General features: G+C 69.2%; 55 protein-coding genes (1 of these 55 only partly in view). 16 read left to right on the top strand and 39 right to left on the bottom strand.

The window, feature by feature from the left end:
• Both Q7T09_RS10030 and Q7T09_RS10025 read right to left on the bottom strand, forming a co-directional pair.
• On the bottom strand, positions 1-2,489 hold the 5' portion of the coding sequence (locus tag Q7T09_RS10030; protein WP_304699468.1) for an ABC transporter permease. The gene continues 31 nt to the left of window position 1, outside the view; the window shows 2,489 of its 2,520 coding nt (coding positions 1-2,489); it begins with the start codon at positions 2,487-2,489; the stop codon falls past the left edge of the window.
• Positions 2,486-3,178, bottom strand: coding sequence for an ABC transporter ATP-binding protein (locus Q7T09_RS10025; RefSeq protein ID WP_370689227.1), 693 nt, complete (start codon positions 3,176-3,178; stop codon positions 2,486-2,488). The genes Q7T09_RS10030 and Q7T09_RS10025 overlap by 4 nt, the downstream gene beginning before the upstream one ends.
• 74 nt (positions 3,179-3,252) lie before the next feature.
• Between Q7T09_RS10025 and Q7T09_RS10020 the strand changes: the two genes are divergently transcribed.
• Positions 3,253-3,867 (top strand): arylesterase, encoded by a 615-nt coding sequence (locus Q7T09_RS10020; protein WP_304699467.1) that lies wholly within the window; start codon positions 3,253-3,255, stop codon positions 3,865-3,867.
• Positions 3,868-3,977: 110 nt separating this feature from the next.
• Here Q7T09_RS10020 and Q7T09_RS10015 read toward each other — a convergent pair whose 3' ends face one another.
• The 3 genes from Q7T09_RS10015 to Q7T09_RS10005 form a co-directional block, all read right to left on the bottom strand.
• Positions 3,978-5,267 carry a nucleotide sugar dehydrogenase gene (locus tag Q7T09_RS10015; RefSeq protein ID WP_304699466.1) on the bottom strand — a complete coding sequence of 430 codons (1,290 nt, stop codon included), beginning with the start codon at positions 5,265-5,267 and terminating at the stop codon, positions 3,978-3,980.
• 75 nt (positions 5,268-5,342) lie between these two features.
• Positions 5,343-5,987 carry an FABP family protein gene (locus tag Q7T09_RS10010; RefSeq protein ID WP_304699465.1) on the bottom strand — a complete coding sequence of 215 codons (645 nt, stop codon included), beginning with the start codon at positions 5,985-5,987 and terminating at the stop codon, positions 5,343-5,345.
• A gap of 69 nt (positions 5,988-6,056) precedes the next feature.
• Positions 6,057-6,638, bottom strand: coding sequence for a response regulator transcription factor (locus Q7T09_RS10005; protein WP_304699464.1), 582 nt, complete (start codon positions 6,636-6,638; stop codon positions 6,057-6,059).
• A gap of 426 nt (positions 6,639-7,064) precedes the next feature.
• Here Q7T09_RS10005 and Q7T09_RS10000 point away from each other — a divergent pair, with 426 nt between their 5' ends.
• Positions 7,065-8,651 carry a globin-coupled sensor protein gene (locus tag Q7T09_RS10000; protein WP_304699463.1) on the top strand — a complete coding sequence of 529 codons (1,587 nt, stop codon included), beginning with the start codon at positions 7,065-7,067 and terminating at the stop codon, positions 8,649-8,651.
• On the opposite strand, the gene Q7T09_RS09995 is transcribed toward Q7T09_RS10000, so the two are convergent.
• Positions 8,648-8,770, bottom strand: a complete 123-nt coding sequence (locus Q7T09_RS09995; protein WP_304699462.1) for a hypothetical protein — start codon at positions 8,768-8,770, stop codon at positions 8,648-8,650. The two genes, Q7T09_RS10000 and Q7T09_RS09995, sit on opposite strands and share 4 nt — an antisense overlap.
• A gap of 379 nt (positions 8,771-9,149) precedes the next feature.
• Here Q7T09_RS09995 and Q7T09_RS09985 point away from each other — a divergent pair, with 379 nt between their 5' ends.
• Positions 9,150-10,412 (top strand): type II toxin-antitoxin system HipA family toxin, encoded by a 1,263-nt coding sequence (locus Q7T09_RS09985; RefSeq protein ID WP_304699460.1) that lies wholly within the window; start codon positions 9,150-9,152, stop codon positions 10,410-10,412.
• 40 nt (positions 10,413-10,452) lie between these two features.
• Here the strand turns inward: Q7T09_RS09985 and Q7T09_RS09980 are convergent, their stop codons facing one another.
• The 4 genes from Q7T09_RS09980 to Q7T09_RS09965 form a co-directional block, all read right to left on the bottom strand.
• Complete coding sequence (locus Q7T09_RS09980; RefSeq protein WP_304699459.1) at positions 10,453-10,839, bottom strand: MerR family DNA-binding transcriptional regulator; 387 nt, start codon at positions 10,837-10,839, stop codon at positions 10,453-10,455.
• A 31-nt stretch (positions 10,840-10,870) separates the two neighbouring features.
• The gene (locus tag Q7T09_RS09975) at positions 10,871-12,478 is read right to left on the bottom strand and encodes a fatty acid--CoA ligase (protein ID WP_304699458.1); all 1,608 of its coding nucleotides are present in this window, start codon (positions 12,476-12,478) and stop codon (positions 10,871-10,873) included.
• 10 nt (positions 12,479-12,488) lie between these two features.
• Entirely contained in the window at positions 12,489-14,921 is a 2,433-nt protein-coding gene (locus Q7T09_RS09970) for a TonB-dependent receptor (RefSeq protein ID WP_304699457.1), read from the bottom strand.
• 123 nt (positions 14,922-15,044) lie between these two features.
• Positions 15,045-16,247: an acyl-CoA dehydrogenase family protein gene (locus tag Q7T09_RS09965; protein ID WP_304699456.1), complete on the bottom strand. Its 1,203-nt coding sequence runs from the start codon at positions 16,245-16,247 to the stop codon at positions 15,045-15,047.
• 106 nt (positions 16,248-16,353) lie between these two features.
• Here Q7T09_RS09965 and Q7T09_RS09960 point away from each other — a divergent pair, with 106 nt between their 5' ends.
• The 3 genes from Q7T09_RS09960 to Q7T09_RS09950 all read left to right on the top strand — a co-directional run bounded on the left by Q7T09_RS09960 (position 16,354) and on the right by Q7T09_RS09950 (position 18,174).
• On the top strand, positions 16,354-17,097 hold the full coding sequence (locus tag Q7T09_RS09960) for a LuxR family transcriptional regulator (protein ID WP_304699455.1): 744 nt from the start codon (positions 16,354-16,356) through the stop codon (positions 17,095-17,097).
• Positions 17,098-17,105: 8 nt separating this feature from the next.
• Positions 17,106-17,519 (top strand): response regulator transcription factor, encoded by a 414-nt coding sequence (locus tag Q7T09_RS09955; protein ID WP_304699454.1) that lies wholly within the window; start codon positions 17,106-17,108, stop codon positions 17,517-17,519.
• 112 nt (positions 17,520-17,631) lie between these two features.
• Positions 17,632-18,174, top strand: a complete 543-nt coding sequence (locus Q7T09_RS09950; protein WP_304699453.1) for a DUF4199 domain-containing protein — start codon at positions 17,632-17,634, stop codon at positions 18,172-18,174.
• On the opposite strand, the gene Q7T09_RS09945 is transcribed toward Q7T09_RS09950, so the two are convergent.
• Together Q7T09_RS09945 and Q7T09_RS09940 are read right to left on the bottom strand one after the other, a co-directional pair.
• The gene (locus Q7T09_RS09945) at positions 18,163-19,098 is read right to left on the bottom strand and encodes an ornithine cyclodeaminase family protein (RefSeq protein WP_304699452.1); all 936 of its coding nucleotides are present in this window, start codon (positions 19,096-19,098) and stop codon (positions 18,163-18,165) included. The two genes, Q7T09_RS09950 and Q7T09_RS09945, sit on opposite strands and share 12 nt — an antisense overlap.
• Before the next feature lie 39 nt (positions 19,099-19,137).
• Positions 19,138-20,439: a dienelactone hydrolase gene (locus Q7T09_RS09940; RefSeq protein WP_304699451.1), complete on the bottom strand. Its 1,302-nt coding sequence runs from the start codon at positions 20,437-20,439 to the stop codon at positions 19,138-19,140.
• Between the two features lie 193 nt (positions 20,440-20,632).
• On the opposite strand from Q7T09_RS09940, the gene Q7T09_RS09935 reads away from it, so the two are divergent.
• The 6 genes from Q7T09_RS09935 to Q7T09_RS09910 all read left to right on the top strand — a co-directional run bounded on the left by Q7T09_RS09935 (position 20,633) and on the right by Q7T09_RS09910 (position 26,951).
• The gene (locus Q7T09_RS09935; protein ID WP_304699450.1) at positions 20,633-21,190 is read left to right on the top strand and encodes a hypothetical protein; all 558 of its coding nucleotides are present in this window, start codon (positions 20,633-20,635) and stop codon (positions 21,188-21,190) included.
• 128 nt (positions 21,191-21,318) lie between these two features.
• Entirely contained in the window at positions 21,319-21,774 is a 456-nt protein-coding gene (locus tag Q7T09_RS09930; protein WP_304699449.1) for a BON domain-containing protein, read from the top strand.
• Positions 21,775-21,776: 2 nt separating this feature from the next.
• Positions 21,777-23,534, top strand: a complete 1,758-nt coding sequence (acsA, locus tag Q7T09_RS09925) for an acetate--CoA ligase (protein ID WP_304699448.1) — start codon at positions 21,777-21,779, stop codon at positions 23,532-23,534.
• A complete protein-coding gene (gene pdhA, locus Q7T09_RS09920) occupies positions 23,531-25,534 on the top strand; it encodes a pyruvate dehydrogenase (acetyl-transferring) E1 component subunit alpha (RefSeq protein WP_304699447.1) in 2,004 nt (667 codons plus the stop codon). The genes acsA and pdhA overlap by 4 nt, the downstream gene beginning before the upstream one ends.
• A 2-nt stretch (positions 25,535-25,536) precedes the next feature.
• Entirely contained in the window at positions 25,537-26,697 is a 1,161-nt protein-coding gene (locus Q7T09_RS09915) for a dihydrolipoamide acetyltransferase family protein (RefSeq protein ID WP_304699446.1), read from the top strand.
• Positions 26,694-26,951, top strand: a complete 258-nt coding sequence (locus tag Q7T09_RS09910; protein ID WP_304699445.1) for an acyl carrier protein — start codon at positions 26,694-26,696, stop codon at positions 26,949-26,951. The genes Q7T09_RS09915 and Q7T09_RS09910 overlap by 4 nt, the downstream gene beginning before the upstream one ends.
• Positions 26,952-26,961: 10 nt before the next feature.
• Here Q7T09_RS09910 and Q7T09_RS09905 read toward each other — a convergent pair whose 3' ends face one another.
• The 7 genes from Q7T09_RS09905 to Q7T09_RS09875 all read right to left on the bottom strand — a co-directional run bounded on the left by Q7T09_RS09905 (position 26,962) and on the right by Q7T09_RS09875 (position 35,833).
• Positions 26,962-27,597: a TetR/AcrR family transcriptional regulator gene (locus Q7T09_RS09905; protein ID WP_370689229.1), complete on the bottom strand. Its 636-nt coding sequence runs from the start codon at positions 27,595-27,597 to the stop codon at positions 26,962-26,964.
• Between the two features lie 92 nt (positions 27,598-27,689).
• Positions 27,690-29,276: an AMP-binding protein gene (locus tag Q7T09_RS09900; protein WP_304699443.1), complete on the bottom strand. Its 1,587-nt coding sequence runs from the start codon at positions 29,274-29,276 to the stop codon at positions 27,690-27,692.
• Complete coding sequence (locus tag Q7T09_RS09895; protein WP_304699442.1) at positions 29,273-30,916, bottom strand: carboxylesterase/lipase family protein; 1,644 nt, start codon at positions 30,914-30,916, stop codon at positions 29,273-29,275. The genes Q7T09_RS09900 and Q7T09_RS09895 overlap by 4 nt, the downstream gene beginning before the upstream one ends.
• Positions 30,913-32,232 (bottom strand): MFS transporter, encoded by a 1,320-nt coding sequence (locus Q7T09_RS09890; RefSeq protein WP_304699441.1) that lies wholly within the window; start codon positions 32,230-32,232, stop codon positions 30,913-30,915. The genes Q7T09_RS09895 and Q7T09_RS09890 overlap by 4 nt, the downstream gene beginning before the upstream one ends.
• 3 nt (positions 32,233-32,235) lie before the next feature.
• Positions 32,236-34,425, bottom strand: a complete 2,190-nt coding sequence (locus Q7T09_RS09885) for a TonB-dependent receptor (RefSeq protein ID WP_304699440.1) — start codon at positions 34,423-34,425, stop codon at positions 32,236-32,238.
• A 335-nt stretch (positions 34,426-34,760) separates the two neighbouring features.
• Positions 34,761-35,333 (bottom strand): nitroreductase, encoded by a 573-nt coding sequence (locus tag Q7T09_RS09880; RefSeq protein ID WP_304699439.1) that lies wholly within the window; start codon positions 35,331-35,333, stop codon positions 34,761-34,763.
• A gap of 41 nt (positions 35,334-35,374) precedes the next feature.
• Positions 35,375-35,833, bottom strand: coding sequence for a BA14K family protein (locus Q7T09_RS09875; RefSeq protein WP_304699438.1), 459 nt, complete (start codon positions 35,831-35,833; stop codon positions 35,375-35,377).
• A gap of 126 nt (positions 35,834-35,959) precedes the next feature.
• Between Q7T09_RS09875 and Q7T09_RS09870 the strand changes: the two genes are divergently transcribed.
• Together Q7T09_RS09870 and Q7T09_RS09865 are read left to right on the top strand one after the other, a co-directional pair.
• Positions 35,960-36,526 carry a gluconokinase gene (locus Q7T09_RS09870; RefSeq protein WP_304699437.1) on the top strand — a complete coding sequence of 189 codons (567 nt, stop codon included), beginning with the start codon at positions 35,960-35,962 and terminating at the stop codon, positions 36,524-36,526.
• A 39-nt stretch (positions 36,527-36,565) separates the two neighbouring features.
• Entirely contained in the window at positions 36,566-37,852 is a 1,287-nt protein-coding gene (locus Q7T09_RS09865; RefSeq protein WP_304699436.1) for an O-acetylhomoserine aminocarboxypropyltransferase, read from the top strand.
• 16 nt (positions 37,853-37,868) lie between these two features.
• Here Q7T09_RS09865 and Q7T09_RS09860 read toward each other — a convergent pair whose 3' ends face one another.
• Positions 37,869-38,399 carry a TetR/AcrR family transcriptional regulator C-terminal domain-containing protein gene (locus tag Q7T09_RS09860; protein ID WP_304699435.1) on the bottom strand — a complete coding sequence of 177 codons (531 nt, stop codon included), beginning with the start codon at positions 38,397-38,399 and terminating at the stop codon, positions 37,869-37,871.
• A gap of 126 nt (positions 38,400-38,525) precedes the next feature.
• Here Q7T09_RS09860 and Q7T09_RS09855 point away from each other — a divergent pair, with 126 nt between their 5' ends.
• Together Q7T09_RS09855 and Q7T09_RS09850 are read left to right on the top strand one after the other, a co-directional pair.
• Positions 38,526-39,557: an alpha/beta fold hydrolase gene (locus tag Q7T09_RS09855; protein ID WP_304699434.1), complete on the top strand. Its 1,032-nt coding sequence runs from the start codon at positions 38,526-38,528 to the stop codon at positions 39,555-39,557.
• An 11-nt stretch (positions 39,558-39,568) separates the two neighbouring features.
• A complete protein-coding gene (locus tag Q7T09_RS09850; RefSeq protein ID WP_304699433.1) occupies positions 39,569-40,606 on the top strand; it encodes a hypothetical protein in 1,038 nt (345 codons plus the stop codon).
• Here Q7T09_RS09850 and Q7T09_RS09845 read toward each other — a convergent pair.
• The 19 genes from Q7T09_RS09845 to Q7T09_RS09755 form a co-directional block, all read right to left on the bottom strand.
• Positions 40,603-41,082, bottom strand: a complete 480-nt coding sequence (locus Q7T09_RS09845) for an XdhC family protein (RefSeq protein WP_304699432.1) — start codon at positions 41,080-41,082, stop codon at positions 40,603-40,605. The two genes, Q7T09_RS09850 and Q7T09_RS09845, sit on opposite strands and share 4 nt — an antisense overlap.
• A gap of 4 nt (positions 41,083-41,086) precedes the next feature.
• Positions 41,087-42,940 carry a phosphoenolpyruvate carboxykinase (GTP) gene (locus tag Q7T09_RS09840; protein WP_304699431.1) on the bottom strand — a complete coding sequence of 618 codons (1,854 nt, stop codon included), beginning with the start codon at positions 42,938-42,940 and terminating at the stop codon, positions 41,087-41,089.
• Positions 42,941-43,176: 236 nt separating this feature from the next.
• On the bottom strand, positions 43,177-43,647 hold the full coding sequence (locus Q7T09_RS09835) for a GNAT family N-acetyltransferase (RefSeq protein ID WP_304699430.1): 471 nt from the start codon (positions 43,645-43,647) through the stop codon (positions 43,177-43,179).
• Positions 43,644-43,982, bottom strand: coding sequence for a DUF1778 domain-containing protein (locus Q7T09_RS09830; RefSeq protein ID WP_304699429.1), 339 nt, complete (start codon positions 43,980-43,982; stop codon positions 43,644-43,646). The genes Q7T09_RS09835 and Q7T09_RS09830 overlap by 4 nt, the downstream gene beginning before the upstream one ends.
• A gap of 146 nt (positions 43,983-44,128) precedes the next feature.
• Positions 44,129-46,561 (bottom strand): TonB-dependent siderophore receptor, encoded by a 2,433-nt coding sequence (locus Q7T09_RS09825; RefSeq protein ID WP_304699428.1) that lies wholly within the window; start codon positions 46,559-46,561, stop codon positions 44,129-44,131.
• 693 nt (positions 46,562-47,254) lie between these two features.
• Complete coding sequence (locus Q7T09_RS09820; RefSeq protein ID WP_304699427.1) at positions 47,255-47,464, bottom strand: hypothetical protein; 210 nt, start codon at positions 47,462-47,464, stop codon at positions 47,255-47,257.
• A gap of 213 nt (positions 47,465-47,677) precedes the next feature.
• Positions 47,678-48,091 (bottom strand): helix-turn-helix domain-containing protein, encoded by a 414-nt coding sequence (locus tag Q7T09_RS09815; RefSeq protein WP_304699426.1) that lies wholly within the window; start codon positions 48,089-48,091, stop codon positions 47,678-47,680.
• A 156-nt stretch (positions 48,092-48,247) separates the two neighbouring features.
• Positions 48,248-48,436 carry a hypothetical protein gene (locus Q7T09_RS09810; protein ID WP_304699425.1) on the bottom strand — a complete coding sequence of 63 codons (189 nt, stop codon included), beginning with the start codon at positions 48,434-48,436 and terminating at the stop codon, positions 48,248-48,250.
• Positions 48,437-48,670 carry a hypothetical protein gene (locus Q7T09_RS09805; RefSeq protein ID WP_304699424.1) on the bottom strand — a complete coding sequence of 78 codons (234 nt, stop codon included), beginning with the start codon at positions 48,668-48,670 and terminating at the stop codon, positions 48,437-48,439.
• 17 nt (positions 48,671-48,687) lie between these two features.
• Positions 48,688-49,047 carry a hypothetical protein gene (locus tag Q7T09_RS09800; protein ID WP_304699423.1) on the bottom strand — a complete coding sequence of 120 codons (360 nt, stop codon included), beginning with the start codon at positions 49,045-49,047 and terminating at the stop codon, positions 48,688-48,690.
• A gap of 27 nt (positions 49,048-49,074) precedes the next feature.
• Positions 49,075-49,560 carry a type II secretion system F family protein gene (locus Q7T09_RS09795; protein ID WP_304699422.1) on the bottom strand — a complete coding sequence of 162 codons (486 nt, stop codon included), beginning with the start codon at positions 49,558-49,560 and terminating at the stop codon, positions 49,075-49,077.
• Complete coding sequence (locus tag Q7T09_RS09790; RefSeq protein WP_304699421.1) at positions 49,557-50,249, bottom strand: type II secretion system F family protein; 693 nt, start codon at positions 50,247-50,249, stop codon at positions 49,557-49,559. Before Q7T09_RS09790 ends, Q7T09_RS09795 begins: the two co-directional genes overlap by 4 nt.
• Positions 50,249-51,343: a CpaF family protein gene (locus tag Q7T09_RS09785; protein WP_304699420.1), complete on the bottom strand. Its 1,095-nt coding sequence runs from the start codon at positions 51,341-51,343 to the stop codon at positions 50,249-50,251. The genes Q7T09_RS09790 and Q7T09_RS09785 overlap by 1 nt, the downstream gene beginning before the upstream one ends.
• Positions 51,340-52,578 carry a type II and III secretion system protein family protein gene (locus Q7T09_RS09780; RefSeq protein ID WP_304699419.1) on the bottom strand — a complete coding sequence of 413 codons (1,239 nt, stop codon included), beginning with the start codon at positions 52,576-52,578 and terminating at the stop codon, positions 51,340-51,342. Before Q7T09_RS09780 ends, Q7T09_RS09785 begins: the two co-directional genes overlap by 4 nt.
• Positions 52,575-53,465, bottom strand: coding sequence for an RcpC/CpaB family pilus assembly protein (locus Q7T09_RS09775; RefSeq protein ID WP_304699418.1), 891 nt, complete (start codon positions 53,463-53,465; stop codon positions 52,575-52,577). The genes Q7T09_RS09780 and Q7T09_RS09775 overlap by 4 nt, the downstream gene beginning before the upstream one ends.
• Positions 53,462-53,629: a hypothetical protein gene (locus Q7T09_RS09770; protein WP_304699417.1), complete on the bottom strand. Its 168-nt coding sequence runs from the start codon at positions 53,627-53,629 to the stop codon at positions 53,462-53,464. The genes Q7T09_RS09775 and Q7T09_RS09770 overlap by 4 nt, the downstream gene beginning before the upstream one ends.
• Before the next feature lie 22 nt (positions 53,630-53,651).
• Complete coding sequence (locus Q7T09_RS09765; protein WP_304699416.1) at positions 53,652-54,104, bottom strand: prepilin peptidase; 453 nt, start codon at positions 54,102-54,104, stop codon at positions 53,652-53,654.
• A gap of 59 nt (positions 54,105-54,163) precedes the next feature.
• Complete coding sequence (locus Q7T09_RS09760) at positions 54,164-54,358, bottom strand: Flp family type IVb pilin (protein ID WP_304699415.1); 195 nt, start codon at positions 54,356-54,358, stop codon at positions 54,164-54,166.
• Positions 54,359-54,486: 128 nt separating this feature from the next.
• Positions 54,487-54,765, bottom strand: a 279-nt coding sequence (locus Q7T09_RS09755; protein WP_304699414.1) for a hypothetical protein, incomplete at its 5' end; no start/stop codon positions are given.

Here is a 54,765-nt window from a genome sequence, read left to right as displayed (position 1 = left end):
CGCGACAGGGCCTGCAGCGACGCCGCCAGACCACCGAGCGCCGCCAGCAGGGCCGCCCCGCCCACCAGGGCCGCGATCCCGGACCAGTCCACGCTCCAGTGGGCCTGGAAAACCTTGGTGACGATAGGCCAGGCGGCCGCGCAACCCAGCGCCACGCCCGCCGCGCCCGCCACCACCCCCACGGCGCCGTACTCCAGGACATAGACGCTGAGGATCTGGCCCCGCGAGGCGCCAAGAACCTTGAGGATGGCGGCCTCGCGCATGCGCGACTGAGCGCCCGCCGCTATGGCCCCGGCCAGGACCAGCAGGCCGGCCAGGGCGGCGACGGCCGCCGCGCCCCGGATGGCCAGGGCCAGCCGGCCGAACAGTTCGGTGGCCGCCTCCAGTTGCTCGCGCACGGAGATGACGTTGACCTCGGCGAAGTCGGCGCCGAGGGCGCGGGTGGCCGCGATCTCCTGCGCCTTGCTGGCCTTGGCTATGGCCACATGGCGCAGGTTGGCGCCCTCCAGGGCGGCGGGATCCAGCACCAGGGGGAAGCTCGCCCCGAAGCCGCCGAAGTCCACCTTGCGCAGCACGGCCACCGTCGCCTCGATATCACGGCCCAGCACCGACAGGGTGACCCGGTCCCCCAGCTTCAGGCCTCCGGCCTTGGCCACGTCGGCCTCCATGGCCAGCAGGGGCGGCCCCGCATAGTCGGCCGGCCACCACTTTCCCTCGATGAGCCCGGCGTTGGGTGGCTCGGCGCCGATGGCCGAGAGCGAGATATCGTTGTCATAGGCCCAGCGTTCGGAGGCGGCGATCTGGCTGGCCGCCACCGGCCCGCCCTTGATCTGGCTGATGCGTCCGGTGGCGAAGGGCGCGCGGAGGTACATGTCGGGGGTCAAGGCGCGGCCGAAGGCCTCGGCGAGGGCGGCGTCGAAGGCGGCGGTGCGGTCGCCGGGAATCTCGGTGAACACCAGGGCCGGGGCGGTGCGGGGCGCCACCTCGGCCACCTGCCGCAGTAGGCTCGACTGGATCAGGACCACGGCGGCCAGCAGGGCCACGCCCAGGCCGATGGCCGGCGCGGCGGTGCGCGCCGCCGAGCGGGGACCGGCGAGGCTTGCCAGGGCGATACGCAGGGGCCCCCGCGCGCCGATCCGGGCCCGACCCGCCAGCCACGCGCCGCCAAGCCCCAGGGTCCAGAGAATCCCGAACGCCGCCGCCACCCCGGCGATCATGATCCCCGCCGCCAGCGGGGTCGGCGCCGTGGCCACCGCCAGGCCGGCCAGGGCCGCCGCCGCCAGCAGGGCGCCGATGATCTCCACGCCCCAGGCGAACCGGGTCGGCAGATCGTGGCGGAACAGGGTGGCCGGCGAGGTCAGCCGGGCCCGCGCCAAGGGGGCGAGCGCGAAGGCCGCCGCCGAGAGCAAACCGAAGGCCGCGGCCTTCAGCAGCGGTGTCGGATAGACCCCGAACAGGGCGGGTACGGGCAGATCGTCGGCGATCAGGGCGCCGAGGACCAGGGGCGCGGCAGCCCCCACGGCCAGGCCGATGGCGACGCCCATCAAGGCCAGCGCGCCGATCTGGATCAGGTAGAGATTGCGCACCAGCGGCCCTTCGGCGCCCAGGGCCTTCAGCACCGCGATCACCGGCTTGCGTTGTTCGAGGAAGGCCGAGACGGCGCCATGCACCCCAAGCCCGCCGGCCACCAGGGAGGCCAGTCCGATGAAGCCCAGGAAGTATTCGAGCTGCTCGATCAGCCGGCGGATCCCGGGTGCGGCCTCGTCGCGCTCGCGGATGCGCGCCTCGGCGCCCTTCAGCGCCTTGCGAAGGGTCTTGGCGGCCGGGGCGGTGGCCTCGCCGGGCGGCAGGGCGATCCGCGCGGTCTCGCCGAAGGGCAGGCCCGGCGCCAGGAACCCCCCCTGCTCCACCACCTCCATCCGGGTCAGCACCCGCGGGCCCAGGGCGAAGCCCCGCGACAGGCGGTCGGGCTCCTGCAACAGAACGGCGCGGGCCACCATGGGGGTGTTCCCCACCAGCAGCCGGTCCCCGAGCTTCAAGCCCAGGCGGTCCAGCAGGGCCTGTTCCACCGCCGCGCCGGGCACCCCGTCCACGGGCGCCAGGGCCTGGGCCAGCGACGTCGCTCCCTGGAGCTCGACCTTGCCGGCCAGGGGATAGGCGCCGCCCACCCCGCGCAGCTCCACCAGCCGCCGCTCGCCGGAGGGCGCCTCGGCCATGGCTCGGGCGCTGACCGCCCAGGACACCTGGCCCATCTTGGAGATCGCGGCGCGCTCTGCGGGGCTGAACCGCCGCTGCTCAAGGGTCGCGGCCAGGTCGCCGCCGAGGATCTCGCGCGCCTGGCTGGCCAGGCCCTGGCGGAAAGCCTCGGCGGTCGAACCGGCGGCGGCGATGGCGGCCACCCCCAGCGCCAGGCAGGCCAGGAAGATGCGGAACCCCCGCACCCCGCCGCGCAGCTCGCGGAGGGCGAAGCGCCAGGACAGAGGCGTCATGCGGCGAGGACCGTGCGTCCGTCGCTCAGCCGAACCTGCCGGTCGGCGCGCCGGGCCAGGGCCTCGTCATGGGTGACCAGGACCAGTGCGGCGCCGGTCTCGGCCACCAGGTCGAACATCAGGCCGGCCACCAGGGCGGCGTTGGCGGCGTCGAGATTTCCGGTGGGCTCGTCGGCGAACAGCAGGGCCGGCCGCGGCGCTAGCGCCCGGGCCAGGGCGATCCGCTGCTGCTCCCCCCCGGAGAGCTGGTGTGGATAGTGCCGCCCCCGGGCCGAGAGCCCCACCCGGTCGAGCCAGGCGCGGGCCAGGTCGGCTGCGTCGCGGCGGCCGGCGATCTCCAGGGGCGCGGCGATGTTCTCCGCCGCGGTCATGTTGGGCAGCAGGTGGAAGGACTGGAAGACCAGGGAGACCCGACCTCGCCGCAGGCGGGCGCGGCCATCCTCGTCAAGCCGGGCGAGGTCCTGGCCAAACAGGCGCACCGTCCCCGCCGTGGGCAACTCCAGTCCGGCCGCCACCGAGATCAGGGAGGACTTGCCCGAGCCCGAGGGCCCGGTCACCGCCACCCGCTCGCCCGGCGCCACGCGGAAGTCCAAGTCCCGCAGGATATCGACGGTCCCCGCCGCGGAGGGCAGGCTGAGGGAGACCCCGTCGAGGGCCACCGGGCAAGCATCGTCCGTCGTCTGGGCCAAGCGCCCTCCAAGTCCATTGAGCCGCCGTCTTGAGCCCTTAAATAGGACAGACTCATGGCCGAAACACCCACCCCATGCTGACCCGACGAAACCTGATCGCCGCCGCCGCCCTCTCCGTCCCGCTGCCGTCCCTGGCCGCGGCCCGGCCCGTGGTGAGCATCCTGGGGGATTCGATCACCGCCGGGTTCGGCCTGCCCGCCTCGGCCGCCTTCCCCGCCCGCCTCCAGGCGGAGCTGGGCAGGCTGGGCAAGACCGCCACGATCCGGCCAGCCGGGGTCTCCGGCGACACCACGGCCGGTGGCCTGGCGCGGGTGGACTTCAGCGTCCAGCGCGACACCCGCCTCTGCATCGTGGCCTTGGGCGGCAACGACCTGCTGCGCGGGCTGAAGCCCTCGGCGACCCGGGCCAATCTGGAGGCCATCGTCCGGCGGCTGAAGGCCAGGAAGATCAAGGTGCTGCTGGCGGGTCTCACCGCGCCACCCGCCATCGGCGGGGGCTATGCGCGGGAGTTCAACGCGGTCTTCCCGGCCGTGGCCAAGGCCCAGGGCGTGGCCTTCTACCCGAACCTCCTGGCCGGGGTGGCGGGCCTCACCAAGCTCAACCAGCGCGACGGCATCCACCCCAACGCCCAGGGCGCGGCCCTGATCGCCCAGCGGCTGGCGCCGGTGGTGGCGCGGGCGCTGACCTAGAGCCCTTTCCGATCTGATCGCTTCAATCAGATCGGATAAAAAGGACTCTAATTCAAAAAGTTAGAGCATTTCTCGATCCGATAACCGTTTCACACTTATCGGAAAATGCTCTAGAGGCGCAGGTCGGCCTCGCCCTTGGGGAAGACCGACTTGACGTCGTAGAGCACCGCGCCGGGCTTGCCGAGGGCGCGGATCGCCGGCAGACCCATCTCCAGGAAGGCCGAATGGGCCACGGCCACGACGATGGCGTCATAGGCGCCCGGCGCCAGGTCGGCGACGGGGCAGACCCCATATTCGTGCTGGGCCTCGTCGGGATTCACCCAGGGATCGTGGACGTCGACGGCGATCCCGTAGTCGGCGAGCTCGCGGACGATGTCGATGACGCGGGTGTTGCGCAGGTCGGGGCAGTTCTCCTTGAAGGTCAGGCCCATCACCAGCACCCGGGCGCCACGCACCTTGGCGTCGCGATGGATCAGGGTCTTGATCAGGCTCTGGGCGATATAGGCGCCCATGCCGTCATTGATCCGGCGGCCGGCCAGGATCACCTGGGGATCATAGCCGGCGTCCTGGGCCTTGTGGGTCAGGTAGTAGGGATCGACCCCGATGCAGTGGCCGCCCACCAGGCCCGGCTGGAACTTCAGGAAGTTCCACTTGGTCCCGGCGGCGGCGAGCACCTCCTGAGTGTCCACGCCCAGGCGGTTGAAGATCAAAGCAAATTCGTTGATCAGCGCGATGTTCAGGTCCCGCTGGGTGTTCTCGATCACCTTGGCGGCCTCGGCCACCCGGATGGAGCTGGCCAGGTGGGTGCCCGCCGTCACCACCGCGCCGTAGAGGGCGTCGACGAAGGCCGCGGCCTGGGGCGTCGAACCGGAGGTCACCTTGATGATCGAGGACAGCCGATGGGCCCGGTCGCCGGGATTGGCGCGCTCGGGGCTGTAGCCGGCGAAGAAGTCGGTGTTGAAGACCAGGCCCGAGACCTGTTCCACCACCGGCACGCAGTCCTCCTCGGTGGCGCCCGGATAGACGGTGGATTCGTAGATCACCACCCCGCCCTTGGAGATCGCCCGGCCGACGGTGCGGCTGGCGGCCAGCAGCGCGGAAAGGTCAGGCCGCTTGTGGCGGTCGATGGGGGTCGGCACCGTGACGATGAAGACGTTGCAGGCCGCAAGATCGGCCTCGTCCAGGGAAAAGGACAGGTCGGCGGCGGCCTCCAGCTCGGCGGCGTCCACCTCCAGGGTGCGGTCGTGGCCGGCCTTCAGCTCGGCGATCCGCTCGGCCCCAATGTCGAAGCCGACGACGGGATAACGCTCCGCCAGGGCGACCGCGAGGGGCAGGCCGACATAGCCCAGTCCGATGACGGCGATGTTCACCGGGGACCGGGTGAAGGGACTCTCAAGCATTCTCGTCTCGACGCCATCGGCGCTTCGTCCGCCGCGCGCCCTGACTAGCATGGATCGCCGCCCTGACAGCCCCCGTCAGTTGGCGGCGGCCGCCTGGGCCAGCGGGTTCGGAGTCGGCGGAGCCACCCGGGTCAGGGTGTTGCGGTCAGTGTGGTGGAAGGGGTCGGGCCGGCCGCGGACCTGCAGGATGGTGTCCTCGAAATAGGACCAGGTTCCGTCGGGGTTGACCGTCACCACCATCCGGAAGGCGTCGGTGCGGAAGGCGTGCTCCAGGAAGCCTTGGGAGCAGATGCCGTACTCTGTCGAGCCCCGCGTCGCGTTGACTTCAAATTGCGTGGCGTCAGGCTCGGCCTTACCGCCGGCCAGCACGATCTGGCCGCGGGGAATGGTCAGGGAGTGGACGATCATCCCGCTGGCCGGCTCCCAGAGCCAGTAGCCCACCTGGTCGTGATAGGTCTCGACCTCGCCCGGCTTCACGATGTGGGCGTGATAGCGCAGGCCGTAGAGCAACTGGGGGCCATTGGACTGCGGGTCGATGGGCTGCAGGTCGATATGCTCGACATAGTCCTGGCGGCGCGGCGCGTCGGCATCGGGATTGATATCGAACCCCTTCACCCCCACCCAGACCCCGGCCAGGGCGCGCAGGGGACCGAGATTGGCCAGGGTGTCGACATCGATGTCCTCCTGCTCGGAGAAGATGTCCTCAGGGAAATCGGTCATGGTCGTTCCACGCGTTGCTGTGCGTCCGGCTTACCAGGCTTGGCCGTGGGCGCGTCAAGGGGCGGCGGCTCAACCGATAGCAGGCGCCAGGAAGCGGCCCGCGATGAGGGCGGCCTCGGTCCGGTTGCGGGCGCCGGTGAGCTGCAGGATCGAGTGGATGTGCAGCTTGACGGTCCCCGGCGTGATGCCCAGGGCCTCGCCGATCTCGCGGTTGGTCTTGCCCACCGCCATCTGCTTGAGGACCTCCAGCTGGCGCGCCGAGAGGCCGGCGGCGGACCGGGGAACCCGCAGGCCGATCTGGTCGGGCAGGATGTCGCGCGGGAAGTAGGCGCCGCCGACGATGACCGCCTGAAGGGCCGACTTGAACTGCGGCAGGTCGAAGTCCTTGGAGGCGTAGCCGCTCGCCCCGGCGTCCTTGGCCAGCCGCGCGAAGGTCGGATTGACCCGGTCATCCACCACGATCGCGGCGGCGGGCGCGGCCAACGAGAGAAGCCGCCTCAGGGCGCCGAACTCATAGTTGATGCTGAACAGGTCGACGAGGAGGAGCTCGGGCTTGAGGGCCTCGGCCTGGTCCAGGGCGTCCTCGATGGAGGCGGCGTAACGCACCGATCCGACGCCCCCGACCTCCGCCAAGAGCTGGACTATGGCCATCCGGCAGATCGGCTTCTCCTCGACGAGCAGGAGCGCCTTGTCAGGGTTCCGCGCCGTCGAGCCCGGCGGTGGGCGCACTGCCGCGGGATTCATATCCGTCAAAGTGAGGCAGCCGACATTGGGCACTCGAAATCACAAAGACCACATGCATGCAATGGTTAATGGCCGATTCGTCGCACGGGAAGCCCATCACGTCTCTATATCCTCAGATATATACAAGATGATTCGCGACGTCATAACGGAAGAGCTTCGCCTAAGGCGAGAGATGAGAACTCAACGCCAATCCATACCGACGTTATATCTTGTGATATATAAATCTATGTTTGTGCATATCAATTCTAACCAATAGGTTGAGTGAAAAGTCTGTATTTTTGTTCTGTTAATATTAATCGCGCGGCATGGGCAGATCAACCTGAGGAAGCCGTCATGTCTCAAAGTGACTCCCTGGCCGACCGTTTGAACTTCATGCAACTGGACGCCGACGCCCAGGCGAACCTCCGCCGGACCAAGCCGGTGATCATGGGGGAGCTGCCAAGCGCCCTCGACGCATTCTACGCTCAGATTCAATCCTACCCCGAGACCCGGAAGTTCTTCACCAGCCAGGGTCACGTCGCCAGCGCCAAGAGCCGCCAGGTCGGCCACTGGGAGACGATCTCCAGCGGCCAGTTCGACCAGACCTATGTGCGCGCCGTCACCACGGTGGGGGAGACCCACGCCCGCATCGGCCTGGAGCCCCGCTGGTACATCGGCGGCTACGCCCTGGTGTTGAGCTCCCTGATCGGGGCGGTCCTCAAGGCCCGCTGGCCGAAGGGCGGATTCGGCGCCAAGGGGCCCAAGGTCTCGGAGGTCGCCGCGGAGCTTGGCGCCCTGGCCAAGGCCACCCTGCTGGACATGGACTATGCGATCTCGGTCTATCTGGAGGCCGCCGAAGTCGCACGCCTGACGGCCCAGGCCGAGACCCTGGCCCAGGAGCGCGCCGTGGTGGTGGGCTCGGTCGGCGCGGGCATGGCCGCCCTGGCCGCGGGCGACCTCACCTACCGCATGCCAGAGGACCTGCCGGAGGAGTACCTGCAGCTCTGCCGCGACTTCAACGCCGCCGTCGCCCAGATGGAGGACACCATGGCCGCGGTGGCCCGCACGACCTCGGCCATCGGCGCCAGTTCCGACGAGCTGGCGCACGCCTCCGACGACCTGTCGCGCCGGACCGAGCAGCAGGCCGCGGGCCTGGAGCAGACCGCCGCAGCCCTCGACGAGATCACCGCCACGGTGTCCAACACCGCCGACGGCGCACGCCAGGCCAGCAGCGCCGTCGCCGAGGCCAAGGGCCAGGCCGAGCGCTCCGGCGAGGTGGTCGCCCTGGCGGTCGGCGCCATGGGGCAGATCGAGGACTCCTCGCGCCAGATCAGCCAGATCATCGGGGTGATCGACGAGATCGCCTTCCAGACCAACCTCCTGGCCCTCAACGCCGGCGTCGAGGCCGCCCGGGCCGGGGACGCCGGCCGCGGCTTCGCCGTGGTGGCGTCGGAGGTCCGCGCGCTCGCCCAGCGCTCGGCCGAGGCCGCCAAGGAGATCAAGACCCTCATCTCGGCCTCGGGTCAGCAGGTCGACCAGGGGGTGTCCCTGGTGGGCGAGACCGGCCAGGCCCTGCAGGCGATCGCCAGCAAGGTGGCGGAGATCGACGTGGTGATCTCCGGAATCTCGGCCTCGGCCCAGGAGCAGGCCACCGGACTCTCGGAGGTGAACGCCGCGGTCAACCAGATGGATCATGTGGTTCAGCAGAACGCGGCCATGGTGGAGCAGTCCACCGCCGCGACCCACGCCCTCAAGGCGGAGACGGCGGCCCTCACGGACCTGATGACCCGGTTCCGGGTGGGGACGGCGTCACAGGGCGGTCCGGCGACGGTCCGAATCCCCGCGCCGGCGAAACCGCCCGCCTCTCCGGCCCGAGCCCTGACCCAAAGGCTCGCCGCCAGCTACGGCGGCGCGGCCCAGGACGCCTGGGAGGAGTTCTAGAGCCTGGCCTCCAGGCGTTCGCAGGCGGCCTGCAGGCTCTCGATGGCGCCGATCACCTTCTCGCGCGGCGGCTGCGGGGACGGCGATCCGGCGCTGGAGGGCGCAAATCGATCGGCCATATGAGGCCGTTTATCTTGCCATTTCGTCCCTTTGCGTCCACATATGGACAATGTTGCGGACGCCATCTGAACTTCTGCGAGCTCTGGGCGACCAGATCAAGATCCGGCGCCTGGGGATGGGTCTCACCCAACAGCAAGCCGCTCTGCGGGCGGGTGTCGCCTATAGAACCTGGCGGCGCCTGGAACGCGAAGGCGGGGCCTCAATCGAAGACCTCGTGAAGGCCGCAATTGCGCTGAGGTGCGAAGAGGGCCTCGAAGGCCTGTTTCCCCCGCCCGTGGCGTCAAGCCTCGACGACCTCCTCAAGGGGCAGGCCACCGCCTTTGCGTCCGCCTCGCGAGCCCGTGGCGGACGCACGACGACCACGCCGGCGCGTCGGCCATGAAACTTGCGCCCGGCGCCCCGCTCACGGTGGCGCTCGCCTTCGATGAAGCCAAGGCGCCGCGATCCGTCGGCCGCCTGGCAATGGCCTCTGGCGTCGCCCAACTGGAATGGGCCCCGGACCTGATCGCCGCGCGGCTTAACATCGATCCTCTGCTCTATCCGCCCGAACCGGGCCTCCATGCGGCGCGCAGTCGCGAGTTCGATGGGCTTCACGGCTTCCTGGCCGACAGCCTCCCGGAAGGCTGGGGCCATTTGCTGATGCGCCGTCGCTTGGGCAAGCTCGGTGTCCGGATGGAAGATCTCTCAGTCCTTGAGCGGCTGGCCCTGGTGGGGCGCCAAGGGCGTGGCGCCCTCGTCTTCGAGCCCTCGACGGCGCCAGACGGTGATGTTGCAGGTCTCGATCTCGACGAACTGGCTCAGGCTTCGGCGGAGATTCTCAAGGGGGAAGAAGACCAGCTCGCAGACACGCTCGCAGGCCTAGCCGGCGCCTCGGGGGGAGCGCGCCCCAAGGTGCATGTCGGGTTCGATCGCCAGGGCGGGGTGTCAATTTCCCAGGGCGAGGTCGCCACCGAAGATGAGGCGTGGATCGTGAAATTCCCCGCCCCAAACGACCCGCACGATATCGGCCCTATCGAGGAAGCCTATGCCGCCATGGCCCAGGCCGCGGGGCTGACCTTGAGTGAGCATCGCCTGTTGCCAGCGAAGACCGGCCCCGGCTTCTTCGCCACTCGGCGCTTTGATCGGCCAGGGCAAGGCCTGCGACTGCATATGGTCTCGCTCGCTGGCGCCCTGGAGACGCCGCCGTGGCGGCCTTCGACCAGCTACGACACCTTCCTGCGTGCGACTTCGGCGATCACGCGGCATGCGCAGGACGTGACAGCGGCCTTTCGGCGAATGGTCTTCAATGTCGTCGCCTGTAATCGCGACGACCATACCCGGCAGCACAGCTTCATCATGACGCCGCAGGGCGATTGGCGCCTCGCGCCGGCCTATGACCTAACCTATGCCCCGGGGCCCGGCGGCGAGCATTACATGGACATTGAGGGCGAGGGGCGGGATCCGACCCTGGACCATGTCACCCGCCTTGGCGCACGACACGGTCTGGCGCTGCGCGACATCCAATCCATTGTCGGGAACGTCCGAGCCGCGGTCGCAGACTGGCGGCGGTTCGCCGCCGAGGCCGGGGTCACGTCCGCATCGACCCAGATGATCTCCCAGGCCCACGATCAGGTCTGGGGCCGCTTCCTGCCCGGGACGTAGCGAAAGGCGCCGAGACGGCCTGGCGCGGCCGGAATCGCCGCTAGAGCCGCGCCTCCAGGCGTTCGCAGGCGGCCTGCAGGCTCTCGATGGCGCCGATCACCTCGGCGCGCTGCTGCTCCAGGGCGGCGATCCGTTGCTGGAAGGCGCGCAGGGCCACGGCGTTCTGGACCGCGTCGCCGTCCTCGGGATTGTGCAGGTCCAGCACCTGGCGGATCTGGGCGAGCGACAGGCCCACCCGGCGGCCGCGGAGGATTAGCTGCAACCGGGCGCGGTCGCGGCGGGAATAGATCCGCTGCTGATCGCGGCGGGCCGGCTCCAGCAAGCCCTGCTCCTCGTAATAGCGCAGGGTCCGGGGGGTCACCTCGAACTCACGGCACAGCTGGCCGATGGTCAGGGTGGTGGGCGGGCGGCGAAGGCTGACGGTCATGGCTGGGGCCTCTCTCACTCTCGGCGCTATTCTAGTTCACTCGGCGTGCGCGGCCAGCCCAATAGGGCTCGCGCAGTTCGCGGCGCAGGATCTTGCCCGAGGCGTTGCGGGGCAAGGCCTCGATGAAGTCGACGGTCTTGGGCGCCTTGAAGGCGGCGATACGGGTGCGGGCGAAGGCGATGATGCCGGCCGGATCGGGGGTCGCGCCGGGCTTCAGCGCCACCACCGCCTTGACCGCCTCGCCCCAGGTGTCGTCGGGCACCCCGATCACCGCCACCTCGGCCACGTCCGGATGGCCGTAGACGGCGCTCTCCACCTCGGCGGGATAGATGTTCTCGGCCCCGGAGATGATCATGTCCTTCACCCGGTCGTGGATGAAGAGGTAGCCGGCCTCGTCCAGATAGCCCGCGTCGCCCGAGCGCAGCCAGCCGTCGGCGCCCACCGTGGCGGCGGTGGCCTCGGGCAGGCGCCAGTAGCCGGCCATGTTGGAGCTGGAGCGGATGGCCACCTCCCCCACCGTATTGGCCGGCAGGCTCGCCCCGGCCTCGTCGATGATCTTCAGCTCCACGCCGGGCATGGGCAGGCCGGCGGCGCGCATGCGGGCGTTGCCGGCCGGGTCGTGATCCTCCGGCGGCAGGTAGACGATGGTGCCGCAGGTCTCGGTCATGCCGTACTGCTGGCAGAAGCCGCAGCCGAACACCTCCATGCACTCCCGCAGCAGATCCAGCGGGATCGGCGATGCGCCGTAGAGGATGTATTTCAGCCGGCTGAAGTCGACCTCGCGGGCCCGGGGCTGGCGCACCACGATCTGCAGGGCGGCCGGCACCATGAACATCTTGGAGATGCGCTCACCCTCGATGAAGTCCAGCACCTTGAAGGGGTCGAACTCGCGGGCCACGACGCCCTTGGCGCCGTTGTAGAGGCCTACGATCCCCCAACCGGTGCCGCCGATATGGCCCACCGGCATGGCCACCAGGCTGACGTCGTCGGGCCCCCAGCTGTTCCAGGGCATGTTGGCCTCGGCCGAGCGGCGACGGCCCGACAGGATGTTGTCGTGGGACAGCATGGCCCCCTTGGGCCGGCCGGTGGTGCCCGAGGTGTAGAGCTGGACCGCCACGTCGGAGGGGGCGATGACGACGCCCGGGTCGGTGTCGGGCGCGGCGTCGCGCCAGGCCTCATAGACCGAAGCGCCACCGGCGTTGGCGGCCTCCATGGCGATGACGGCCGGGGCGGGATCCAGGCCCTCGAGAATGGCCGGCGCCTGGTCCATCACCTCCGGGCCGATGAAGACCACCGGCGCGCCGGAGTCCCCCAGGATGTAGGCCATTTCCGGCGGCGCCAGCCGCCAGCCGATGGGGGTCATCACCGCCCCCATCTTGGCCGCCCCGAACAGCAGCTCGAAATAGTGGTCGCTGTTCTTGCCCACATAGGCGATCCGCTGGCCCTTGCGGACCCCCTGGGCAATCAGGGCGTTGGCGGCCTGGTTGGTGCGGCGCTCGAATGTGGCGAAGTCGGTCTCCCGCCCCTCGAACACCAGAGCCGTCGCCGAGGGACGCTCCCGCGCGTGGTAGCGCGGGATGTCCCCCAGGGTGGGCATCTGGTCGAAATCGACGGCGGCGACCGGTTCCGCAACACTCATACGCTGGTCCCTAGTACTTGACGGTGAAGGAGGCGCCGAAGGTCCGGGTCTGACCGGGGAAGCGCACCACCACGTTGGCGTTGCTGCTGACCGCCGACCAGTAATATTCGTCAGTCAGGTTGCGGCCCCAAAGCGAGACCTCCCAGCGGTCGTCGCTGGAATGCAGGCCGAGGCTGGCGTTCAGCAGGCCGTATTCCGGGATGGCGAACAGCGGATTGCCCTCCAGGTCGGCGTGGGACTTGGACTGGTAGCGGCCGTTGACCGCCGCCTGGATCCCCAGCTTGTCGTTCAGGTCGTGCTTGTAGAGCAGGGTCAGGCTGCCCTGGAACTTGGGGCTGTAGAGGAAGGGCGCGCCATCGAAGCTCGCCGGCTTGCCCGCCGAATTGATCCCCACATAGTCCTGCACCTCGGTATGCAGCCAGGTGCCCGAGGCGATGGCCGTGAAGTCGGAATTGATCCGCCAGGTGACGTCGCCGTCCAGGCCGTAGGCCATGGACTTGGGCACGTTGGCCAGGCGGGCCAGGGCCGTGTAGATCGGGTCGGCGAAATAGACGCTGAGCTGCTTGTCCTCGTAGTCGTAGTAGAAGAGCGAGGCGTTGGCCTGGACGCGATGCTCGAAGAGGGCGGCCTTGAGGCCCACCTCGTAGGCCAGCAGCAGTTCCTGGGTGGCCGGCGCGTTCTGGGTGGAGATGTTGGCCGCGTTGATCGGGGTGACCCCGGCCTTGGCCCCGCGTGACACCGAGCCATAGACCAGGAGGTTGGGATCCGGCGTCCAATTCAGGGCCAGCCGCCAGGCGAAGTTGTCCTCGTCCATGGTGGAGGTCACCAGGCCGAAGCTGTGGGTGGTGGGGTTGAAGGTGTTGCACTGCCCCTGGGAGATCGGCGCCACCAGGCCGTGGGCCGCGAAGAACAGGAAGCGGTTGGTGATGTTGACGTTGGGCAACATGTTGCCGTTGAAGTCGCGCGAACAGCCGGCGTAGTCCTGCTTGTCCTTGGTGTAGCGCAGGCCGGCGGTCAGCTTGAACTGGTCGTTCAGCCGCCAGTCGGCGTTGGCGAAGACGCTCTGGGTCGTGACGTCGATGTCGCCCTGGTCGCGATAGGTGCGGAAGGCCTGGCTGGCCTGCAGGGCGGTGTAGCCCCCGGAGTTGAACGGCGAGAGCAGCAGGCTGTTGGTGTAGAACCGGATCGTGCCGACATTGGCGTTGTCGCCCAGCATGGTGCGGTTGGAGTCGAGGAGCGTATCCTGGCCATAATAGAGGCCCACCAGCCAGTTCACCGTGTCGGTCTCGCCCTCGAGGTGCAATTCCTCGGCGATGGACTCGATGTGGCCGGCCGCCTTCTGGACCAGGATCTCGTAGGGCGCGCCGCTCCAGTCGAAGGTCGCGTCGCGGGTGAGCTCGTTATAGTTGGTGAGCGACACCAGGCGCATGTGCTCGCCGATGTCGTAGGCGACCTTCACCTTGACGCCGGTGAAGTCGTTGTTCTCCCGCAGCGGCCCGCCGATGCCCAGGCCCGTGCCGATGTCGGTGGCGCGACGGGCATAGGGCGCCCAGTCGGCCTGGGTGGCGTCTGTGGGCATGTGGGTGGCGATGTAGCTGGTCAGGCCCGCGGCGTTGAAGGGGCTGGCCGCCGTGGCCGGGGTGAAGCCGATGCCTTGCGCGGCCACGGTGTCGGACTTGTTGCGCCACAGGGTGAGCGAGGCGTCGATGCTGAGCGCCTCGGTGGGCTGCAGGGCGAGCGAGGCGCGGACGCCGTAGCGGTGGATCTCGCCCAGTTTCTCGCCGCGGGTGTTGCTGCGCTGCCAGCCCTCATCGCTGTCGTCGGTGCGGAAGGCCAGGCGCGCCTGGACGCCCTCGGCCAGGGGCCCGCTGACGAAGCCCTCGAAATTGTGGGTCTTGTAGTTGCCGACCTCGGCGGTCAGGCCCGCCTCGAAGCTGTTGGTGGGCTTGTTGGTGACGAAGTCGATCAGGCCCGCGGTGGTGTTGCGGCCGTAGAGGGTGCCCTGGGGCCCCTTGAGCACCTCGACGCGCTCCAGGTCCATGAGCGGCCCGGTGTTCATCATCGGATAGGCGTAGGCGACCTCGTCGACATAGGTGCCGACGGTGGAGGTGGCCGAGAGGTTGATGGTGTTGAAGCCGATCCCGCGCAGGGTGTAGGTCGGCACCCCCTGATAGCTCTGCGAGACGCTGAAGCTGGGCACGACGCTGGCCAGGTCCTTGACCGTGGTGACGTGCAGTTCGCGCATCTGCTCGCCACGGAAGGCCTGGATGGCCATGCCGATGGTGTTGGCCGTTTCCTCGCGGCGCTGGGCGGTGACCACCAGGGTCTCCACCGTGTTGTCATCTTCCGGCGCGGTCTGGGCCAAGGCCGGGGCGTGGGCCGCCATGGCGGCCGCCGAAACACTCATAGCCAGCACGGCGCGCAGCGTGTGCATCTTGGTCATTGCTCTGTCCCTCCCAGGGTGCGGACGCCTTCTGCCGGGCGTCCCGTCATGCTGGCGAAACTCGCGAAGACCGGGTGAGCGCACAAGCTATCGAAGCTGATAGGGTCCCTTACGGAACCTGGATCAGAGGCCCAGCACCAGCCGGGCCATGATGTCGCGCTGGATCTCGTTCGAGCCGCCATAGATCGAGGCGGCGCGGTCGTTGAGATAGCGGGCCGTGACCGTCAGCGCGTGCTCGGGCCCCACCCAGTCGAGGTTCGATCCCGGGGCGCGGGCCTCGATCTGGTCGACGGCGGCGTAGGCGCCGGCGCCCTCCATCGCCAGTTCGTCGATCATCTGCAGGGTCTCGGTCCCCTGGGTCTTCAGCATGGAGGAGGCCGGGCCTGGATTGTTCCCCGCCGCCAGGGCCGCCAGCACCCGATGCTCGGTCATCTCCACGGCCTCGACGGCGCAGGCCGCCCGCGCCAGCCTGGACCGGAAGGCCGGATCGTCGATCAGCCGGTTCCCGCCGTCGCCAGCCTCTGCGCGGGCGAGCGCCGTGACCGCCTCCAAGGCCACCTTCAGCCCCGGCCCGGACCCGCCGCCGCGCTCGAACTCCAGCAGGTACTTGGCGACGGTCCAGCCGGCGTTCTCGGCCCCGATGCGGTTGGCCTGGGGCACGCGGACCTGGTCGAAGAAGACCTGATTGACCTCATGCTCGCCGGCCAGGGTGACGATCGGCTGGACGCTGATCCCGGGGGTCTGCATGTCCAGCAGCAGGAAGGTGATCCCGGCCTGGGCCTTGCCGTCGGTTCTTGTGCGGACCAGGCAGAACATGCGGTTGGCCCAGTGCGCGTGGGTGGTCCACAGCTTGGTCCCGTTCAGCACATAGTCGTCGCCGTCGGCCACGGCGCTCAGCGCCAGGGCCGCCAGGTCCGAGCCCGCCTGGGGCTCGGAATAGCCCTGGCACCAGTAGTCCTCGCCCGAGAGGATGCGCGGCAGGTAGTGGGCCTTCTGCTCCGGGGTCCCGTGGCCCATGATCACCGGCCCCACCATCTTCAGGCCCATGGGGGCCAAGCTCGGCGCGCCTGCCCGCGCGCACTCGGCGGCGAAGATCGCCTTCTGCATCACGCCCCAGCCGGGGCCGCCATGTTCCACCGGCCAGGAGGGCGCGGCCCAGCCGCGGGCGTGGAGGATCCTCTGCCAGGCCAGGCTGTAGATCTTGTCCATGAAGACGCTGGTGGCCCGGCGACCGGCCTGGCGCAGCTCCGGGGTCAGGGAGTCCGCCAGGAAGGCGCGGACCTCGCCCTGGAAGGCGATCTCGTCGTCGCTGAGGTCGAGGTTCATGGGCGCGGTCTCCGGCGCCCAACCGGCGCGCATCTGCAGGCTTGCGAAATCCCAGGACGCGCACAAGCTATCGTCGGTGATAGTCTAGCCGTGGGGAGGAGCCGCCATGAACGAGATCGACGGCTACGCTCAGGAGGTGGCCCGGCTGGGCGCCGAGCTTGGCCTGCCCTTCATCGCCGTCAGCGCCGATTTCTCCAGCCCCGAGCCGGTGCTGGGCTCCGACGGCCGGCCCTATGCCGAGACTCTGTTCCGCTGGGTCGATCCCAAGCTGGAATATTGGAAGGACCGGGGCTTCGCCCTGCGCACCCCCTTCGTGCTCGCCGCCCGCTACGTGGCCGAGCCCTTCTTCTTCACCGAGGGGCGGTTCGCGACCTGGCGGCCGGTCCCCCAGCTCAGCGCCATCACGGTGGACCGCTCGGCCCGCGACCACGGGGTGGCTGGGGCCATCATCGCACCGACCTACCTGCCGGGCGGCCTGATCGGGGCGGTGGTCTGGGCGACTCCGGACCCGCAGGTCCCGGTGGAGGCCCTGTTCGAGGCCCACGCCCCACGCCTACACGTCGCGGCCCTGAAATTCATCGCCGCCTACAACGACACCCGGGGCGCCACGCCCCAGGCCGGGCCCCCGCGCCTGACCCGGCGCGAGATCCAGTGCCTGAAGTGGGCGGCGGCGGGCAAGACCGACGCCGACATCGGCGAACTGGTGCGCATCTCCGCCCCCACCGTCCGCTTCCACCTGAAGAACGCCGCCCAGAAGCTGCGGGTGGTGGGCCGCTCCCAGGCGGTGCGCGAGGCCGCGGCGCTCGGCTATGTCGGCGGCGGCCACAACCCGGCCCGACCGAACGCCTAGGCCGGCCCATGACCCGCACCGTCCTGCTCTGGGCCCTGGTCCTCGCCGCCGGCGCCTTCGCCCTGCAGTGGCTCGAATATCGGTTCCTGGCGCGGACCTTCTCGCTGGAGGTCTATGTTGCGCTAATCGGGGCGGCCTTCGCCGCGGCCGGGGTGTGGGTGGGTTGGAGGCTCAACGCCCGCCACGCGCCGGGTCCCTTCGAGCCCAATACCGCAGCCATGACCTCCCTCGGCCTCACCCGCCAGGAGGTGAAGGTCCTGGAGCGGCTGGCGGCCGGACAGTCGAACAAGGAGATCGCCCGCACCCTGGGGGTCTCGCCCAACACCGTGAAGACCCACGCCGCCAACCTGTTCGCCAAGCTGGAGGTCAGCCGTCGCACCCAGGCCGTGCGCAAGGCTCGCGACCTGCATCTGCTGCCGTGAGACGGTCGCGCCAAAAGAACGATCCGCACGATCTCACCCTTTTGGGCGATAGGCTGACGCCCGCCCACCCAGCACCCTCATGGCCAAGCCGTGCAGCACAGGAGCAACCGGCATGACCCGCACCATCCTGACCTACGGCCTGATCTCGGGCCTGATCATCATCACAGGCATCATCGGCACGATCGCGCTCAACGGCGGCGCGCCGCATTCCAATGTGTGGCTGGGCTACCTCATCATGCTGGTGGCCCTGTCCTCGATCCTGGTGGGGGTGAGACAGCACCGCGACCAGGCGCTCGGCGGAGTCATCAGGTTCCGCACGGCCTTCCTGATGGGGCTCGGCATCGCCGTTGTCGCCTCGCTGGCCTATGTCGCGGTGTGGGAGATCTATCTGGCGATCACCGACTACCGGTTCATGGACGAGTACATCGCCCAGATCCTGGAGGCCAAGCGCGCCGCCGGCGTCACGGGCCCAGCCTACGCCAAGGCGGTGGCCGACATGGAGACGATGCGGGCCCAGTACGCCAACCCGCTGTTCCGCCTGGCCATGACCTTCATCGAGATCTTCCCGGTGGGCCTGCTGGTGGCCCTGGTCAGCGCCGCCCTGCTGCGGGCGCCAGGCTTCCTGCCGGCGCGGTCGCGGGTCTCAGCGGCATAGGGCCTGGACACTGGCGAGGTCCTGGACGATGTGGCCCAGAGACTTGTAGGCGGTGATCTGGCCCTGCGACTGGCGGCCGGGGATGGCGCCCGACAGCACCTGCCCGATCTCGCCGACGACATGGTCGTCGCCGATGCGGCCCGAAGCCTTGGCCTTGAGGAACTCCGCCCCCTGGGCCAACACCCCCTCGCGGCTGTCGGCGATGAAGCGGCAGGCCGCCACCAGGTCCTCGTCCACCTCCACGGGGCCGGGGCGGCTGGAGCCCACCAGGTTGAGGTGGGTTCCGGGGGCCACCCAGGCGCCCTTCAGGATCGGCTCCTCCGATCCGCTGACCGTGCAGATGATGTCGGCGGCCGCCACCGCGCGCTCGACATCGGCGGAGGGCTCCACCGACAGGCCGGTCTCGGCGGCCATGCGCGCGGCGAAGGCCGCCGCCCGCTCGGGTGATCTCCCCCAGACCGTGACGTGGTCGATGGGGCGCACATGGCGCAGGGCGCGCAGGTGAGTTTGCGCCTGCTCCCCATAGCCGAGGATCGCCAGGCGCGTGGCCTCGGGACGGGCCAAGGCGTCGGTGGCCACCGCGCTGGCGGCGGCGGTGCGGATGGCGGTGACCTCCCCGGCGTGGGCGATGCAGATGGGCGCGCCGGTCTCGGGGTCGAACAGGACGACGACGCCCTGGTGGGACGGGGCGCCCTTGGCGAAGTTCTCGGGGAAGATGCTGATCAGCTTGGCGCCGAAGGCGGCCCGCTCCCCCAGGGCGCCGGGCATGATGCCGAACAGCCGGCCCTCGGCCAGGGGGATGATGGAGCGCAGATGCTGGCGGGTCTCCCCGGCTGAGAGCGCGATCATCGCCGCCCGCACGATGGGAATGGCCACCTCATAGGTCAGCCGTTCCCGCACCTCGTCCTGACCGATGACTCGCATGGCCCACACTAAGGGCGCGCCGGCGCCGGGGCCAAGCCCTCAGGGCGCTGGCGGCCGGTGATGCAGCTCCAGGCCCTGGGCGCCGTTGCGGGGAAAGCCCTTCCAGGTCAGGCCGGGACCGCCGGGACTGAAGGCGCCATAACCGGCCGGCGCCGGCGAGGGCCATTTGGCGTCGTTCCCGCGCGCGACGTCGGTGTCGAGATAGGCGGCGCGGCTGGCGTCGTCCTTCACATGGAGATCAAGGAAGGCGGTGATCATGTGCTGACTGACAGCCATGATCTTGTCCTTGCGCCAGGCCGGATCCTCGAACCAGTGGAAGTCCCACAGGGTGTCGCGCATCGAGGGGGGCGCGCTGCTCATGCCGATGCTGTGGCCGCCGTTCTCGAAGACCAGCATGTAGCGGTCGGCGTGGACCGCCTGGTCGAAGACCGGCTTGATCCCGTCGGAGAAGCCCACAGTGCGGTCCTGGTCGCCGGCGATGATCAGCAGCGGCGCGGTGACGCCGGCCAGGCCCTCGGGGCCCCAGGTCTTGAAGCGGACGCCAGCGGGGGCGATGGCCACCACCGCCTTCAGACCGGGGACCGCCAGCTCGCCGGCCCGGGCTCCGCCGCGAGTATAGGGTTTCATCAGGCCGCCCGGGATCGCGGCCGCGCCGCCGGCCGGGTCCAGGCTTCCGCCCGCCACGGTCAGCACGCCGTAGCCGCCCATGGAATAGCCCATCAGCGCCACGCGGCTGATATCGGCTCCCAGCAGGGCGCCCTTGCCGGCCTGGGCCCGGAGTTCATGGGCCACGAAGGCGATGTCCAGGGGCCGGCGCATGAAGGGCTCTGGGAACCCCTTGCCGTCGCTGATATCGGGATCGCGATGGTGGATGCCCGCCACCACATAGCCCTTGGAGGCCAGGTTCTCCGCCAGCCAGGTCATGGCCGCGGGCGTGCCGCTGTAGCCGTGGGAGAGGATCACCAGGGGAAAGGCGCCCTTGAGCGGCGGCGCGTCGCGCACCGCCACCCCGGCCACGGTGAAGGCCGCCGGGGGCTTCGGTGGTTCGGCCGGCAGGGTGTCGGCATAGGTGACGGGCCTGGCGTTGGCCGGCGCCGTGGCGGGGTACCAGATGTCCACCGGCAGGCTGCGGGCCTTCAGGGGCGCGGCGCCCTTGGCGGCGTCATAGGCCAGGATGTCCGCCTGGCCGGGCTGGACGAGGATGATGGATCGCACGCCAACGCCATGGGTCCCGAGCCGGGCCAGTTCCGGCGCGTCGATCCCCGGACGGCTGGGTGGGGTTTCGGCGACGGCGACGGTGGCGAAGAGGCCAAGGGCCAGGACGAGGCCGAACCTGAACATGCAATTCCTCTCGGGCTTCCGGAGACCAGGCGGCCCGCAGCCCCCGGTGCATAGCCTTGGAATGTCGACTTTATGCGAAGGCTCGCGCCGCGGTCGCAACCTGCCACACGCGATGAGATCGAGGCGACTTGATCCGGCTCAATGTCGGCGCCGGCGCGGGGCGCACAGTCTGGCCAGACGCAGGAGGTCCCCCATGCATAAGGCGCCCATCATCTCGCTCTTGGCGATCTGCGGCCTTGCCGCGGCCACGACGGCCTGCGAGCGCAAGACAGAACCCGCGGCGACCGCCAAGCCGGCGGTTCCCGCCGCCGCGCCCGCCGATCCGACGAGCCTGTGGCTCATCGAGGTCCTGGACGGCGGCAAGACCGTGAGCCAACTTCAGATCTGCGCGGACCAAAGCATCCAGGCCGCCTTCGTGCGCCCCGCCCCGGAGGTCAACGGCCAGCCCTGCGTCCGGGTGGGCGAGGCGGTCGAGACCGGAGACACCTATTCCGTCCGCTGTCGCATCGACGACCAGCTCTACCGCGTCGGCTCCTCGGTCGAGGGCGACCGCGCCCGTGACTTCACGGTCGACATGGCCGTCACGCGCCAAGACAAGAAGGGGCCGAATTTTGAGCAGGTCCGACGCTACCAGCGCCTGGGCGCGTGCCCGGCGGGGTGGGGGATCGGCGACTCCGCCGCGCCCGGCGCCGCCAAGATCGTCAACAGCCTGACGGGCGCCACCCGCGACGCGCCGACAGCAGCGCACTAGGCGGATTGCGGGAGGTCCTGCGTGGCGAGCGGCGCGGGTCGCCAAGGCCGGCGCGGCGCTTGATGGATCGCAATGCGGCCCCGCCTGAACACCCCAGTGTTCGACCGTCGCAGCATGCGAGGTTTGTGATGAACGACAAGGCCCTCCAGGACATCGTCACCGTCGAGCTTGAGCGCCTGGGCGGCGGCGGCGCGATCACCGCTGCGGTCTTCGAGGGCGTCGTGACCCTCACGGGCTCGGTTCCCGACGAGATGCGGCGCGTCCTGATCGAGCAGGAATTGCTGCGGCTCCCCGAGGTTCTCGATGTCCGCAACCACCTGGAGGTGGCCTCGCCACCGGGAGACGCCCGGACCCGTCTCCTGACCTTGCTGGGGCGCGAGGGCGTACCCTGTGACGGCGTCGAGGTCGCGGAAGCCGGCGGCGCGGTGATCCTGTCTGGCCGGGCGGCGAGCTGGTTCGATCGCGACGCCGCCGAGCGGCTCGCCTGGACCCTCCCCGGCGTCCGGTCGGTGGACAACCGGATCGCCCTGCCGCCCGAGGCGGTCCGGCCCGACGTCGACGGCGACGCCGACTCCCTGGCCTGACCGTGACCTGGCCCCCCATCCGCAAGGCGCCGCAGGATCGCGCCGCGGCGAACCTGAAGGACTATGAGGCCGAGGTCGCCGACTTCTCGTGGGCCGCCGCCCGGGCCGAGCTGCAGGGGTTGCCGCAGGGCGGCCTGAACATCGCCCACGAGGCCCTCGACCGGCACGTCCAGGCCGGCCGCGGCGCGCAGCTGGCCCTGCGCTGGATCGGCCGCGACGACACGGTGCGCGACTTCACCTATGCGGAATTGACGATCCAGGCCAACCGCTTCGCCAACCTGTTGCTCAGCCTGGGCGTCAGCAGGGGCGACCGGGTCTACAGCCTGCTGGGCCGCACGCCCGAACTCTACTTCGCCGCCCTGGGCGCCCTGAAGGCCGGGGCGGTCTTCACCCCCCTGTTCTCGGCCTTCGGGCCTGAGCCGATCCGCGCCCGCATGGAGATCGGGCAGGCCAATGTCCTGGTCACCTCCGAGACGCTGTATCACCGCAAGGTGGAGTCCTGGCGTGGCGAGATGACGAGCCTGCGGCAGGTGCTGCTGGTGGACTGCTCGGGCGAGGCGCCGGCCGGGACGCTGGCGCTGGAGCCCGCCCTGGCCCGGGCCGATCCTGACTTCGCGACCGCGCAGACCGCGCCCGAGGACATGGCCCTGCTGCACTTCACCAGCGGCACGACGGGGCGTCCCAAGGGCGCGGTCCATGTCCACGAGGCGGTGGTGGCCCACCACGTCACCGGCCGCAACGCGCTCGATCTGCGGCCGGGCGACATCTACTGGTGCACGGCCGACCCGGGGTGGGTGACCGGCACCTCCTATGGGATCATCTCGCCGCTGACCAACGGCGTGAGCCTGATCGTCGACGAGGCCGAGTTCGACGCCGAGCGCTGGAGGTCCATCCTGCAGGCGCAGAGCGTGACCGTCTGGTACACCGCCCCCACCGCCATCCGGATGCTGATGAAGGTCTGGGCCCAGGATCGGCGGCCCTACGAGGTTCCGGCCCTGCGCTTCATGGCCAGTGTCGGCGAGCCGCTGAACCCCGAGGCGGTGGTCTGGGGCGTCGAGGCCTTCGGCCGGCCCTTCCACGACAACTGGTGGCAGACCGAGACCGGCGGCATCATGATCGCCAACTTCGCCGCCATGGACATCAAGCCCGGCTCCATGGGCCGCCCCCTGCCCGGCGTGACGGCCGGGATCGTGGAGCGGCTGCCCGACGGCTTGGTGCGGGAGGTCGACAAGCCCATGGCCCTGGGCGAGCTGGCGCTGCGGCCGGGCTGGCCCTCGATCATGCGGGGCTACCTCCACGAGGAGGAGCGGTTCCGCAAATGCTTCGTCGGCGGCTGGTACCTCTCCGGCGACCTGGCGATGCGGGATTCCGATGGCTACTACTGGTTCGTCGGACGGGCCGACGACGTGATCAAGAGCGCCGGCCACCTGATCGGACCCTTCGAGGTGGAGAGCGTGCTGATGGAGCACGCCGCGGTGGCCGAGGCCGCCGTGATCGGCCTTCCCGACCCCATCTCCGGCGAGGTGGTGAAGGCCTATGTGGCCCTGAAGCCCGGCCTGGTCGGCGACGAAGCCCTGCGCCGCGAGCTGCTGGGGCACGCCCGCAAGCGGCTGGGCGCCGCGGTCGCGCCCAAGGACATCGCCTTCCGCCAGAACCTGCCCAAGACCCGCAGCGGCAAGATCATGCGCCGCCTCCTGAAAGCCCGGGAGCTGGGCCTGCCGGAGGGCGACCTCTCCACCCTGGAAAGCGAGGAGCGATGAGCGACAACGCCCTGAAGCCCCACCTGTCCCACGCCCATGTCAGCGAGCAGCTGGGGCGCATGATCCGCATCCGCGCCTTCGAGCAAGCCTGCGCCGAGGCCTACACCCAGGAGAAGATCCGCGGCTTCCTGCACCTCTATGACGGGGAGGAGGCGATCGCCGTCGGCGTCGTCCCGCTGCTGGAGTCCCGCGACCGGGTCGTCGCCACCTATCGCGAGCACGGCCATGCGCTCGCCCGCGGCGTGCCGATGACCGCCGTCATGGCCGAGATGTTCGGCAAGCAGTCCGGCTGCAGCGGCGGGCGCGGCGGCTCGATGCACCTGTTCGACCGGGCGGCGAACTTCTACGGCGGCAACGCCATCGTCGGCGGCGGCCTGCCGGTGGCCGCGGGTCTGGCCCTGGCCGATCACCTGCGCCAGGAAGACAACGTCACCGCCTGTTTCTTCGGCGAGGGCGCGGTGGCCGAGGGCGAGTTCCACGAGAGCCTGAACCTGGCCGCGCTCTGGGACCTGCCGGTGCTCTTCGTCTGCGAGAACAACCGCTACGCCATGGGCACGGCCCTTGATCGCTCGGAGGCCGAGACCGACATCCACCTCAAGGCCGAGAGCTATCGCATCGTCTCGGAGGTCGTGGACGGAATGGACGTGGTGGCGGTGGAAGCCGCGGCCCGGCGGGCGATCGCGGCGATCCGGGAGACCGGCAAGCCCTTCTTCCTGGAGTGCCGCACCTACCGGTTCCGAGCGCATTCGATGTTCGACGCCCAGCTGTACCGGGAAAAGGCCGAGGTCGAGGCCTGGAAGGCCAAGGACCCGATCTCGCGATTCCGGGACTGGGCGCTTTCGGCCAATCTCCTCCACGCCGAGGACGTCGTGCGCCTGGAGGCGCAAGCCGCCGCGGAGGTCAGCGCCGCGGTCGCCTTCGCCGAGGCCGCGCCGTGGGAGCCGGTGGCCGATCTCGCCAAATATGTCTGTGCGCCCGAGCGTCCGCCGGCCCCGGAAATCGCCGCATCGGCCGCGACGCCGCAGGAGATCACCTATCGCGAGGCCGCCAGGCAGGGAATCCGCGACGCGATGCTGCGCGACGAGCGGGTCTTCCTGATGGGCGAGGATGTCGGCAAGTACGGCGGCTGTTACGCGGTCTCCAAGGGTCTGCTCGACGAGTTCGGGGCCGCCCGCATCCGCGACACCCCGCTCTCGGAATCGGCCTTCACCGGCGCCGGCCTGGGCGCCGCCATGGCCGGGATGCGGCCCATCGTCGAGCTGATGACGGTGAATTTCAGCCTGCTGGCCCTCGACCAGATCCTGAACAACGCCGCCACCATCCGCCACATGTCGGGCAACCAGTTCGGCTGCCCGCTGGTGATCCGCATGGCCACCGGCGCGGGCCGCCAGCTCGCCGCCCAGCACTCCCACAGCCTGGAGGGCTGGTACGCCCACATTCCCGGCCTGCGCATCCTCGCCCCAGCGACGGTGGAGGACGCCCGCGGCATGCTCTGGACCGCCCTGCAGGAGCCGGACCCGGTGCTGATCTTCGAGCACGTCATGCTCTACAATCGGACCGGCCTGCTCTCCCCCGACGCTGGGGCCGTCGACATCGACAAGGCCGCCGTCCGCCGGCCGGGCAAGGATATCAGCCTGATCACCTATGGCGGCTCGCTGTGGAAGACCCTGGAGGCGGCCGAGCGCCTGGCGGCCGACGGCATAGAGGCCGAGGTGCTGGACCTGAGGGTGCTGCGGCCCCTCGACGAGGCCGCCATCCTCGCCTCCGTCGCCAGGACCCGCCGCGCGGTGATCGTCGACGAAGGCTGGCGCTCGGGCGCCCTGGCCGCGGAGATCGGCATGCGGATCGTCGAACAGGCCTTCTTCGAACTGGACGCCCCGCCCGCCCGGGTCTGCAGCCAGGAGGTTCCGATCCCCTATGCTCGCCACCTTGAGGAGGCCGCCCTGCCGCAGGCCGACAAGATCGTCGCCGCGGCCAAGGCCGCCCTGGGGCGCGCCTGACCATGGGCGAGTTCCGCATGCCGTCGCTGGGCGCGGACATGGAGGCGGGCGCCCTCGTGGAGTGGCTCGTGAAACCGGGCCAGGCGGTCAAGCGCGGAGACATCGTCGCGGTGGTGGAGACCCAGAAGGGCGCCATCGAGATCGAGATCTTCGAGGCCGGAACGGTGGAGCGCCTCCTGGCGGAGCCGGGCGCCACCGTGCCCGTCGGCGCCCCGCTCGCCATGATCCGTACGGAGGGCGAACCGGCGCAGGCGCAAGCCATTCCACCGCCCGTCGATCGCCCTCCGCCCGCAGCGCCAACCCTCGCGCCCGCCGCCCCGCCGTCCGTGACGCACCCGTCCCCGGCCGGGCGGGTGCGGATTTCTCCGGCGGCGCGACGCCTGGCGGCCGAGCGTGGCCTGGACCTGGCGGCGCTGACCGGCACGGGCCCGGGCGGCGCGATCCAGCTCGCCGACCTGCCCGCCGCCCCGCCGGCGGCGCCGGCCGCCGCGCCCTTCGATTTCAGCCAGATGCGCGCGGCGATCGCCGCGGCCATGTCGCGCTCCAAGCACGAGATTCCGCACTACTACCTCTCCGACACGGTCGAGATCACAGCCGCCCGTGACTGGCTGGCCGCGGCCAACGCCGAGCGACCGCCCGAGACGCGCCTGCTGATGGGCGCGCTCTTCGTGAAGGCGACGGCGCTGGCCGCCCGCGCCTATCCGGAATTCAACGGATTCTTCGAGAACGGCGCCTTCCGGCCCAGCGCCGCCGTCCATGTCGGCATGGCGATCGCCTTGCGCGGCGGCGGCCTGGCGGCGCCGGCCATCCACGACACCGCCGACCTCAGCCTGGAGACCCTCATGGCGCAGATGCGCGACCTGGTGGGCCGGGTCCGCGCCGGCCGCTTCCGTAGCTCCGAGATCGCCGACCCGACCCTCACCGTCTCCAGCCTGGGGGACCGGGGCGTCGAGGCGCTGTTTGGGGTGATCTATCCGCCCCAGGTGGCGATCGTCGGCTTCGGCAAGGTGGTCGAACGCCCCTGGGTCGTCGACGGCGCCATCGGGCCCAGGCCCGTGGTCGGCCTGACGCTCGCGGCCGATCATCGCGTCAGCGACGGCCACCGGGGCGCGCTGTTCCTGGCCGAGGTCGGCCGACGTCTGCAGACCCCGGAGTCCCTATGAACGAGGCTGACATCCTCGCCGTGATCCGCGATGAGCTCGCGCGCCTGGCTCCGGAGATCGCCTTCGAGACCCTCGATCCCGCGCTCGACCTTCGGGAGCAGGTCGACCTCGATTCCATGGACTTCCTCAACCTGCTGACGGCGCTGCACCAACGGTTGGGCGTGGACATCCCCGACGCGGACGCCGCCAAGCTGGCCAGCCTCGCCTCGCTAGTCGCCTATCTGGCGCGCAAGGGCGCCGCGCCGCCCCCATGAGGGCGGCGGCTCAGCCGGGCTTGGTGGCGGGGGAAACCCCGCAGATTTCGAGGAAGCCGGCGGCCATGAACCGCGCCATGCGCTGCTTCACGGCCGGGAAGTCCTCCGACCGGCAGCGGCCGCCAGAGAGCTTGTCGATGCGGCCCGTCCGGGCGAGCGTCACCATCAGGGCGCCCGTCACGAAGTGGTAGCCCCAGAAGATATCCTCCTCCGGGCAATCGGGCAGCGCCTTGCCCAGCAGGTCGATCAACCGCAGCACCACGGGATCGAAGTGCTGATCCATCAGGTCGGCGCCCCATTCCGGCGTGTTGGAGACCAGCGCCCCCAGGGCGCCGTAGTGCTTCCAGCCCTCGCCGCCCTGGCTGTAGAGATCGAGATCGGTGTCCAGGAACGCATGTAGCGCGCCCTCCACAGTCGGCTTGCCGCCGACCGAGGCCTCGTATTCGTCGAGCGCCTTCATCCGCCGCTCGCTGGTCACCACGGCGCGCCGCGCGAACACCGCGTCGAACAGCCTCTTCTTGTCCTCGAAATAATAGTTCAGCAGCGTGTGGTGGACGCCGACCCGCCGGGCGACGTCCTGCAGGGTGACGCCGTACAGCCCGTGCCGGGAGAAGAGCTCCTCGGCCACGTCGAGGATCTGCTCCATCGACTCGGCGCGTTGTTCGGCCTTCTTGGACCGTCTCCGGGGTTTCAAGCTGTCGGGCACGCGGCACTCTTTCAACGCGATGGCGGCGGGCGTCAAGGCTCGGGGGCGCCGGCCGGCGCGGCGTAGACCGCCCTGAGCCGAAACTTGTCGATCTTGCCCGTCGGGGCCAGCGGCATGCGCTCCAGGCGGACAACCTCGTCGGGTATCCACCAGCTGGCCACCCGGCCCTGCAGGGGCTCCAGCAGGGCCGCGTCGGTCAGGCCGCCGGGATCACGCAGTTCCACCAGCAGGATCGGCCGCTCCCCCCACTTGTTGTCAGGCCTGCCGATCACCGCGGCCAGGGACACCTGCGGCAGCGCGCTCACCAGCGCCTCGATCTCGGCGGGGTTGATCCATTCGCCGCCCGACTTGATGAGGTCTTTGGCCCGGCCGGTGATCATCAGATTCCCGTCGTCGTCGATCCGCGCCAGATCGCCAGTGGGGAACCAGCCGTCGGCGTCGACGGCGGGCCTGACGTCGCCGAAGTAGCGCGCGACCACCGCGGCGCCGCGCACATGTAGATGACCCTCGGTGTTCCGCTGCCGGGCCAGGGGCCGCCCGTCGGCGTCGGCGACCATGAGGTCGACGCCGACCGCGGGCCTTCCGGACTGCGCGGCCGAGCGTTTGGGATCGCCGGCCGCCGCGACCGTGCCGGACGGCGACAGCTCGGTCATCCCCCAGCTCGTCTGAACGACGACGCCCAGGCGCGCCTCCAGCCGGGCCATCAGGGCCGGGGGCATCGGCGCCCCGCCCACCACGATGCGCTCAAGGCTCGGGACCTCGCCGCCCTCGGCGTCCAGGTGCTCCAGCAGGCCCAGCCACACGGTGGGCACGCCCACGGCCAGGGTCACGGCCTCGGCCCGGATCAGCCGCGCCAGGCTCGCCCCGTCGGCGTTGCGCCCCGGCAGAACCAGCTTGGCCCCCGCCGCCGGCGCCGCGAAGGGCAGGCCCCAGGCGTTGGCGTGGAACATCGGCACCACGGCCAGCAGGCTGTCGCGGCCCGAGATCGCCATGCCGTCCACCTGCAACGCCCGCAGCGTGTGCAGGAAGCTCGATCGGTGGGTGTAGGTCACGCCCTTCGGCGCCCCCGTGGTGCCCGAGGTGAAGCAGAGGCCGCAGGGCGCGGTCTCATCGAACTGTCCCCAGGCGAACCCGTCCACCGCCGCGGCGATCAGGGGCTCCAGAGCGACCGCCTCGCCCTCCGCTGGTCCGTCGATCACCAGCAGGCGCAATTCGTGCGGGACTCGCTCGGCGACCTTCCGCGCCAGGCCGGCCAGGTCGGCGCTGACGATCACCAGCCGGGCCTCCGAGCGCAGCACCATGGCCGCCAGGTCGTCGGCGGTCAGCCGCGGGTTCAGGGTGTGGCAGACCGCGCCCATGCCCATGATGGCGTACCACGCCTCGAAGTGCGCCTGGGTGTTCCAGGCCAGGGTCGCGACCCGCTCGCCGGTCCCGACGCCCAGTCCGGCCAGCACCGATGAGACCCGCCGGCTGCGCGCCATCAGCGCCCCATAGCCGATCCGGTCCACGACGCCGTCCTGCCGGGCCGTCACCACCTCAGAGGTGGGGCGCCACTTGGCGGCGTGCGCCAGGAACTTGTCGAGCGTCAGCGCGAAGGGCTGCATGGCTCCGTCGATCATCGGCGTTCCGGGGGCTCAGGCGGCGAGGCAGGCGCGGCGAGGCCGATATTCCAGTTCCACGGGGTGTCGCCCCGCGCGCGGCGGCGTCGGACGACCTCCTCGTTCAGCTCGTACATGCCAGGCGCCAGCCGCGTCTTCGCGCGCGGGACGTCCTCCAAGGCCATGAAGACGCGGCCCTCGCCATAGGAGCGCCAGGCCGGCTGGCCCACGGCGGCCGGGACCCCGGTCTTCACGAAGCTCACCCAGTAGTCCTGCACGGCGTCTGCGAAGCGCATCTCGGCGCCGGAGTTCGGCGGCTTGGGCCAGGCTGGCGGCGTCTTGTCCCGCGTCCCGAAGACGTAGGGGATCTCGGCGGCGTGGAAGGCGTGCAGGCCGAGGTCGTCGGCGGCCGGATAGCCGTGGTCGAACAGATAGAGGAACGACGGCCGCCCGGCGGCGGCCTGGGTCGCCGCCAGCCGCTCGGCGGTCCAGCCGTAGAGGGCGTCGCGGGGCGCGGCCAGCAGGCTCTCGGCCAGATCGCCGGCCGGATAGAGCCGCAGGAAGGCCTCGGCCAGGTCGCCATAGCGCGCACCGATCACCTGCTCGTAGGCGGCCGCGCTCGCGGGCCGGGGCGCGGCCAGGAACCGCAGCGAGCGGATCTCGCCGGCGTTGTAGCCGGCCAGCACCGCCGCCGGCGCCTGCTCGCCCCGGTCGAAGACCTCCACCAGCTGGCGAGGCAGCACCTTTCCGTCGACGACCCCGAACGGGGCGAAGCCGGCCTTCGGCGCCCTGTCGACGAGTTCCGCGGCGTCCAGGGCGCGCAGCGCCGCCAGACCGCTGGCGCCCAGACGCTCGGCGAGCTGCACTCCCGCCGCCTCCGCCGGCCTCTCCCCGAACCGAGCCGCCTTCAGTTCCGGCGTCGAGATCATGTAGGCGCTCTGCGCGATCGCCTTGTCGAACAGGCCGCGCGCCAGGGGCGTGGCCATCAGGTACATGACACTGAGCGCCCCGGCGGACTCGCCGGCCACGGTCACCCTGGCCGGGTCGCCCCCGAAGGCGGCGATGTTGCGCCGGACCCAGGTGAGCGCGGCGATCTGGTCCAACAGGCCGTAGTTTCCCGAGACCCCATCGGGGCTCTCGGCGCTGAGCTCCGGATGCGCCAGCCAGCCCAGCACCCCCAAGCGATAGTTGATGGACACCACCACGAGGCCCCGCCGGGCCAGGGCCGCGCCATCATACATGCTCTCGCGGCCGGAGCCGGTGGCGAGGGAGCCGCCGTGGATCCACACCATCACCGGCGCGGCGGCCGAGCCGCTCGGCGGATGCGCCGGGGCCCAGACGTTCAGCGTCAGGCAGTCCTCGCTAAGCCGCGGCAGTTCGCTCGCATAGATCCCGCCCGGCGGCGCCCGTGGCTGCAGGCAGGCCGGGCCGAACGCCTTGGCCTCCCTCACCCCGCTCCAGGGCTTCAGCGGCGCCGGCGGCCGCCATCGCAGCGCGCCCACCGGCGGGGCCGCATAGGGCAGGCCTCGGAAGACGTTCACCTCACCCGCCGCCTCGCCCCGCGCGGCCCCCGCCGGCGCCAGGACCACCGGCGGCGGCCGCGCCGCGGCGGCCCCGACGCCCAGCGCCAGGGCCAGGGTCAAGCCCAGCCACCCTCTCATGCTCGGGCCTCCTCCCGCCGGAGCACGCGGGCGAGCGCCAGGAACAGCCCCACGGCGAGCGCATAGACCGGCGCCAGGGCGTAGAAGGCCAGTTGCAGCGAGGTCTGCGGATGGCTGGCCTTCAGGGCGTCGCTGACCAGGCCGACGAAGGTCGGTCCCACGCCCATGCCGATCAGGTTCATCACCAGCAGCAGCAGGGCGCCCGACAACACGCGCTGCTCGGGGGCCACCTCCGCCTGGACCAGCGCCACCGCCGAGGAGAGATAGAAGTAGTTGAGGAAGGTCGGCCCCAGCAGGAACACCAGGGCCAGCGGCCAGGTCGGGGCCCAGACGAAGGCCAGATAGGGCAGGACGGCCAGCGACAGGGTCAGGGCCGGCACGGTCGCATAGGCCGCCTTCGAGGTTCGCGTGAACCGATCGATCACCCGGCCCGAGACGAAGATCCCGCCGCCCATGCCCACCGCCACCACCAGGGCGTACCAGAGCGAGATGTCCGGCAGGGTCATGCCCTTCTCGCGCATCAGGAACAGGGTCGTGAAGTTGCCAGCCCCATAGGTGATGATCTGGGTCGCCGCGCTCGCCAGGGCCACCAGCCGCAGGGCCGGGGTGGCGAAGAACATGCGCACCGTCGGCCAGAAGGGAGCGGGGCCGGCCGATCCCTTGGGTGGGCCCCCGCGATCGAGCCCGCCCCGGACCGGCTCGCGCACGCCCAGCAGCACCACGAGGGCGGCGACGATGCCGACCGCACCCAGGATGATGAAGGCCGCCCGCCAGCTATAAGCCGCCGCGATGGCCGCCCCGAACGCGACCCCCAGCGCCTGGCCGATCGGCGGTCCGAGGTTGAACAGGCCCAGCGCCGTGCCCCTGCGGCCGGGTGGGAAGTAGTCGCTGATGATGGCGTAGGAGGGCGGCACCCCGCCCGCCTCGCCGACGCCCACGGTCATCCGCGCCAGGACGAGCTGCGGATAGTTGGCCGACAGCCCGCACCCCATGGTCGCCGCGCTCCACAGGCCGCAGGCGACGACCAGAACACGCACCCGGTTGGTCCGATCGGCCAGCCAGCCGACCGGAATGGAGATCAGGCAGTAGAACAGCGCGAAGTAGAGGCCGCTGATCAGACCGAGCTGACCGTCGGTGACCCCGAGCTCGTCCTGGATGGGCTTGGCCAGGATCGACAGGAGCTGCCGGTCCAGGAAGTTCAGCACATAGACGAAGCAGAGGATCGCCAGCACCGGCCAGGCGCCCTTCGCCGGCTTCAGGGCCGCGGCGGTCCCGGAGGTGGCCGCCGCGGCCCGTGCGTGGGCAGACGCCGCCACGGGTTAGAAGTCGTAGCCCAGCCGCACGCCGATGGTGCGGGGCCGCTGGACCGCGAACCGACTGGCGATGAAGGCTTCCGGATGCACGTAGTTGATCTTGCGGCTGTCGAAGAGGTTCTCCACGTAGGCGGCCACCGTGAGCCGCTCGAAGGCCACCGCGAAGGTCGCGTTCACATTCGTATAGGCCTCGGTGAAGGCGTAGGTCGGGCTGACCACGCCGGGACGGCCCGGCGTGTTGGGGAACATGCCCGGGAAACTCCCCACCCGCTGCACCACCCCCGACAGGTTGGCGCGGGCCTGCGGCGTCAGGTCGAATCCGTAGTTGAAATAGGCCGCCCCCTGGAAACGGGGCGCGGCGAGCCTCACCCCCTCCACGGCGCCCGAGATGGCCGCCTCGGTGGGCGAAAGCTCGGTCACCTTGGCGTTGATCAGGGACCCGTTGATCCCCACCGTCAGCCCCTCGGCGGGCAGGGCCACGATCTCGAACTCGACCCCCTTGCTGACCGCCTTGCCGATGTTGGTGGCGAACTGCACCGAGTCCGACACTCGGTTGGCCTGGACCTGGATGTTCTTCCAGTCGATCCAGTAGGCCGATAGGTTGGTGGTCAGCCGGCCGTCGAGCCAGCGGCCCTTCAGGCCCAGCTCGTAGTTGGTCAGGTCGTCGGAGTCGGCGCCCGGCGGGATGATGATGTCGCTGGGGTTCACCACGCTGGCGCGGCCGGCGAAGGCGTTCACCACCGGCGTGCGGAAGCCGGTGGAGACCGTGGCGTAGGTGCTCACCGCCGGCGACGGCTTGTACGAGACGCTGACCTTCCAGGACGGCCCGGCTTCCTTGGCCTTCACGCCCGTGGCCGGCGCGATCTGGGTGATCGTCAGCGGTCCTCGGAAGCCGGTGAGCGCGGCGAGGAGATAGTTGCTGTTGTAGCCGCCCTCGACATGGGACTGCGCCTCGAAGCCGCCGTACCGGAGCCCGCCCGTCACCTTCAGTTTGTCGCTGAGGCGGTAGGTCACCTCGCCGAAGCCCGCGAGCTCCTGCGAGTTCGTGTGGTTGAATTGGCGCTGATAGTACTCGTCGGTCAGGCCGGTCAGGCCGCGGGCCGTCAGGAAGGCCGGCGACGAGCGGTAGAGGTAGTCCACGTCCAAACGCCGGTCGAGGAAGAAGCCGCCGACCACCCAGTCCCACTTCCCGCCCGGATCCGACGCCAGCCGCGCCTCCTCCACGAAGGTGTCCATGTATCCAAAGGCGTCGAGGCCGAAGGCGATGGCGCCGCCGAAGGTGCCCGCCAGGTCGACGAAGAACTTCTGGTCGAACTGGGAATAGGTCGAGGAGCTGGTGAGCTGGGCGCCGTCGAACTGGTACTCGACGGTGGCGTTGAAGCTGGTGAGCTTGCCCTGGAAGAGGTCGGGCCGGTCCGACACACGGATGTCGCGGCCGAGCTTGGGACTGACCGTCGAGGAGTCCTCCGGTTCGCTCTTCTCGTGCGAGGCCAGCAGCTTGATCGACATGCGGTCGGTCGGCGTCCACAGCAGGCTGACGCGCCCGCCCCAGGCCTTCAGGGTGTTGGCGTTGGCTTTGCCGGTGCCGATGTTGTCGATGTAGCCTTCCTCGTCGCGGACGAAGCCCACGGCGCGCAGAGCCAGCTTGTCGTTCACCAGGGGGATGTTGATCATCCCGTTGTACCGCTGGCGCAGGGAGTCCGACCCGGTCATGGCGTAGTCCACGAGCACCGAGGCGTCGAACTCGGTCAGGTTCGGCCGCTTGTTCAGGATGCGCAGCGCGCCTGACAGTGAGCCCGAACCGAACAACGTGCCCTGCGGACCACGCAGGAACTCCACCCGCTCGACGTCATAGAGATTGGGGTCGAGCACCGTCGTATTGCCGATGGTCGAGATCGGCAGCTCGTCGATATAGACCGCCACCGTGCTCTGCAGGTTCGCGCCATAGCCGTTGGTGGCGATTCCGCGCGCGGTGAAGTTGTTGAAGTTGGCGCTGGGCCGGTTCAGCACCACGCCGGGCGTCTCTTGCGCCAGGCCCTCGTAGCCCACGATCCCCTTGGCCGTGAGAGTCTCCTGCGAATAGGCGGTGATGCTGAGCGGCACGTCCTGCAGCCGCTCGTTCCGGCGCGTCGCGGTGACGATGACCTCGCTGACATCCGTGGTCCGGGCCGGCGCGCCCGATGTCTCGGGCCTCACCGTCTGAGCTTCCGCCGTCCCCCCGGCAGCCAGCGTCGCGGCGCATGCCGACGCCATGAGAAGCACTCTCATTGTCCGTTCCTCCCTGTCCGCACCGGTCATTCGCGCCGGGCTGTGGACATAGGATTGGAACCTCAGCCGTCCGGAGTCAACACTCACTCTCACGAGAGTGAATGTCTTGCATGCGCTCGACCGGGAGACCTCCGCGCCCTGACGGGTTTGAGGACGCCAGGAAATCCTCGCGAATTTGCGGGCTTAGGGATGAGAGTTAGGAAAAATCCGGGCGGTCAGCATCGGGCGCGACGGCGATCCCGAGCGCGATCGAGGACGGGACCTCAGGTTCCGCCGAGTCGAACAAACTCGACATCCGCCGGGCGCCGGTCAGGTGCGGCGACGGCCGCGGCGGGCCGGCCGAGGATGATGGGCGCCACCGGCCTCAGGCCGTCGGCCATGCCCAGCCAGTCCTTGGCCTCAAGGCTGTTGAGCCAGGTCTCCGCAAAGCCGATCCAGCAGGAGCCCAGCCCCTGGGCGTGGGCGGCCAGCATCAGGGTCTGGGCCGCGAGGCAGCAGTCCTTGACGGCCATCTCGCCCGGCTCTGTGGCGCAGACCACGACCAGGGCTGGCGCATTGTAGAAGATGTTGAAGTCGGGCTGTTCGAGCATGCCGCGCACGGCGGCCAGTTCGGGCCGGCGTGTCGCCTCGTCGAGCATCAGGCGTTTGGCGGCCGAGGAGCATCGCGCCAAGGTCTCCCGTCCCTCGATGACCAGGAAGCGCCAGGGCTGGCGGTTCATGCCGCTGGGCGCCCAGACCGCGTTGTCGATGACGGCGCCGATCAGGGCGTGGGACACCGGCTCATCGCGATAGTCACGTACGGCGCGGCGGCTACGGATCCCTTCCAGCATGTCCATCGGCAGATCCCTTCATCAGGCTGACGCCAAGCTCTCCGCCGCTACTGGCAGTAGTGCCTCAGGCCGTCATAGCCGAGGTAGGTGCGGCTGCGGGGGTCATAGCTGCGGTACTTGCGGGCGCAGTAGGAATCCCAGCTGCGGTCGGCGGTCTGGGCGTGATTGGCCTGGTCGGCCGATCCGACGATCGCGGCCCCGAGCGCGAAGCCGAGGATGCCGGCGATGAGTGCGGTGGTGTCGTCGTCGTCCCGATGGCCGCGGCGGCGCTGATAGTCCTGGGCCCAGCGGTCGCGTTCACGGTCGTGGCGGCGCCATTCCTGCGCATCCACCCATCGACCATTGTAGTAGTAGCGATCACCCTGGTAGCCGTCGTGACGATGACCGGCGTCGCGGGGCGGCGGGGCCCGCCAAGCCTCGCCATAGGGCCTCGGCTGGGCGACCGCGGTCTGGGCCAGCATCACGGTGGCCAGGCACCCGGCGGTGAGGGCGGACAACTTTCGCATGGTCGAAGTCTCCATCACCGCTGCGGTGATGATTGAGCTTGGCCCCCTGGCGGGCGGTCACCTTGATGGGGATCAAGTCGGCGGCCGGCTTTGCGCGCGGGACGCCGAAGCGGCATGCTGGCCGCGATGCCGACACCCCTCCCCGCCTCCGAGATCCCGCAGCTGGTCATCATGGGCGTGGCCGGCGCCGGCAAGTCCACCCTCATGCGGGCGCTCGCCGCGCGCCTGGGTTGGGCCTGCCAGGACGGCGACGACCTGCACCCGGCCGCCAATGTCGCCCGCATGGTCCGGGGCGAGCCGCTCACCGACGCCGACCGCGCGCCCTGGCTGGCGGCCATCGGCGCCTGGCTGGACGCGCGTCGGGTCGAGGGACGCCCGGCGATCGTGGCCTGCTCTGCCCTGAAGCGGGCCTACCGGGACGGACTGCGGTACGGGCGGCCGGGGCTGCGGTTCGTCTGGCTGAAGGGCGAGCCGGCGGTCCTGAGACGGCGCCTGGCCGGTCGCGCCGGGCACTTCGTGGGCCAGGACCTGCTGGCGAGCCAGATCGCGACCCTGGAGACGCCCACGGCCGAGGAGGAGGTGATCACCGTCGACATCGACCTGTCGACGGAGGCGCAGGCCGACCAGGTCCTCGCGGCCCTGGGCCCGGCCGCCGCTACCGGACCGGGTGACCGCGGTCCCCGGCCTCTCTAAAGAGGGCGCTTCATTGCTTGCCCAGGAATCGAGACCCCGATGAGTGATCCCGCCGCCCAGCGCCCCGAAACCCTGGCCATTCACGCGGGGGCCACGCCCGATCCCACCACCAAGGCGCGGATCACGCCCATCTATCAGACGGCGTCCTACGTCTTCGATGACAGCGACCACGCCGCGGCCCTGTTCAACCTCGAGGGCGCCGGCAACGTCTACACCCGGCTGGGCAACCCCACCCAGAGCGTGCTGGAAGCCCGGGTCAGCGCCCTGGAAGGCGGGATCGCGGGTCTGGCCGTGGCCAGCGGCCATGCGGCCCAGTTCCTGGTGTTCCACACCCTGCTGGAGCCCGGCTGCAACATCGTCGCCTCCCGCAAGCTCTATGGCGGATCCATCAACCAGCTCTCGCAGAGCTTCAGGAAGATGGGTTGGGGCGTCACCTTCATCGACACCGACGACGCCGCCGACTACGCCAAGGCGATCAATGACAAGACCCGCGCGGTGTTCATCGAGTCCATCGCCAACCCCGGCGGCGTGATCTCCGACATCGCCGCCATCGCGCAGGCCGCCCATGCCGCGGGCGTGCCCCTGGTGGTGGACAACACCCTGGCCTCTCCCTACCTCTGCCAGCCCTTCGCCCACGGCGCCGACATCGTGGTCCACTCCCTGACCAAGTTCCTCGGCGGCCACGGCAACTCCATCGGCGGCATGATCGTCGACAGTGGCCGCTTCGACTGGGCGGCTGGCGGCAAGTACCCTTATCTCTCGACGCCCAATCCCAGCTATCACGGCAAGGTCTTCACCGAGGCCTTTGGCCCCGCCGCCTTCATCGTGGCCTGTCGCGCGCTCGGCCTGCGCGACCTCGGGCCCGCGATCTCCCCCTTCAACGCCTTCATGATCCTGACCGGGATCGAGACCCTGCCGCTGCGGATGGAGCGCCACTGCCAGAACGCCCTGGCGGTCGCCCGATGGCTGCAAGCCCACCCCAAGGTGGCCTGGGTCTCCTATGCCGGCCTGGCGGACGACCGCTATCACGCCCTGGCCCAGCGCTACGCCCCTAAGGGCGCCGGGGCTGTCTTCACCTTCGGCCTGAAGGACGGCTACGCCGCGGGCGTGAAGCTGGTGAGTTCGGTGAAGCTGTTCTCGCACCTGGCCAATATCGGCGACACCCGCAGCCTGATCATCCACCCGTCCTCCACCACCCACCGCCAGCTGGAGGAGGCCGACCAGATCGTCGCCGGCGCGGGCCCGGACGTGGTGCGGCTCTCGGTGGGTCTCGAGCACATCGACGACATCGTCGCCGACCTCGACCAGGCGCTGGCGGGGCTCTGACCCGTCCTGGCGCGGATCACGAGGTCCGCGCCAGCCTCACCTGCAGGCCGTCCAGCAGGGTCTCCAGACCGAAGGCGAAATCGGCGTCCGAGCCGGCGTTCTCGCTGCGCGCCGATCCCATGACATAGCGGCCGATGGCGATCATGGCCCCGCGGGCGGCCTCGGGACTGAAACCCGCCGCCTGCAGCCGGGCGACCATGGCGGGGAAGCTGAGCAGGGGGTTGGTGGAGGTCGGGCGAGCGGCCGCCAGGATCAGGACCCCGTCCCGCCGCGACAGGGCCACGCCGCGCAACCCCCAGGCGCCAACCGACAGCCACTCGCGCCAGTCGCCCGGGAAGGCCTCCGGGTCCGGCGACGGCATGACCTGCGCCATCATCGCCTCGGCCATCTGGCTGTGGAGGTCCGCCATGCTCTTGAAGTGCCAGTAGAGCGACGGCCCCTTCACCCCCAGCTCGGCGGCGAGCCGGCGGTTGCTCAGGCCCTCGATCCCGACCTCGTCCAGGAGTTCGAGCGCCTTGGCGATGATCGTCGCCCGTTCGAGGGCCATGCCGCCTCCCCTGCGCCGGTCGGAGCCGACTTGATCACCGATGAAATATGGGCGCAACATCCCCCTAGCACTGTTAGGTGAAATTGCCGACGCGCAGACGTCGATCGCAGATGGAGGAGCCGGGTCTTGCTGATATCGATCTCGCGCGCCGCCGCGCTCCTGGGCGCGGGCGCGGCCCTTGCGTTCGGTTTCCCAGCCATGGCCCGGGACGTCGGCGGCGTCGCCTGCCAGACCCCGCCGCCGTTCCATTGCGCCGACACCGGCTGCACCCCGCCGCTGATCGCCGAGCCGGGCAATGCGGTGGAGCCCAAGACCGGCCGCAAGTTCTTCCTCGACTATCCCTGCGACCTGAAGCCTGGCGAGAAGGTGACCTTCATCCTCAACCTCCACGGCGGCGGTTCGATCGGCAACTGGCAGCGCCACTACTTTCCGATCGTCGACCTGAAGGAAAAATACCGGCTGGTGATCGCCACCCCCAGCGGGTCGGACCTGGGCTGGAACCCGGCCAAGGACGACGACTACCTGCGCAACATCGTGGCCCAGGTCTATGCCGACTTCGGCGCCGCCAACATCAAGGCCTTCTGGCTGGCCGGACATTCCCTGGGCGGCCAGACCTCCAACCGGCTGCTCACCACCGAACCCTTTCGCAGCCGCCTGACCGGCTGGGTCAGCCTGTCGGGGGGGCGGCTGGGTTCCAGGCGCGAAGACGTGCGCGCGCCGATCCCCGGCCCCGGCGGACAGCCCGCCCCGCCCCCCGGCATGCCACCCGGAACCCCGATGCGGCTGGCGGCCGACGCCTCGATCCTGCCCGACTTCGCCTTCTCCCACATCTACGAGACCGGCGAGCACGAGTTGACCGCGGCCGGCCTGCCCGGCGAGTCGCCCTGGGCGCGGAAGCTGAACTGCGGCGGCCAGACCCCGGGCGCCTGGGTCATCGACACCCAGGCCGGCTACGTCGCCGACACCCGCGTCCAGGCCAATCCCAATCCGATCTGGGGCGGCAAGCCGCGACCAGGCTCGGCCCAGGTCTACCTCTATCCGGGCTGTGCGGACGGCAAGATCGTCGCCGACATCGTCCGCCTGGACAAGGGCCACACCGAGGGGCTGGAGCCCCACATCACTGAAGAGATCGTCAAGCTGATGCTGGCGGCGAAATGAAGGGACATCCCATGACCAAGACCTGGACGCTTCCCGCCCTGGCGGGTCTGGCCCTGATGAGCCTGGCCCACGGCGCCTTCGCCGCCGACAAGGCGGGCGTGGCCTGCGCGACGCCGCCGGCCATGCACTGCTCCGGCGCCGACTGCCAGGGCGCCCTGATCGGCGAGACCGGCAACACCGCCGTCGGCGGCCGCAAGTTCTTCCTCGACTATCCCTGCGACCTGAAGCCGAACGAGAAGGTCGTCTTCATTCTGAACATCCATGGCGCCGGCTCCATCGGCAACTGGCAGCGGCACTACTTCCCGGCCATGGACTACAAGGAGAAGTATCGGCTGGTGGTGGCCACCCCGACCGCCGCGACGATGTCCACCATGGGCCCTGGCGGACCGGGCGTGCGCATGTGGCAGCCGGCCGCCGACGACGCCCACCTGCAGGCGATCACCGACCTGGTGTTCGAGCAGTTTGGCCGCGCGAACATCAAGGCCTTCTGGCTGGCCGGCCACAGCCAGGGCGGCATGACCTCGCACCGGATCGTCTGCTCGGACTATTTCAAGGACAAGGTCGATGGCCTGCTCAGCCTGTCGGGGGGGCGTATCGGCCAGGCGCAGATCGTGCCGGGCTTTGGCCCGCCCCAGGCCGACGGAACCCCACCGCCGCCGCGCCCGCGCAGCTTCGGGGAGGGGCTGCCGCCGGCCTGCGACTTTTCCCACATCTATGAGACCGGCGAGCGCGAGATCGTCACCCTGCCGGTGACCTCGCCCTGGGCCGAGAAGTACGCCTGTGCTCCGCGGATACGCCGGCCCGACGTGGTCGATGAGAAGGCTGGCTGGGTCTATGACAGCGCGCGGTCGACCTATCCGGTCTGGGGCCTGAAGGCCCGGCCTGGGACCGCGGAGGTCTTCGTCTATCCCAAGTGCCGGGGCGGACGCCTGGTGGCAGACGTGGTGCGGCTGGACAAGGGCCACACCGAGGGCCTGGAGCCAAGGATCACCGAGACGATCCTTAAGATGATGGTCCGCGCGCCGGGCGGGAAGGCGCGCGGAGGTTAGGTCTCGTCGTCCTGCAGCACCTGCAGCACCTGCAGCACCTGGGCCGCCACCGAGACGGCGATCACCTCCGGGGCGCGGCCATGCAGCTCGGGGATGCCGATCGGGCATTGCAGGCGGGCGATCTGGTCCGCCGGCAGCCCGGCCGCGGTCAGCGCCGCCAGGATCTCGTCGCGCTTCTTGCGCGAGCCGATCATGCCGCAGTAGCGGAAGCGGCCGGCGGTGAGGATGGCCTGGGCGATCCGACCGTCCAGCTCGTGGCTGGCGCTGGCGATCAGGGCGTAGTCGCCGTCCTCCAGGCACCCAGCCAGCTCCACCATCTCGTCCTCGCTAAGGATGACGGCGGGTTTGTCGGCCCGGGTGTCGTAGGCCTCCACCTCGAAGGGCAGCAGGGCGAACTGGCGGGCGAAGGCCTGGCCCGCCGGCCCCGCGCCGAAGATCGCCAGGCGCGGGCGTCGGGGCGCCAGGGTTTCGACCATCGCCCTACTCGGCCACCATCATGGCCGGCCGGGCGGCCTGGGCCAGGCGGCTGACCAGGGCCTCATACTGGGCCCAGAGCTCCTTGGGCATGCGGTCGCCGAACTTCTCATAGGCGGCCGGGATCAGGGCCGCCTCCTCCTGCCAGACCGCCGCGTCGACGGTGAGCAGCAGCTTGAGCTGTGCGTCGGTGAGGGTCAGCCCGCCTAGGTCCAGGCTGTCCACCGTGGGCAGACGTCCAATGGCGGTGTCGGTGGCCTCGGCCTCGCCCTCCAGGCGCTCGACGATCCACTTCAGGACGCGGCTGTTCTCGCCATAACCCGGCCAGACGAACTTGCCGTTCTCGTCCTTGCGGAACCAGTTGACGAAATAGATGCGCGGCAGCTTCGAGGCGTCGGCCCCGGCGCCCATCTTCAGCCAGTGGCTGAAATAGTCGCCCATGTTGTAGCCGCAGAAGGGCAGCATGGCGAAGGGGTCGCGGCGCAGCTCGCCGATCTTGTTCTCCGCCGCCGCGGTGCCTTCCGAGGCCACGTTGGAGGCCATGAAGACGCCGTGGGCCCAGTCGAAGGCCTCGGTCACCAGGGGCACGGCGCTGGCGCGGCGGCCGCCGAACAGGATGGCCGAGATCGGCACGCCCTTGGGGTCTTCCCATTCCGGGGCGATCACCGGGCATTGCGAGGCCGGCACCGTGAAGCGGGCGTTGGGGTGGGCGGCCGGCTGGCCGCTGTCGGGGGACCAGGGCTGGCCCTTCCAGTCGGTGAGCCCCTCGGGGGGGCTCTCGGTGAGACCTTCCCACCAGACGTCGCCGTCGGCGGTGAGCGCCACATTGGTGAAGACGCTGTTGGAGTGCAGGGAGTCGATGGCGTTCTTGTTGGTCACCATGCCGGTGCCCGGCGCCACGCCGAAGAAACCGGCTTCCGGATTGATGGCGTAGAGCTGGCCGTCGTCGCCGAAGCGCATCCAGCAGATGTCGTCGCCGATGGTCTCGGCCTTCCAGCCCGGCAGGGTGGGCTGCAGCATGGCCATGTTGGTCTTGCCGCACGCGCTGGGGAAGGCGGCGGCCACGTAGCGGACCTGGCCCTGCGGCGAGGTCAGCTTGAGGATCAGCATGTGCTCGGCGAACCACCCCTCGTCGCGGGCCATGACCGAGGCGATGCGCAGGGCGAAGCACTTCTTGCCCAAGAGCGCGTTGCCGCCATAGCCCGAGCCGTAGGACCAGATCTCCCGGGTCTCGGGGAAGTGGACGATGTACTTGATCTCGTTGCAGGGCCACGGCACGTCGGCCTGGCCCTCGGCCAGCGGCATGCCCACCGAGTGCAGGGCCGGGACGAAGAAGCCGTCGTCGCCGATCTCCTTCAAGGCGCCGGCGCCCATGCGGGTCATGACGCGCATGGAGATGGCCACATAGGCGCTGTCGGTGATCTCCACGCCCAGCTGGCTGATCTTGGAGCCCAGCGGCCCCATGCTGAAGGGCACCACATACATGGTGCGGCCCTTCATGCAGCCCTTGAACAGGTCCTGCAGGTCGGCCCGCATCTCGGTGGGGTCGAGCCAGTTGTTGGTGGGGCCGGCGTCGATTTCGAGCTCGGAACAGATGAAGGTGCGGCTCTCGACACGGGCGACGTCGCGGGGATCTGAGGCGGCGAAGAAGGAGTTGGGCCGGATGGCGGGATTGAGGGGCTTCAGGGTGCCGCCGGCGACCAGCTCGGCGGTGAGCGCATCCCACTCGGCGTCGGAGCCGTCGCACCAGTGAACCCGGTCAGGCTGGGTCAGGGCCGCGGTCTGGGCGACCCATTCGATGAGCTTGGCGTGTTTGGTCGGTGCGGGGAAAAGCCCCGGAATAGACGTGGTGGCGGTCAAAGCAAAAACTCCCCAGCCGGCCCCAGGCGCTGACGCGCCCCAATGTGGGGCCGATCCCTAATGAACCAAATCCTAAATGGCGAGGGCCGCAAAGCAAACCCCGCGCCGAAATCTGTTGTTAAGCCGTATGTTACGCAGGGTCAGCCGCAAAAGGCCGGCGTATTGGATCTATATAATATGATAATTTTCGTCGCGCGAAGCTAACCGCTGGTCTGCCGACGAAGGCGCCATTGTGTCTAAATCGGCCGGATCAGCCGGTGGCGATCATCTGCCAGAGGCTCAAAGCCCAGATGCTGATAGAAGCGCGCCGCCGCGTCATCGATGGCGTCAACGACCAGAATGTGTCCGACGATCTCGGTGCGCGCCGATCTCAGGAGGGCGTCGGCGACCAACGCCCCACCCAATCGCCTGCCCTGGTGAGCCTTGGCCACCGCGAGGCGGCCCAGCAGTATGCCGGGCACGACGGGATAGCGTGGAAGCCTGCTGGCGCGTTCCGCCGAGAGCCGGTCGAACGCCAGCGACGTCGCGGCCAGGGTGTAGAAACCTGCCAGCTCGCCATCATCGCTCACGGCGACGAAGCAGCTGGCGATGCGCCGGCGAACGTCCTGGGTGACCTGCTGATAAAAATGGCGGTCAAGGCTCTCCGAGCCGCTTGAGAAGGTCGCGCGGTCATGCCCGGCCAGGGGCTCGACAACGTATCGGCTCATTTGCTTTCGCGGATCAGCTCGCGATGCGCTTCAAAGGCCCGGTCGAGCGCCGGCGATGGCGCCGGCCGATTGAGCAGCAGGTCGGCGACGCGCTCCTGATCTTCCAGGGAGAGACGAATGATCTGGGTTTCGGCGATCGTGCGCTCCGCCGCGTCCTGGGCGGCGGCGACCACGAAATCACTTATGCTCCGCCCCTGAATCTCAGCGGCGCGTTTGACCGCAGCCAGCACCTCGGGCGCAATTCTCGCCTCAATGCGGGACGTCCGGTTGCTCGATGTGATCGCCATCACGAAGCCTGCCTTTCCACGCTTTATGTACGGAAAATTGCCGGACATTACAAGCGAACGCAAATGGCGCCGGAACTCGCCGGCCGGGACGCCGAATGAAGTTGGCTTGGGTCCGCTGCGAACTGGTCCCAGAATCGAAAGAGGACGCGGCGCAAGACTCCGCGTCCTCTTGTTCGCTCAGCCGTGGCTGTCGGCTACCACTTGTAGCTCAGGCGGCCATAGACGAAGCGGCCGTTGAAGCCGAAGGGCGAGAAGCCCGGGAAGCCGATGGAGCCCGTCGCGCCGTTGACGCTGGTGGGCGTCGTGCGGGGATACTCATCGAGGATGTTGTTGGCGCCCAGCGCCACCGTCACGCCCATGGGGAAGGTGTACCGGCCTTCCAGGTCCACCAGGGTCGCCCGGCCGGTGCCGTTGTCGAAGGCCGGGTTGTTGCTCGGCGACAGCACGCCGTCATAGTCGGTGACCTTGGTGCTGATGGCGACATTGTTGCGGGTCCAGTCGGCCCCGAACACCAGCTTGCGTTCCGGGGTGCCCTCTTCGTAGGTCAGGCGGTTGGCCCGATCGAACAGGAAGGCCGGCTGCGGCAGGGCCGACAGAGTCGGCAGGGCCGGGGTCTTGGTGACCTCGGTGGAATTGAAGTTCGCCGCCGCGGTCAGGTCCAGACGGCTGTCGCCCAGGTCGAGGTGATAGCGGGCGACGACGTCGAGGCCCTTGGTGGTGGTGTCCACGCCATTGATGAAGAAGCGCGCCGCGCTGACGCCGAAGGGGGCCAGGAGGGCGTTGATCGCCGCCGCGGTCGCCGGGGGCGTGTTGGTGTTGGGCAGGTTCTCCGAGAGCACGATGCGGTTCTCGAGATCGATCTGGTAGGCGTCGACCGTCAGTTCGAAGGCGCCGGCGCGATAGACCACGCCCAGCGAGTAGTTGACCGAGGTTTCCGGCTCCAGCGGCTTGGCGCCAAGGGCGCGAGCCACCGGGCTGGACACCGGGAAGGTGCCGACCTCGATAAGCTGGAAGGTCGAGCCCACCAGCACATTGTTGGTGGAGGTGTAGGTGAAGTACTGCTGCTGCAGGGCCGGGGCCTTGAAGCCGGTGGAGACGGCGCCGCGCAGGGCGAAGGCGTCGTTGAAATCATAGCGCAGGGCGATCTTGCCGGTGCCCTTGCCGCCGAAGTCCGAATAGTCCTCGTAGCGGGCGGCGATGTCGAAGCCGAACTTGTCGGTCAGCTTGCCTTCGACGTCGGCGTAGACGGCGTAGTTGTGACGCGAGACGTCCACCTCGTTGGCGGGGCGGAAGCCCGGGAAGCCCTGGGAGACGCCGGCCTTGGTGGGATCGGGGCCAACCGTGTAGGAGGCCGCCTCACCCGCGCCGATGGCGAAGGACTCGTCACGATATTCCAGGCCGCCGGCCACGTTGAGCGGCTCCACCAGGCCCACCTCGAAGGTGCGCGACAGGTTCAGGTCGATGATCCACTGGGCGTATTCCAGGGAGCCGGCCTTGAAGGTCCGCGGCGAGGCCGCGCCGTAGGAGGCGTTGATCGAGTTGACCACCGTGTAGTCCAGCTCGTTCTTGCCGTAGTTGGCCGACAGGTCGACCTTCCAGCCGGCCGCCTCGCCCTTGATCCCGCCCTGGACCGTCAGATCCTTGATCTCGGTTTCGATCTGCGGAAGGAAGCCGCCCGGATAGACCGCGGCGACGTTGTTGGCGTTGTTGTAGGCGCGCGCGGTGGCCGCGGCGTTGGTGTCGCGGTGCTGGTAGCCAGCGAAGCCATAGACCGACCAGGTGTCGTTCAGGGGCAGGCCGGCATTGGCGAAGAGCGAATAGCTCTCCACCTGCGGGTCGCCGTAGCGGCCGATGATGCGACCCTGATTGTAGAGCGGCAGGACGTTGCGGTCGGCGTAGTCCGACCGGTTGGTGGCGTGGCGGTTCACATACTCGCCCGACACCGTCAGGAAGCCGCCGTCGCCGAGGCCGAAGCCCTGCCAGGCGGCGACAGACTGGGTCACGCCGTCATGGGCGTCACGCTTGCCGCGCGCGGTGCGCACGGTGGTGTCGTAGACGCCGTAGTTCAGGGTCATGCCGCCGCCGGAGGCCGCCTCGCGCAGGCGGATGTTCATCACCCCGGCGATGGCGTCGGCGCCGTACTGGGCCGAGGCGCCGTCGCGCAGGACCTCGACGCGGTCGACGGTGACGGTGGGGATGGTGTTGAGGTCGAAGGCGGTGGAGCCGCGGCCGATGGAGCCGTTCACGGCCACCAGGGCCGAGACGTGGCCGCGCATGCCGTTGACCAGGACCAGGGTCTGGTCGGGCGCCAGGCCGCGCAGGGTGGCGGGGCGAACGTGGTCGGTGCCGTCGGTGATGGCGGGCCGCGGGAAATCGAGGGCCGGCGTCAGGTTGGCCAGGGCCTGGGCCAGCTCGGTCGACGCGCCCTGGCGGCTGATGGCCTCGGCGCCGATGACGTCGACGGGGACCAGGGTGTCGAGACGCGAACGGCCGACGACGCGGGTGCCGGTGACCACCAATTCTTCAGCGGTGACTTCGCTGGAAGCGGCGGGCGCCTGGGCGGCGGCGACGCCGGCCCAGAGGGTCGCGGTGGAGGCGGCGGCAAAGAGAAGCGTGCGATAGCGCATTAGAAAACCCCAAGTTCATTCAGACGAGTCGAACAGTTGGGGGGCTTCTAAGCCCTCCGGGGGCCAATTAAGGTCGCATTAATGTCACGAAGTTCGCAATTCCATTGTGACGCTTCAGCAGTGAAGCTTGAGTATTTTTGAGGGCGATCCGCCCAAAGTCACGCAGGTGGACATTTCAGCAGGGGCATTTGCTTCGAGAAATTCAGACGCTGATCTGAAAATATTCTGCAGGCGGGCACACGCCTCAGGTCCCTCAATTGGAGGCGCCGCTGGTCCCGAGCCCTGCGCAGCCTGGAACCGGCTCATCTCGGCGATGGCGCAGATGATGTGGGATCAGGCAAGTCATGCATCGCGCAGGAGGCATTTGCGCCTTCCGGAACCTGGGCGGCGACCTCCCCTCCGCGCCGCTTCAAGGCGCAGTATGGCTTCCGGGCGACATTTTCCCAGGGCGAGGTAGGCGCTATTGGCCATCCCCAGCGGCATGACGGGTCAGTTACGTGCTCTGGCCAGCGCGCGGCCTCAATGTCGAGCAGCTACATTGGTTTTGTCCTGGAACAGCTCCCGGACAACGGATTTCGCGACGCTAGTGGTCGGCCCCTTGCCAGTTCTGAGGAGCGACCCACATGACGCGCGCCATGCTGACCGTAGGATGCGATCCGCAGAGGTGACGGCACGGTCAACGCGATCAGCTCGCTATGGCCCGGTTAGGCTTTCGATGGCCGAGAGCTGGGCCTGCTGGAGCGCCTGTCCGGCCATGTAGATGGCGCCCGACATCACCCCGCCCATGGTGGAGTATTCCACGGTGCTGAGGCCGCCCCGGTCGGCGATCAGGGCGCGGACGGAGCGGGTGACCATGGCCCAGGCGGAGGACCCCGGCTCAAGACTAAAGATTTTGTTGAACACGTACCTAGCCTGAACAACTGCCGTTGTCGTTCAAGTAACGCCCTCGACCCTAAAGGCTGGAGAATGGACGTGGTTTCACAAGTATGAGGGCGCTCGACCTAAGAAACAGATCGTAAACCTTGTGCGCCCCTGGAGCGCCATTGGTCGGGTCTCGTGACAGCCAGCAGTGGGCGCGACCAACTCCGTCGGCCTGCCGCGGGCGGAGCCCGAGATTCAGCGGGCGATGAGGCCGCCGACCTCGTCGACGATGTCCAGCTCGCTCCAGTGCGCGCTCATGCGATAGGAGCCGTCGGTCTCGACGGTCAGGTATCCTAGCCCCTGCAGCGTCTGCAGCCGCCGCCGCACGGTCTGGCGCGGAATCCCGGTCATGTCCGAGAGCGCCGTGGCCGACAGGGCCGCGCCGAAGGGCGCGCCACCAAACGCCGCGCCGGCCCCATAGGCTCGTTGCTGCTCGGCCAGGCCGGCGAGATTGAAGGCCGACATGATCTGGAAGGCAGCCACATCCAGGCCCTTCTTCTTCCGAAGCATGACGAAAAAGCCGAACATCCGCGTGGAGATACGCAGGCGCTGACCGATGGTCTCCACCCCGGGCGACGGGCGCGCCTCAGGCTCCGAAACCAGTTTCACGACACTGCTGATCGAAATAACGACGTCCCCCCGAACGGTGCTCTCGGGAGGCAAAGCGCCACAGGAGGGGTCAGCCCACAAGTCGATCGTGCGCCTCACTTACTCATTATGTGTAACTGATAACCACCAGCCGAATTCAACTCGACCTAAAATTGCTTAAACAGGGCCTGGGCTGTCCCTCAACAACTCGACATGGTTGTGGAGTTTCTGATACGTGCCGTCCTGGACGGCCATCGACACCTGGGCGGTGGCGGTCAGGACCGCGCCGACGGCGCCGGGCGCCGAGGCCTCCAGTCCCGCCAGGAACCCCATGAACGAGATCAGCAGGATCTGGATCCCCAGCATCTAGCCGGGCCCCGCCGGGCAGGATTCCGGAAGCGGTTGGCCGGCCTCGGCGGCGGACAGGCATCGCGCCTCCACCACCAGGCCGCTGAGCCGCTCGGCGTAGGCCTTGATCGCAGGGCCGGCGGCATAGCCGCCAGCGATCAAGGCCACACCCAAGGTCGCCAGGACAATCGTGGCCTCGACCGAGGCCAGGCCACGATTGTCCTTCAGCAGTCCGGTAAACAGGGTTCGCATGCGGGCGACCCAGGGACCTAAGGCTTCTTGACGATCGGACGGACCTTTTTGGTCAACTTCTTCTTCGCCACGCCCTTCTTCTTGGTCAGGGCCTTCTTGCCGACGCCCTTTTTCTTGGACAATTTCTTCTTGGCGAGGCCCTTTTTCTTCGAGAGCGCCTTCTTGATCGGCGGCTTCTTAGTCTTGTGCAAGACCTTGCCGACAACCTTGGCTTCGGCCGGCGTGGCTATCGGCACGATCGTCGCTGTCGTGAACATCAGCGCCGAGGCCAATACCATCGCGCGTACAACTGGTTTCATTTCGCCCCCCAAATCGCGACTGGGCGCGCGTCGCACCACAGCAGTTTCACCATAATTTGTAAGCCCGGTGATCTCCACGCTACGGGCGCTCAGATTGAGCGCCGGTCAGACCTCGTAGAGCGCCCGCAGCAGGGCGAAGAACGAAGGTCCCACCAGGACGATCAGGATCGCCGGCATGAAGAACAGCACCAGGACGACGATCATGTAGACCGGGAACACCTCGATGCGCTGGCGCAGCTCGTATTCCCGACGCTCGAAACTGTTCTTCAGGAAGATCTGCATGCGCTCGCGCAAGTCGTCTCCGTTGCGCTCGGCCTCGGCGACCTCGGTCACCAGGGCCGCGCCCGGGCCTTGCCCGACCAGAGTCTGCGCCACCGCCCCGCCGTCCAGGCTGAACCGGAGCCGCCGCTCCACCACGCGGAGCGCCTCGATGATGGGCCCGAACCGGACGGTGGTGACATCCAGGGCCAGGGCCAGGGCGCTGGCCGGCGGCGAGCCGGCCTCGGCTGCGGCCAGGGTCGCGACCGCCACCAGCTCGCAGGCTTCGTCCTCCAGAGCAGCGGTCTTACGCAGGCGATCGAGCAGGCTCATTGCATGGCCTCAGAGATCAGGTTCAGGCTCACCCGCCCCCAGATCACCAGGGCCGCGGAGAGCGTCACCATGAGGCGCCCCTCATCGGTGGCCAGCAGACTGGCGAACAGCGGCCCGGCGCGCGCGGCCGACGCCAGCAGCACCAGGAAGAAGAAGGCGGTCATGATATTGGCCTGCCAGCGGATCTGGATCAGGGCCAGGTTGCGCTTCTTGGCCAGGTCCTCGGCCATGCCCAGGGCGTCTCTGAAGGCCTTGAGAAAACCCTCCGGCGCCCCGCCCTGCTCGCGATGCACCAGGCACAGGCGATAGGTGAGGTTCGACAGGGGCCAGGCCTCCACGCCCCGCGCGGCCGTCTCCGCCGGCTGGCCGGCCGAGAGGCCCTGCAGGGCCAGCGCCAGGGCCTGGGGACCGGGGTGCGACGACCCCTGCGAACAGGCCGCCATGGCGGCCAGCAGGGGCATCCCGGCCCGTGACATCGGGCTGACCTGCTCCAGTAGGCGCGAGACCGCGGCGCGCTCGGCCGCCAACTGAGTGGCCTGCCGCCCGCGCAGCAGTTGCACCACCAGAATCAGGACGCCGAGCCCGACCGCCAGCCCCATCGGCAGGCTCTTGGCCCACCAGGCCGTGGCGCCCAGGGCCACCACTCCGGCCATCAGGGCGGGCCCGGGCAGGGAGCGCAGCCAGGACACTAGACGCGTTCCAACCTGTGGATCTCCGAGACCAGCCGCCGGCCCGAGCTGTCGCGTTGCAGGAAGACGATGGCGTCAACGGCGTCGCGCAGGGCCTGGCCCGGATTGACCCCTGACTGCCCCGAGGTCGCCGAGGCGTAGAGCGACTCCAGCCGGTGAATCGCCCCGGTGATCGATCCGGCGTGCAGGGTGCTCAGGGAGCCCGCCAGGCCGATGGACATGGCCGCGATCATGTCGAACACCTCTTCGCCGCGCACCTCCCCCACCACCAGGCGGTCGGGCCGCATCCGCAGGGTCTCGCGCACCAGCTTGCGGATGTTGGCCTGTTCGCCGTCGCCATGATCGATCCGACGGGTCTGCAGCTTGATGCAGTGGGGATGGTCGACCTTCAGCTCGCTGACATCCTCCACCAGCACGATCCGCTGGTCGGCCGGCACACGGCCGAGCATGGCGCCCAGCAGCGTGGTCTTGCCCACCCCAGGCGCGCCGGCGACGATCACGTTCAGCCGGCTGTCGACGGCCGCCTCCAGCCATTGGCGCTGCTCGGCGGTGACGCCGCCCATGCGCTCCAGGTCCGCCAGGGTGTAGGGACGCTGCGGGAAACGGCGGATCGAGACGAAGGGACCGCCCATGGCCACCGGCGGGGCGACCGCGTGCATCCGCGAGCCATCAGGCAGCTCGACATCGACCCAGGGATTGGCGCGATTGATCGCCCGTTCGGCCCTGGCCACATGGCGATGGACGAAGGCCACCAGATGCTCCGGACCGAAGAAGCCGCCGTCAAAGGGCGTGAGCCGTCCGCCCTTCTCATAGACGATCGCATTCCAGCCATTGATCAGGATGTCGGTGACCCCGGGATCGGTCATCAGCGGCTGGATGGGACCATAGCCGAGGACCTCATCGACCGCAGTCTGGGCCAGCTCCTCGGCGTCCAGCCCCGGAACATTGGGCCCCCGAGCCAGCAGACCCAGGAAGAAGTCGCGCAGGGTCTCCGGCTCGACAGCTAGCGCCCCGACCCGGGCGGTGGGATAGGCGCGCGCGGCTTCGTCGACGAGAGCCGATATGATCTGGCGGCGATCCAGAAGGCTGCTCATTTTAAGGGCGACAGGTTCGCCTCGACGGCCGGCGAGGGCATGTGCTTGGACGCGTCCTCCACCCGTTCGGGGGTGACGATGAGCACCAGCTCGGTGTCGCTGTTGCGGGAGTCGCGCGAGCCGGCCAGCTTGTCGCCGATGTCGAAGGGCGTCGGGAACGGCAGGCCTTGCTTGTTACGCTGCGACTCCGCCGAACGCAGGCCCGCGATGGCCACGCTCTCACCGAACTTCAGGGTCACCGTGGTGTCGGTCTTACGGGTGATCAGGCCCGGCACCTTGGCGCCGTTGAACTCGACGATATTGGACGTGTCCACCTGGCTGACTTCCGGAGCCAGTTGCAGCCGGACCGACTCGTTGTCGAGGATGAGGGCGGTGAACTCCAGGGTCACCCCATAGGGCTTGTAGGTGTAGCCCACCGCATTGTTGGTGACGCCGTTGGTCTGGGGACTGGGAACCGGGAGCTCGCCGCCGGCCAGGAAACGGGCCTTCTGGCCGCTGGTGGCGACGATGGTCGGCTCCGCCAGCATGGTGGCCGCGCCCTCGGAGCGCAGGTAGTTCAGGAATGTATCCAGGACCAACCGGTCGATGGTGAACTTGGCCGAGGCGAACAGGTCGGTGGTGGTGGCCGTGCCGATGGCGCTGGCGAACAGGTTACCGATGGCCCCGGTCCCGCCGTTGAAGCGGTTCTGCGCCTGCCAGCGGATGCCGAGCTCCCTGACCTTGTTGCGACGAACCTCCAGGACCCGGACCGAGACGGCCAGCTGATCGTTGGTGGCGCTATGGATCAGGTTGATGATCTTGACGCCCGGCAGGGCGCCGGCGGCGATGTCCCCGGCCAGGACAACGGTGGCGGCGTTGGGCGCGTCGCCGGTCAGCACGGCCACGCCGGCCGACTTCGACACCGTCAGGTTCGGCACCTGGGCGGTGCGCGCGATCAGGGCTGCGAGGTTGGCGGTGTCGGCCGTAACCTCGACGGTGCGCCGCTCGATCTGTTGGTTGGCGCCATTCATCAGCATCACCTCGGCGATGCCCTCCTTGACCCCGAACAGCACGATCCGTCGCGCGCCTCGGACATCCACCTTCAGGGTGCTGTCGTTGGACATGACCACCGAGCTGACATCGCTGGAGGGGGTGAGGACGAGGAACCCGCCCTCCGTGATCGTGGTGCGGACCTGGGCCAGGGCGGGCGAGGCCAGCACCCAGACGACGGCGGCCAGCACAAGGCGCCGAATCATTTGAGGTCCTGTTTCTGGACGCCCGAAGGGGTGACCACCGACACGCTGCGGGTGGGCGCCGGCGCTGCGCGGGCCACGCCGTAGGTGGACGATTGCGCGCTCGCCGAGTCCTCTTCGGGAACCGCTTCGGTGTCCCAGAGCTGGCGAAGATCCCCCTGGTGGATCGAGCGGGGGCTGGTGGCGCTGGCCAGGACGACCACCAGCGCGCCGGCCTGACGCCAGGCGGCCAGGTCCTCGGCCTCTTCGGGCGAGACGGCGATGGTCACGGACGGATCGAGGCCGCGGCCGCCCCGCTTCAGGCCGGCACGGACGTGGAGAACCTTTGAACCCTCCACGACGGTGGTGACAGAGGGTGAGTCGGCCTCGGCCTTGCTCCGGGAGCCGCCGCCGACCACGGCGATGATGTTCACCCAGCTGCCTTCCTGGAGCATCTCGGTGGCCGCGGCCAGTTCGTCGCCCATCAGCACGAAGCCCACCTTGCCGGGCGGCAGCTCGAAGGCCGTGGCGCCGGTGTTCACGGCGATGACCGATTGCTTGAGCACGGGCTGGCCCGCCCGGATCGGGGAGACCACCCGCCAACCCCAATAGGTCTCGGACTTCTTGGAGCTGTCGGTGACCCACTCACCGCTGCGTTTGCCCAGGGCCGAGCGCCACACCGCGGTCTCGGTGCTGATCACGTCGCCCGGCTTCATGGCGCTGGTGGCCTGCAGATAGAAGGCGCCCTGGCCCTTGGTGGCGCCGCCGCCGGCATAGGCCTTCAGGAAGGAGCCCAGGGTGACGGTGATCAGCAGGGCGCCTAGGAACAGGCTGGCGTTCTTGACGAAGGCGCCGAACTTGGAGACCGGCTTCTTGCCGCCCCGAACGCCGAAGAGATCGGTGTCGCTCATTTCCGGGCCCCGACAAGCTCCGCAAGGGGCGCCGGAAGGCGCGGAAAGACCTGGGATTTGATCAGGTGCACCAGGACACCAGCCACCGCCGCCGCGACGACGAACATCAGGACGTTCTTGGCCATGAGGCCCAACGGGCGCTCGGTCTTCTTCGGCTCGCTCATCGGATGCCCCCCGGCCATCGCGTCACAACACGGTTGTCGTCAGCACCTCTGGCCGCAACACCAGAAAGCCCCCGACGATGGCGAGCGCGTAGGGCACCCCGGCCGCGGCGGGCGCCGTCTTGTCGCGCAGGCGTCGGACAAAGCCGACCGCCAGATAGCCGGCGCCCACGAGGCCGCCGGCGAACATGATCGACAGCACGAATCGCGCCAGTTCGATCGGCATCAGCCAGATGCTGAGCGCCGTAATGAGTTTGATATCGCCCCCGCCCAGAACCTTCTTCTGGTGCAGCGCCAAACCGCCCAAGAGGACGATGCCGCAGCCTACCAGAGAATAGATCCAGTCCCCCGTGCTGATCAGCACGGCGTGAACAAGGCCGAGCAGAAACACTCCCAGGCAGACGAAGTTGGGTATCAGCCTGCGGGTGACGTCGGAGAAAACTGACCCCGCCAGCAAAGCCAGAAGGGCCAGATTCAAAGCAATCTCTAGATTACTCATGACAGGTACGCTGTGCCGGAAACCGGCGCAGCGCGCTATCAAACCGCGGCGTCGTCGCCTGCAACGGCGTTGACCACGTTGTCGATCGCCGTGCCCGAGGCTTGCGAAAGAGCATCGGAGGCCGTGAACACGCCGCCGGCCATCGCGCCGCCCATGGTCGAATATTCGGTCGAAGTCAGACCGGATTCGTCCTTCAAAAGAACGGAAACTTGATTCAGAAGCTCACGCAGCATTTCGCCCACTCCCCCATTTGCAAAGAGCACAGTGCTCGTCGGCCAGAAGTGGCCCCATGCCCCCCTTCCGTCAAACTTCTGGGCGCTCACTTTGAGCGCCCCCTGCTGAGGTGCGCGGACCCCACATGTTAACGCTCGCCTCCTGAGGGATGCAGTCCCAGAGGACAAACCAAGCCAAGCAGGGCAAGGGATCGCAGGGGGAACAGCATGTCGGAGCTGACCGCCAGGTCGCCTCGCGCGACCTCTCCGGTAACCTTGATTTTCGCGCTGACGACCTTGACCAGCGCGGGCCTGGTCTTCCTGGTCGAACCGATGGTCGCCAATGCGGCCAGCTGGTGGGGGATGTACTGACCGACGGCCAGAGCTGGCGCAGCTTCTTCGGGATCGTCACCGAGGCCGAGATCGAC

The organism is Phenylobacterium sp. (assembly GCF_030645195.1).
GTDB lineage: Bacteria > Pseudomonadota > Alphaproteobacteria > Caulobacterales > Caulobacteraceae > Phenylobacterium.
This window is presented reverse-complemented; position numbering and strand designations above follow the sequence as displayed.

Coding starts and splice junctions, on each gene's coding strand:
- Q7T09_RS09910 (WP_304699445.1), top strand. CDS start 26,694: ATGAACGAGGCTGACATCCTCGCCGTGATCCGCGATGAGCTCGCGCGC.
- pdhA (WP_304699447.1), top strand. CDS start 23,531: ATGAGCGACAACGCCCTGAAGCCCCACCTGTCCCACGCCCATGTCAGC.
- Q7T09_RS09950 (WP_304699453.1), top strand. CDS start 17,632: ATGACCCGCACCATCCTGACCTACGGCCTGATCTCGGGCCTGATCATC.
- Q7T09_RS09760 (WP_304699415.1), bottom strand. CDS start 54,358: ATGCTGCGTGAGCTTCTGAATCAAGTTTCCGTTCTTTTGAAGGACGAA.
- Q7T09_RS09830 (WP_304699429.1), bottom strand. CDS start 43,982: ATGTCCGGCAATTTTCCGTACATAAAGCGTGGAAAGGCAGGCTTCGTG.
- Q7T09_RS10020 (WP_304699467.1), top strand. CDS start 3,253: ATGCTGACCCGACGAAACCTGATCGCCGCCGCCGCCCTCTCCGTCCCG.
- Q7T09_RS09860 (WP_304699435.1), bottom strand. CDS start 38,399: ATGGCCCTCGAACGGGCGACGATCATCGCCAAGGCGCTCGAACTCCTG.
- Q7T09_RS09995 (WP_304699462.1), bottom strand. CDS start 8,770: ATGGCCGATCGATTTGCGCCCTCCAGCGCCGGATCGCCGTCCCCGCAG.
- Q7T09_RS09780 (WP_304699419.1), bottom strand. CDS start 52,578: ATGATTCGGCGCCTTGTGCTGGCCGCCGTCGTCTGGGTGCTGGCCTCG.
- Q7T09_RS10010 (WP_304699465.1), bottom strand. CDS start 5,987: ATGACCGATTTCCCTGAGGACATCTTCTCCGAGCAGGAGGACATCGAT.
- Q7T09_RS09905 (WP_370689229.1), bottom strand. CDS start 27,597: ATGGAGCAGATCCTCGACGTGGCCGAGGAGCTCTTCTCCCGGCACGGG.
- Q7T09_RS10015 (WP_304699466.1), bottom strand. CDS start 5,267: ATGCTTGAGAGTCCCTTCACCCGGTCCCCGGTGAACATCGCCGTCATC.
- Q7T09_RS09970 (WP_304699457.1), bottom strand. CDS start 14,921: ATGACCAAGATGCACACGCTGCGCGCCGTGCTGGCTATGAGTGTTTCG.
- Q7T09_RS09895 (WP_304699442.1), bottom strand. CDS start 30,916: ATGAGAGGGTGGCTGGGCTTGACCCTGGCCCTGGCGCTGGGCGTCGGG.
- Q7T09_RS10005 (WP_304699464.1), bottom strand. CDS start 6,638: ATGGCCATAGTCCAGCTCTTGGCGGAGGTCGGGGGCGTCGGATCGGTG.
- Q7T09_RS10000 (WP_304699463.1), top strand. CDS start 7,065: ATGTCTCAAAGTGACTCCCTGGCCGACCGTTTGAACTTCATGCAACTG.
- Q7T09_RS09915 (WP_304699446.1), top strand. CDS start 25,537: ATGGGCGAGTTCCGCATGCCGTCGCTGGGCGCGGACATGGAGGCGGGC.
- Q7T09_RS09865 (WP_304699436.1), top strand. CDS start 36,566: ATGAGTGATCCCGCCGCCCAGCGCCCCGAAACCCTGGCCATTCACGCG.
- Q7T09_RS09935 (WP_304699450.1), top strand. CDS start 20,633: ATGCATAAGGCGCCCATCATCTCGCTCTTGGCGATCTGCGGCCTTGCC.
- Q7T09_RS09805 (WP_304699424.1), bottom strand. CDS start 48,670: ATGCGAACCCTGTTTACCGGACTGCTGAAGGACAATCGTGGCCTGGCC.
- Q7T09_RS09835 (WP_304699430.1), bottom strand. CDS start 43,647: ATGAGCCGATACGTTGTCGAGCCCCTGGCCGGGCATGACCGCGCGACC.
- Q7T09_RS09785 (WP_304699420.1), bottom strand. CDS start 51,343: ATGAGCAGCCTTCTGGATCGCCGCCAGATCATATCGGCTCTCGTCGAC.
- Q7T09_RS09825 (WP_304699428.1), bottom strand. CDS start 46,561: ATGCGCTATCGCACGCTTCTCTTTGCCGCCGCCTCCACCGCGACCCTC.
- Q7T09_RS09875 (WP_304699438.1), bottom strand. CDS start 35,833: ATGCGAAAGTTGTCCGCCCTCACCGCCGGGTGCCTGGCCACCGTGATG.
- Q7T09_RS09870 (WP_304699437.1), top strand. CDS start 35,960: ATGCCGACACCCCTCCCCGCCTCCGAGATCCCGCAGCTGGTCATCATG.
- Q7T09_RS09880 (WP_304699439.1), bottom strand. CDS start 35,333: ATGGACATGCTGGAAGGGATCCGTAGCCGCCGCGCCGTACGTGACTAT.
- Q7T09_RS09775 (WP_304699418.1), bottom strand. CDS start 53,465: ATGAGCGACACCGATCTCTTCGGCGTTCGGGGCGGCAAGAAGCCGGTC.
- Q7T09_RS09975 (WP_304699458.1), bottom strand. CDS start 12,478: ATGAGTGTTGCGGAACCGGTCGCCGCCGTCGATTTCGACCAGATGCCC.
- Q7T09_RS09960 (WP_304699455.1), top strand. CDS start 16,354: ATGAACGAGATCGACGGCTACGCTCAGGAGGTGGCCCGGCTGGGCGCC.
- Q7T09_RS09850 (WP_304699433.1), top strand. CDS start 39,569: ATGACCAAGACCTGGACGCTTCCCGCCCTGGCGGGTCTGGCCCTGATG.
- Q7T09_RS09985 (WP_304699460.1), top strand. CDS start 9,150: ATGAAACTTGCGCCCGGCGCCCCGCTCACGGTGGCGCTCGCCTTCGAT.
- Q7T09_RS09965 (WP_304699456.1), bottom strand. CDS start 16,247: ATGAACCTCGACCTCAGCGACGACGAGATCGCCTTCCAGGGCGAGGTC.
- Q7T09_RS09770 (WP_304699417.1), bottom strand. CDS start 53,629: ATGAGCGAGCCGAAGAAGACCGAGCGCCCGTTGGGCCTCATGGCCAAG.
- Q7T09_RS09945 (WP_304699452.1), bottom strand. CDS start 19,098: ATGCGAGTCATCGGTCAGGACGAGGTGCGGGAACGGCTGACCTATGAG.
- Q7T09_RS09795 (WP_304699422.1), bottom strand. CDS start 49,560: ATGAGCCTGCTCGATCGCCTGCGTAAGACCGCTGCTCTGGAGGACGAA.
- Q7T09_RS09930 (WP_304699449.1), top strand. CDS start 21,319: ATGAACGACAAGGCCCTCCAGGACATCGTCACCGTCGAGCTTGAGCGC.
- Q7T09_RS09955 (WP_304699454.1), top strand. CDS start 17,106: ATGACCCGCACCGTCCTGCTCTGGGCCCTGGTCCTCGCCGCCGGCGCC.
- Q7T09_RS09940 (WP_304699451.1), bottom strand. CDS start 20,439: ATGTTCAGGTTCGGCCTCGTCCTGGCCCTTGGCCTCTTCGCCACCGTC.
- Q7T09_RS09900 (WP_304699443.1), bottom strand. CDS start 29,276: ATGATCGACGGAGCCATGCAGCCCTTCGCGCTGACGCTCGACAAGTTC.
- Q7T09_RS09980 (WP_304699459.1), bottom strand. CDS start 10,839: ATGACCGTCAGCCTTCGCCGCCCGCCCACCACCCTGACCATCGGCCAG.
- Q7T09_RS09845 (WP_304699432.1), bottom strand. CDS start 41,082: ATGGTCGAAACCCTGGCGCCCCGACGCCCGCGCCTGGCGATCTTCGGC.
- Q7T09_RS09810 (WP_304699425.1), bottom strand. CDS start 48,436: ATGCTGGGGATCCAGATCCTGCTGATCTCGTTCATGGGGTTCCTGGCG.